This window comes from Ruminococcus sp. AF17-22AC (assembly GCF_003460065.1).
In the GTDB taxonomy this organism is placed as follows: domain Bacteria; phylum Bacillota; class Clostridia; order Lachnospirales; family Lachnospiraceae; genus Blautia_A.
Map to the genome: position 1 here is coordinate 1 of NZ_QRXT01000014.1, position 57,195 is coordinate 57,195.

Below are 57,195 nucleotides of genomic sequence, written 5' to 3' on the forward strand. Positions count from 1 at the left end.
AAAGAAAGCTGCGCCACAGCCTTGGCAGGCCATCGCGCAGCGATTTTGTTCAACTTGAATTTGTCTGGCTCTTTACATAAATGGAGTTTCATTTTCACATCAGCCATACAGATTATCTCTTCAATTTTTATACATTCTGATTTGAATTTTTAGAACCAGTTATAAAATATTGTTCTTCGGGGTTATTACAATCTATTTCAAACAGCCGATCTAATTCATAGTTGTCTAAATATGCCGTTTTACTTATATTGGACGAGCCAATAATTACAAAGGCTTTATTATCATTAGCAATGTAATAAAACTTACCATGATAAAAAGGTTTGAGCTGATAATTCTTTTAACACGTCACAAAGCAGTTCAAAACCGGTCTGTATATCCGCTACAGCGGTGGCTTCTGCCGGATTATGGCTGATACCTCCGATACTCGGCACGAAGATCATCGCGGTCGGGAAATGCTTTCCGAATACCATCGAGTCGTGTCCGGCGCCGCTGTTCATATGCTTATACGCGAGATGTTTCTCTTCACAGTGCCGCTCGATCACCCGACTCACGTTCGGATCCATCTGTACGGACTCCAGCCAGTCATTCTGTCGAAGCCGGGTCTGAAAGCCCTTGCGTTCGATGGATTCCAGTGCACGTTTCAGAAGAACCACATCTTGAAGCAGTTCCTCATTGCTACCATCGCGCAGATCGATGAGCAGATTCACTCGATCTGCAATGACATTCTGCATTCCAGGAAATACCTGTATCGCGCCATAGGTAAGGGTGGCAGAAGGGGCCTGCGCCATCATCTGACGGGTAGACTCTGTGATAAATTCCGCAGCAGCTACCACAGGATCGTGCCGTAAAGACATCGAGGTGGTACCTGCATGGTTCTGGCTTCCCTGAATGGTCAGCTCATAGTTGACGATACCGACGATACTGTCCACAATACCGATCTGCTTCTGCTCGCTTTCAAGCACCGGTCCCTGTTCGATATGCAGTTCTACGATTGCTCGAATATCGTCACGTTTCACGTTTTTCAGCGCTTCCGTCTGATACCCGGCAGATACCAGTGCTTCACGAAGTGTGACGCCATCACGGCTGAGCTCCTCGAGATCCTCTTCTTTCAGCGTGCCACAGATTGCGCGGCTCCCCTGACAGCCGGATGGAAAACGACTGCCCTCTTCTTCCATCAGACCCCCCACTTCCAGGCTGTGTTTCGGAACGAAGCCCGACTGTTTGAGGTATCCCAGCGCTGCCACACCAGTCACAACGCCCAGTGCGCCATCATATTTTCCACCGTTCTTTACGGTATCCAGGTGGGATCCCGTCAATATGGTTCCAGGTTCTGTCCCCGGAAGCCGTCCATACACGTTACCGATCGCGTCCTCTCTGTATTCAAGCCCCAGCTCCTCGATCCACTCACGCAGGATGTTCTTCGCGATTTTGTCTTCCAGAGTATACGCTGCACGCCAGATCTCTCCGTCGATGCGCGTCGCATCGGCCAGCTGACACAGCATTTCTTCGATTCTTACTCCCGCTTCGTTTTTCATCATAAATGTCACCTCATTTCATAGTTTGTTTTCTTTCAATATTTCTCCGTATTCTTCTCCTACGCGACCTCCCATTGCGTATAATCAGGTATGGCATGCATCGTTTTCATGACAATACATCCCCCTTATCCAATGTCTAATATTCTTTTGCAATTTCCTCTGTTATCTCATATATCTCTTTGAATCTTTCTAGGTCCTCTGGAGATCTGATCAGCATGATTTCTTCGATTTTTCCGTTCTGTATGTCTTTGAACCCTGCTACTTCTTCTCCAGTACAAATACTTGCACGAATAACAGGTTTCATATGTTCTCTGTCATATGTTTTTTTCACGATTTTCTTTTTGAATAATCCCATGCTACCTCCCCATCTCCGAATATCTTCGACAATAAGATCAACTTTTTAATTCCTGGAACATTTTTCTGCATCAATCGCAAGTACAAACATCAGCGCATCCAACGCATTTCCCGAATTCTGTACATCAATAACATAAGTATCTGTCATATGAAACAGTTCTTTACTAACCCGTGCAATTGAATAACCGCTTCGATCAAGAATGCTATAATCCCATTCCTACTTCGTTTCCATAGGCATCATAAATTACAAGTTTATGTCCCCAGGACAGCTGACCTTTTACTACATAAACAGTGTTGCCTGCTTCATCATAGATATCATAGCTGACAAACCATGAAAACAGCCTTTGTTTAAATAATAGCTTCATAACTTTTCACCACTCTCTCCAACAGATATAATTGGTTCTTTATAAGTACCATAATACCATGCCGGAACACCTTAAAAAATATGTAAATCGAAGAATTAACCCATCTTATTTCACGGATTATGATAAAACATAGATTTCCGGCTATAAATCTCTACTTGTTCACAAAAAGATATAAAAAAGACCATCTACTGCTTGTTTACGGTAAATGATCTTTTCATTGCAATATTTAATTAAATATCATACTGAGCCGATTGTTCACGTATCAATTTACATGTTTCTCATTGTATTGCTCGCCCTATTATAAATACAATTTATTTTCCTTCCTACCGGAACAAACCTTCTTCATTTTCAGTCCAGCGATAAAACTGACAAGCTTACTGTAATTTCGTGCTTTCTTCGGACAGACTGCTACACAGTGCATACAAGAAATGCACTTATCCTTATCGGTCATCTTTGGATTTTCCAACGGAATGGCACCTGCCGGGCATTCTTTTGCGCACAGACCGCAGGAAGTGCATTTTCCATTTGCAACAGGTTTGAGCGGAACACCACCATATTCTCGATATGGTCTGTTTCCCGGAAATGCAGGTGTACTTTGTGCTTCGCTGTTTTGCATAATCTTTGCGGCAAATTCCAGCAATTCCTTTTCATCCTGCCGATCCGGGCGTCCGGTTCCAAATTGGTGCATCAGGGAATGCTCTGCGACAGCCTCCATTCCTGCGATACATACAAATCCTGATGCCTCCAGAACATCCTGTAGTTCCAATAGAGTATCATCAATCATACGGTTTCCAAATACTGCCACAAGAATTGCTTTCGTACCATCTGCCTTTACTTTGCGGAACATATCCGTTACAACTGATGGAATGCGTCCACCGTAAGACGGTACAGCAACCAAACATAGGTCCTTTTTTTCAAATTTCACCTTCATGAGTTTATCTGGTTCTTTAATTAGATCGATTTCTTCAGCATCCAGCTTCGTCCCTTTCGCAACAATATCTGCTACTTTCTCTGTGCCCCCTGTCGGGCTGAAAAATATGTTATAAAATCTCATAATGATCCTCCTACTGATTCCGATTTGTTTATTGTCCTTTTATAACGGTTGCATCATTTCAAGAATAATTCCATCAGGATCTCGGAAGTAAAAAGCAATCGATCCAAATCAGAGACCGTTAGCCCTACATGATAAATTCTTCCAACCATATATATTCCTCCTACAATTTCTTCATTTCGTAAAACTTGAATTTATTGGCTTGGCTATGCAAAATATAACATCCGACTTTATTTGTTTTCTTTGATTACTCTGCAGGGATTTCCAACTGCAATTACATTGTCTGGAATGTCTTTCGTTACAATACTGCCTGCTCCTATTACGACATTATTTCCAATCGTAACACCGGGCAGAATAATAGCGCCACCGCCAATCCAGACATTGTCGCCGATAATAACAGGTGCTGTTCCTGTTTTACAAAACTCAAACGAGCCATCCTCTTTCGGCTCACCGAAACGCTCCCCTGCATTTGTCGGATGAAATGCTGTATAAATCTGCACGTTTGGTGCAATCAAGGCATTATCCCCAATACGAATTATATTGTCATCCAAAAAAGTGCAATTCATATTTACTTCGCAGTTATTCCCAAAATAAATATTGTTTCCATAATCCACATAGAACGGCGCAGTAATCCACAGATTCTTCCCTTTCCCACCAAGCAGTTCATTCAGAATTTTTTCTTTTTCTGCAGCATCTGAAGAATTAGTTTGATTATAATTTCTTGCCAAATCTTTGGCTTTATGCCACTGTGTCAACAGCTCGGCATCCCCACAGTCATAAAGCTGACCTGCTAGCATTTTTTCTCTTTCAGTCATAATTACCTCCTGCAAATACCGATTTTTCAATTCAAATAACTTTAGGTTGCCTCTCATAAAATATTTGAGAAGAACTCTTCTAGTAAACTATTGATCGTCTCCGGTTTATCTGTATTAGAATTATGACCGGCCCCTTCAATCCACTTTAAAGGAATTTTCGTTTTTCGATGCCATTCTCTGTTATACCTTATGCATGAACCGGCATGATCCTTTGTACCACATATCAACAGGGAAGGACATTTGATTTCATATGGCAGATCCTTTTCCATTGCCTCTGCCAGAATACGAAACCCATGCCCGGCAATTTGGGCATAACGATGCTGATCACCATCATAGACTAGCATCATTTCCTTCATCAGATTTCTGCCATAATCAGAAGTTGCAACTCCCTCGGTTCCGGATTTCAAAAGCAACTTCCATAGGTAATGTGCATATACTGGTTCCATTCTTTTCAGAAGCCAGATCTCCACTGCTGTCACATAGTTTCTCTGGAGCGGTGCTGAATCAATGGAAATAAAACCTGCCAGCCGGTCAGGATACAATTGTGCATAAGCCTGTCCCACATATCCTCCCATTGATTGACCGATTATAATTGGTTTTATGATTTCTTCTTTTTCAAGAATCCCATTCAGCCATTTTGCCTTATCAAACAGATCAAATTCAAACCGAAACGGCCAGGAAGAGGCATGAGCCGGTGCATCCCATACAATAATATTATATTTTTCCACGAAATGCTCAACCTGTTTATCAAACAGTCTATGGTCAGCAGTCAGCCCCGGAAGAAATACAAGCGTCGTTGTATCCAAACTCAGAATACTTGACCAATAGTGAATCGTTCCACAAGGAGTTTGATATGTACTTTCTTTCAACAAGTTCACCTCCACAATTTCCTTGCATTATTAATTCCCGTAGTTCTCCTCCCAGTAATCATAAGCATCATCATATCCGCCATCATAATTTCCTCCACCAAATTCCTCAGCCCAGTCATCAGCGAAATCATCCGGATCATCATAATTATAAACATCATAGGAATCGTTTCTCCGGGATGAATAAGAATTGCTGTATGTATTGTATGAACGCGATGGAGTACTCTTTTTTCCAGAAGAATAACTTCTTTGGGAATTTTCATATGCTCCTTCTCTTTTCATCGCCTCTTCATAAATACTGTTAATATGCTCCATGCAATAGTTTGTTCCCCAATCCTTTTTGTTCCAGCATCCCGGTTCATCACAGTAAAGATCCACTACCTTCAATGTAATTATGATTATCAGCTCAACAGTAAAGATTACTGTCGCTATAATTTTAAAAGTCTTTGAATAAAAAAATCCGGCAGCCACATATCTCTTCTCCTTTATCTCTTTTATCTAATTCTGATGTTATCAGTTTACATCAAATAGCAGTGCATAAATCCGCACAACCAACGGATTTGCCAGAACTAGTAGTTCTAAAGTATACTTTCACGATATCATTTCTAATACAGATTTTACCGTACTTTTTAATCTCAGTCCATCCTTTATGCCCAGGCGATAGAAAAACTCTTCTGTCTCTGCTCCGCTGGCAAATATTTCATCGCAATACTTCGTAAGCACTTCCTCTTGTTCCGGAGACAGTGTTTCCAAAAGCTTCTGGTATTCCTTCTCTATATTTTCATTATATGGCCGTGTATCTTGATTTGATTTCCATTCAGAATATGCTTTGCTCATACGATTGGAGATCATCTTATCAACAGACTCCTCTACGTCTTTTGACACCTTTGAGGGAGACTCTTGCTTTTGAACTTTTTCGTTCTTCGCTTTTTCAAGTGTTGACTCGTCAATATAGTGAATAATTTCTCTCAAATTCGACTTCATATGGATTATGCACAGTTCGTTCTTTTCATAAAACCTATTCTGTTTTTCGACTTCTGTGCTATAATGCTTTATTATAAAAATTCCCATGGACAAAACGAGGTGAACCAAGTGAAAAAACAAACACTTGTGCCTCTTATCACCTTTTTACTGGGCATATGCCTTGTTAGTTTGATTGTATACAAAACAGACACCCACGAAAAAGAGCAGAGACACATAACAGCACAATTACAGCTGCAGAAATTCACCAAACTTCCTAAATCATTCTCATACCATGGTAAGGAACATGCATTTTATATTTCTCTAGGATATGCAGAATATCCAACATTTGCATCCAATCGTTCACAACTCATGCGCTGCGCAGATGCCGCTCTTTATGAAATAAAACTTCATGGAAAAAATGGATGTATGGTCTATAGAGAAGGACTTCGGTCAGGTGCCCGCAAACAACTTGGATTCGCATTCAAGGATATCTCTGAACATCTTCCAGGTGCATTCATCATATACAGAGCTGACAAGGAAGATGATGAACTATTTTTTGCAAATGATGAATTTCTTCATATGTCTGGATATAAAGATATAGATGAACTGTTCAGACTTACTGAGAAAAGTTTTCGCAACTTGATTCGTGAAGATGAACAGCAACAGATAGAATCAAGTATCTGGGAACAGATTGACAATGGCAATGAAAATGACTATATTCACTTTCATCTTCGAAAAGCTGACGGAACTTATTTTTCTGTTCTTGATCATGGAAGAATTGTAGAGAGCCCGCAATACGGGAAAGTATTTTATGTATTGTTCATGGATTGGGAAGATATGCATATTCGTTACAATGATAAATTCGCAAGATAAAATATTGCAAAAAACAGAGCGTATGATCTATTTTCATATAATGTTTATATCGGCAAGCTCTATCAAAAGGAAATCGACTTTGTTGCTCAGAGAAGCAACGAGAAGTTTTATATTCAGATCAGCGACAACATTTCCGGGCAGGAAACATTTGAGAGAAAATGCTTTCCGCGGCTTCAGATTCGAGATGCTTATCCGAAAATGATTATTGCTAGAACCAAACATCCCCAATATAGCTATGAAGGAATCGTAATTCACGATATAGCCGATTGGTTACTACAAGAATAAGCAAGGCTAAATATCTCCAGCATTCTCTTTTGAAATGATGGAGATATTTTTATTATGACGGAGATTGCAGATGAATTCAGACGAAGCATCCTACGAAAAGAGTTTTATATAGATGTACTGAACTGTGATCCGATGTCTTTTTGACAAGGAATGCGAACTGACAAATGCTCATTTTCACAAAAATAAGAATTTATGAACTCAAGTTCGTTACCAGTGACGAATATCTTTTTGTCTTATTTTTAATATCTTCCTCAGTAACACCATAATAACTGTATAAATCTCTGGATATTTTCTTAAATTTTTTCATTACCGCCTTATTTCCTGAATAAGACATTCCAAATATATTCCAAGTATAATCTATCTCCATTTCAAGAAAATCATCATCGATTCTTATTTTATACAAATGAAAATCCATAGGAATTATACTATCGGGCATTTCAGCAATCATTTCATTTCGAGTCTTTATTTTACCCAAATACTCTTTGACGGATGCTTCATTAGAAAAATCCGGTACCGAAATATCCTTCATTTCACCCAAAAGTTCTGGTTCATATTGCAAAATCAAACTCTCTTTTAGACATTTTATTTGTTCAATATATTCTCTATCAGCGGGAGCAGTTTCGGTCAATTCGTATTTATCTTTTGCATACTGCACTGTTTCAGAAAGAGAATGCGGATTTGCAACTATTGTCTTCTCTACTTTTTTTCTCTTATATCTATATATGCTATTTTTGATTCTAATCTTTAATGGTTGCTTTTTTGAATGTCCTGCTATAAAAATGCTTGTAGGACCATCTGCACCACCTATGATTGAAATCGCATTTTTACTTTTTTGTTTCATTCGCCTTTTCATTTGCCTTTTCCTCACAAATCCCGATTTCTATTTTTGTTTCCATAGCATGGTGTACTCTTTTTCACCAGTAGCTTCATCCAAACCTTCACATTGAATAATGAACCCTTCTCTTTGGTAAAAAGAAATTGCTCTGGCATTCTTCTGATATACATTTAATCGTAAGCTGACTTTTTTATCCTTAATATAATCCAATAAAAGCTTACCTATGCCACATGACTGCATTTCATCAGAGACAAAAATACCTTCGATATATTCATCATTTAGTCCTACAAATCCTTGTATCATTTTATCTGCTTCAAACACATAGACTTCGGATTGTGACAGCATTTCTTTTACTAATTCATAATTACTTTTCCAGTATTGATTGGAAATAAAATAATGTGCTTTCAGATTTGTCTTTAACCATATGTCAGCAACTCTATCGATATCTCCGTTCAGCAACTTTCTAATCATAACAAATATTCTCCACAACTACATCCTTTATGCTTTTCTCTTTTTTCCATTCTATCACAAGCTCACCATTAATCATCAATTTTTTGATATTTTTTCTTTTCCCCCACTGTAAAACAGCCTCTGAACGTTTCGTTATATAGAGGGATACAAATAAGAGCAAGATCCACCCATGTTTAACAGTATTGCCGTTTGGCATCCTGTTCTCCTATGGGATTTATCTTGATGGGGATCTCCCCATACCCTCTCAATAACAGACGTTTCACTTGTGGATCCTTAACAAACTTACCGAAGAAGAAAATTAATAATATATTTGGTGGCTACACCCCCAAGCCCCTGTAGAATAAATAACGCCAGTACTGGATATCAAAAATCCCGCACCGGCGTTATTTATTAAAATATTTTGTTTTTTAATCTTCAACACTCTCTACTGAAACTTCTTTTTTCTTCCTACTTTTACCAGAAATCATCTTGTGTCCTGTATAAATAGCCATAATCATGCAAAGCAAAGAACTTGCTGCAAAGTACTTATGGCCTTCTTTTGATCCCTTATAACCTGTATAAAAAGTTCCAAGCATTGTAATCAGTGCACCGATAGACCAATATTTATGTGATTTCATTCAGATACCTCCTGCCGTTTTTCTTAATCATATACCTTTTAAAAGATATATACAAACTGGAATTTGACTTGCCTATTTTCTTAAAATCTCATGTGGAGCTTCTATTTCATTTGCCAAGGTATGCTCTGTTAATTCTGACATCAATTTCAATTTTTTATTAATCAATGGTCGCATACAATTAGGAACATGTTCCTGATGCGCTCTGTGGATTGCTACACATTCCTTACAGTTTCCGTGATAACGACAGGCTTTCAGGCAAGGACAGTGATCTTTGTCTTTATACTCCTTACGAAATTCCGCTGCAAATTCTTCTTGCAGTCTCAACCCCTCGACACGGTTTCCCTTATGAAATTCTACCATTGCATCCAGTTCTTTCTGGTTCCCTTCAATCTTCATGTTATTATAGCGCCTCCATTTCAACTATTCCTCATTTTCTGATAAATTCCGATTTGCACTTCAAATCGTTTTCTTTATTCTATCATAGCATCCATTATTCCGCCATCAGTCTTTCGAACCAGGTATCCATGACAATGATAAACTGGTCTGCTCCTGGCAATTCTTGCAGCATTTCGTCAAGAGTTTTCTGTTTCACATATTTCTGCACATACACCCAACAGGCAACGCTACTGGCTTCTGATACAATGTCAGCTATGGTTTTGCGCATAAGCTCTTCAAATTCAGTAATTTCTTCTTTTGGGACAACATCATACAGTGTTGGTGCCTGATGACTTAATTTTACGCCATTTTCATTTGCATCTTTAAGCAGATTCTTCACTTCCTGTCTTTTTAGTGTTAGTGTTTTTTTCTTATATCATATCTCAAATCCAGATAAAAATTTAGGATGTCGATGCAGACAAAATCTGCCTGATCAACACCCTGTTTTTTACTGTTCCAAGTTATCGAGCCAGTCATCGAAACTCTTCTTTGAGATACGATACTTTCCGCCATCCAACTGGATCCACCGGAATTCCTTTTTCTTCAAAAGGTTATAAATAGTAGGTCTGCTGACTCCTAAGATTTCCTGTAACTCTTGAACTGTATAACATCTTTTCTCTGACATTTCTTTATCCTCTTTTCTTTGAAATATGAAAGAAAAATTATCCCTTCATATAACGAAACGCTCAGAGCATGTTTTACAGTGGTCAAAAGCAAATTTTTTTACTTTTTTTCCTACGAGTCTTCTTGCGAGTTTTTTAATACCACTCGTAAGAAACTCGTAACATTAAATTTTTCAGTAAAGAAAAAGAGCATATGGAATTGAATCCATACACTCTATGATTACTGGAACTTTATTTCATTTTTAATTCAACAAACTTTTGTTTATCTCGTTCTTAAGTTCATCTTTATTCTCGTATGTTCTCACTATCGGAGTCGTACTCTGTCTGTTCTACATAATCTGCGAAACAGTCTCGTTTGTACGGATAAAAAAATAAACTGAGCCACGGCTGTTCCAACATGAAATCAGCCGTGGCCTTATTTATATCATTTCACTCTTTTTTGAAATAGAACAACACCACAGCAACAACTCAAATCGACTTAAAATTCCAGACTATTCGCATTCAGCAAGAAATACTTCATTCCCATGATGACAAAACCTTCATCATTTCTCCAAGGCTTTTTGCTGCCATTTACAATGACGATCTTCTTAAAAGAGTCCGGGATATTACGCAGAGAATTGAACTCCTGCGTCTGTTTTTCTTCCGAAGTCATGTCATATGCAACCTGGATATAGTATCTCTGGTTTCCTTGATTCACCACAAAGTCAACCTCCAACTGCTTGCGAACACGTTTGCCCTCTTTATCCTTATCGAAGATATCCACGACACCCACATCAACATTGTAGCCACGGATCAGCAGCTCGTTATAAACAATGTTCTCCATGATATGAGTAGGCTCCTGCTGTCTGAAATTCAGACGTGCATTTCTCAGTCCCAGATCAGTAAAGTAGTATTTCAGATTTGCACCGATATACTTTCTGCCCTTAATATCGTATCGGCTTGCCTTGGAAATCAAAAAGGCATCTGTCAAATGGTCGATGTGCTTGGAGATGGTTTTATTAGTATAAGTCATCTGGCGCTCACTGGCAAAGGTATTGGCAACCTTTGAAGGGTTGGTCGGTGCGCCGATTGCAGATGCAAGCACATCAACCAGAATCCCAATCTCATCCACGTTCTGAATCTTATTTCTTTCAATAACATCCTTCAGATAGACATTTGCAAAGATGTTCTTCAGATAGTCCGCTTTCTGTCGTTCGCTCTGGAAACTTACGATCTGCGGCAATCCTCCGTAGATCATGTAGTCATCCCAGGCATCATCATAATTGCCGTCATAGACAGAATAAAACTCTGCAAAGGAGAGAGGATAGATTCTAATCTCATCACCTCTGCCACGGAACTCGGTCACAATGTCGCTGGACAGGAACTTGGAATTACTTCTGGTGACATACACATCAATATTGCTCATGCGGAGCAGGCTGTTCAGCACTTCCTCAAATTGTGACATAAACTGCACTTCATCAAGAAGCAGATAGTATTTGCCATCGTCTTTCATGGCATCTTTGATGTACTTGAAACACACCTTAGGATCTCTTAGTTCCTCATTTTCAATACCGTCCAATGCAATCTCAATAATATGATCAACATCAACGCCGTTCTCCAGTAAGTATCTCTTAAAGATGGTAAACAGCAAAAAGGATTTGCCACATCTACGAATGCCGGTAATCACCTTTATCATTCCATTATCTTTTCGCTCGATCAGCTGCTGTAGGTAAGCGTCTCTTTTAATCTCCATCGTTATACTCCCCATTTCCGTGCATCTGCACACTTTTTAGTAAAGAGGTTCTATCACAGAATGACCTGAATTTCAATATGTATTCCCATTTTATGTGCATCTACACACTTTTATGTAATGTTGATAAATATATTTTCAGATTTTTTTGATTGCAGTGTCTATAATCGACTACTCCAATCGTTATTATAGGTAAACAACAAAAAGGAGATTCACTCCTGTTGCTAATCTGTTACTGGAAGAAATAAAAAAGATCATCGTTTTACCATAATCGTGAAACGATGACCTTTTTGTGATTTGAACACAGCAAGACAAACTGGAAGTTATAAACATCTTTGCAAATATACCATATCTATTAACTGTACACCACACTCATAAATTGGGTGGTCATAATTGTCCGTAAAGAAATTCGGAATATTGTGAGATCGGACAAATCCGCATTTTTCATAAAACGGTACGGTCAACGGGCTGTCACCTGTTCCAACCTGCAAAATAGAATATTCATCTGCATATTTACTTGCAAGGAAGTCAATCAATGCTTTCCCATAGCCCTGTCCTTGATTCTGAGGATCAACTGCAATATTTTTAATTTCAAGTATTCCATTATCTTCATCAGTAACGACACATTCAGCTTTTACATTACCATCTTCAAGTACATACATAGTACCTTTTTCAAGATAGTGATCAATCATATTTTCCTGCTCATCAGCTAATAACAATAATGCTATAAATTGCTTTTTATTCTCATTCACTTCTCGGATTTTCATATTTATTACTCCGTCAAACTTGAATTTCTGGATGCGTATAATATGCGGAAAATAAACTTAACTCCATCTTAAATATAGTGCTAAGTTTCACTGCCATTCTTTAACACCATTTTCACCACACCAAGCAATGCTGCAAACAAAACACCAGCAACCGGCCATACAATCCATGTAATATCCCAGCTCATCGTCCAGAAGCTCCATGCAAGGTAAATCGCTGTAGTCAAGCACCAATATACACCAGAAAACGTGTCAGTCTTTTTCTTAAACAGTTTTTCTTCTTTTGTATATTCGCCTTCCTGAAGAAGGGTATCGTAACTGCTTTTTACCATCCCAACACGAACCAACAGATTCACTCCTATTGCAAGTATGAATAGCAGTAATCCAACGGAAAGACCACAGTAATAGTCGGACGCTTCCATAGATTCGGCAATAATTGTCGGAATCACTGCCAGTATACAAAGCACTACCCCAACAGCTGTTCCTCTGATAAAAATTGGTTCATAGGAATCTTTTTTTTCTCGTACCATTCCAGATACACCATACTCTGTTTCAAAGCATTCTTTTTCAAAATGTTCCATATGTGATTCACTCATTCCATATGTAATAAACAAAAAGACGGCTGCCGCAACCATTCCAAGCAAAAAAACACATCCAAATACTGTTGCCAGAGATTCCGAAACATGAAATACGCTATCTTCTGCCATTGTCACAAGAACAATCAATAATATTGGACTTAAGATACACATACTTGTTGCATTTGCCACTACTTTGGATCCATTTCTTTTCATGTCAAGAAATTCATTTGCATTCTCCATAGTTATTTTTTTCAACGGTTCTGCATAGCTTTCAGTACTTTCGTGATAGGTGATATTTTCTGCTTTCATTTCATCTTTTAATAGGTAATCTGTACTAACACAAAATAGCTCCGACATCTGTAAAATTCTTTGCAAATCTGGAACAGCTCCTGCACTTTCCCACTTAGATACTGCCTGTCTGGATACGCCCAACTGATTGGCTAGTTCTTCCTGTGACCATCCATTCTTTTTTCTTTCCTCTGTAATCTTATCAGCTAAAATCATTTTTTTCTCCTTTTGCAGATTTTATGAGCTCAATATAACAGTTTTGCTGTTTGCATTCCACCATTTCAGGCTGTAAATCTGTCAACCAGCAGTTGCAAATCACAAAAGAACTCTATGAATTCCGATTTTCCAACAATACAAGCAGGAAATTATTTATCATCTGTATTGTTTTCCTTTTTCTTATGAGTCGAACCCAAGCAAAGAAATGAAGAACCAAGACATAACCATATTATAGCCATAGAACTTTCATTTCCACTCGTAAAGCCAATAGCTGACGCTATGAAAAACAGAACTGATGCAATGTAAAATAAGATTGATTTGTTTATTCCTTTTTTCATAAATAAGCATCTCCTGCAAACAATAATTTATTTTAATAAATATTTTTTAAACGCTTTATGGTTATCAAAGTGGACTTCTCTAAAAAACAGAACTAACCAAATAATATAGGTTGGTATAGCCATATATGGGGTTAAAAAGCAGGATAATGTCGCTCCTGCTAACATTATAACAGTCCATATGAAGCACTGATTTCTTATATCACGAGAGATCTGAGCTTTATCATACATTGCCTGTTCTTCTTTAGAAAATGAATTAAATCCTGAAACAAATTTAGTTGCTTTTTCCTTAAAAATCGCAAATAACACACCTATAATTACAAATGGTATAACCAAAATTATACATGACCAAAATCCTATATTCATAATACATACCTCCTCTTAAAATACCAATTTCTCAGTTTCAAAAACTTGAATTTATCGTCTTGTTCCATTCTTATCAAAATTCTTTTTTAATGCTATTTCTGTTGGGAGAATAGATCCAATTAAAGGAATAAGTTGAACACCACAGATAATTCCTCCTATACTCCCAACACAATCTTCATTTTTTCCAATTACTAAAAGCATGAATATTACTGTTATCGGCAACATAACCATTCCACAGACATACCAAACTTTACCACAATATTTATGAGCAAATTCCCATGTGTCTTTGTTCTTCATAGACATCGAAGTCCGATATCCAAATACTGAATTTATTTCCTTTGGAGCCTTTTTCATAAAATATCTTCCAAAACCAATCATCGTAAATGGAAGAAGCAAATCCATAATCAACATAAAAATCCAAAACCCCATTGTAAACCTCCTTTACTACAACTTTCGATTGAGCTTTCCCTTATTGTTTCCCTTGTGTTATATCGTCCCGCCAGTGTTTACGAACTCTGATAAGGGAAAATACAAGACCAAGAAAATTATGTAAAACAGTATAACACAAAATAAAAGTGACATGGTGAACTGATTGAAATGCTTCTGATTTTTGTAGCAAATAATTGATTGAACGATAAGGAGATAAAATACGATGAGAACAATATTTGCAGAATATAATCCCGGACGAAACAGCATTGATGTTTATATCAGTGCAGGCTATATGCTTCGCATTGACTGCTGGAAAGCAGAAAAGAATTTGAGAACCACACCCGGATCAGATTGTGCATTAAACACACTTGCCATTGATGAACCACTAGAATATGCGAGACTGTATCTTGATGGAAATTTACAGATGTGGGGTAGATGCAGAAGATTCCTTGACATTATAGTAATGTTCAAAAAACGCTGAGAATAATTTCTTCTCAGCGTTTCTGACGACTATTCGGACTTATTTTTTCCAGTAATTCTATTGTTTATGTTATTCCTGCTATATTGGAAGAAGATATCAAAGCACTGACTTATTGATTGTAATTATATTTTTTTCACTCTGCAAACCCGGAAGTTATATCATCACTTTGCTGCCAGATACTATAGACCTGATACAACGTTGATCGGATTCCCTTCCATAAACTGCTTTATATTATCCGCCAGAATAGAAACCAACCGCTGTCTTGTCTCAAGACCTTTCCATCCCATATGTGGCGTCAAAAGGACATGATCCATAGTATAAAGAGGGTTGGTTTCTTCAGGTGGTTCAGTTTCCTGAACATCAAGTCCGGCTCCTGCAATCGTACCATTTTCCAATGCTTCTATAAGAGCAGTCTCATCAATAAGTGCACCTCTTGAAGTATTAATGATAAACGCTGAGGGCTTCATAAGTGATAAAGACTCTTTGTTTATCATATGTTTTGTATTTTCCGTCAATGGGCAGTGCATGGAAACATAATCACTATTCTTGAGTAATTCCTCAAGCGACACATAGCGAATCCCCTTCTCATCCTCTCTCGGTGTCCTGGTATATACAAGTATGTTCATATCCAAAGCCTGTGCGATCTGGATAACTTTCCTGCCAATGTGTCCTGCACCTATAACACCAAGTGTTTTTCCATTTACCTCAACATGCGGAACCTGAAGATTTCTGGTAAAATTGTCATGATTTCCGCATGCCAGCATCTTCATCTGTACCTGCATTGCAGAACTCAGATTCAATATCATCATGATCGCAGTATGTGCCACACGTTCTGTGCTGTATGCCGGGATATTGCAGACTGTAATCCCCTTCTTTCGTGCTGCTTCAAGATCAATATTATTATATCCTGTACCTGCCTCGCAGATCAGTTTAACAGATTCCGGAAATTTCTGTATCATTTCTGCACTCACAGGCATCTCCTTTGTTACAATGATATCTGCACCCTGAATACGCTCTGACAGCTGCTGTTCTGTTGTATCATCATATACTGTAACATCAGAAGATAAAACGGAAAAATCCAGCTTCCCATCAAAATTCATTTTCTTTGCATTCAATACTACACATTTATCGTTCATACTATAAATTTCTCCTTTTAAATTACTTTAGGCTATCGGGATTGCACCTCTTTATCAGTCGGCCATGATCTCCGAAGAGCCACATAGGATATTAAAAAGTTTGCAAACCAACCTGCTGGTACAGCAAGCCAGACAAATACAATGCCAAAACGCGGTGCACAAATCAAAGCAACCGACAGGCGGATCGCCAGATTCACCATATTTGCAATAAGGAACGGGCGCATGATTCCAAGACCACGAAGAACCCCATCGGTTGCCATTTTGATTCCCATAAAGATGAAGAAGTAACCGAGCCATCTCATATAACCCTCGGATACCTGATAAGCCAGGGCAGTTCCATCTTTACCAAGGAATAGTGAGGAAATCTGAGTATGCAATGTTTCAATGACTATAAAAGCAAGAACTGCAAAACATACATCTAACACCAGTGCAGCATGATATCCTTTTTTGATCCGTTCAATTTTCTTTGCACCAAGATTCTGGGAAACATATGGGGAAACCGCATTGCCAATGGATACAAAAATCAATGAAAAAACATTCTCTACCCGCATCGTCGCCGCATACCCCGCAAGTGCCTGTGTACCGAAAGGATTTACAACAGCCTGTACGATCATCATACCGATGGACACTGTAGACTGCTGAAGAACCGAAGGTACAGCAATTTGAAGCATGGAATATAACTCCTGCCTGTCAAACCAGTCAAAGCGACTTTTATATCGACGCATCCGGCTAAGGAAAAGAAAAAGTGAAAACACCGCAGAAATCCCCTGTGCTATAAGAGTCGCAAGGGCTGCACCAAACACACCGAGACCAAGTCCGGCCACCATCCAAAGATCCATAAAAATATTTAAGATTGACGAGAATACCAAGAGTCCCAGTGGGATTTTTGATTCACCAATGGAAGTAAACATGTTGGAAAGAATATTATACATAAACAGAAACGGAAAACCCACAAAATAGACCCGCAGATATAACACTGCATCATTCAGTATATCGCCAGGGGTTTGTAATACCCTCATCATCGAGTTGGAAAAGCAAAAGCCAAAAACACCAAGGACTATGCTTAGAATTAAAAAGCTAAACAAGGACGTTGACACGATGGTCTTCATTTTTCCATACTCCCTGGCACCGAAATAGCGGCTCACGAGCACACCGGCACCGACACCTGCTCCCAGTGCCACACAAATGAAAACATTGGTCAGCGCTGCGCAGGCCCCGACAGCTGCAAGTGCAGAGGAGCCAACAAATTGGCCGACGATGATAGAGTCAGCCATATTGTATATTTGCTGAAAAAAACTGCCCAAAATCATTGGCATTGCAAAAACCGTCAACGCTTTAAGAGGCGTATCTGTGATCAGATATTCATCTTTTGACATTATCATATTCCTCCAAAGCCTTTATAATTTCACTTATTTTTTTCTTCACCAGAATCTATTCCATAGATTCAAAACGCAAGTTTTAAATTACGTTATGAAACAATTATATGTAGTTACAGCTGCTAAGTCAAGCCCACGTTTACTTTCAGCTAAATAAATGATATGATATTTAATATCCGGAAGATATTATTTTACAGGAGGGACACTTATGTACCTGAACGGTTTAGATGAACTGGATCAGAAAATCATCCAGTTGCTTATAGAAAATGCGCGTATTTCTTACTCTGATATCGGTAAAGAAACCGGTATTTCCAGAGTGGCAGTAAAAGCCCGGATTCAGGCTCTGGAGAAACAAGGCATAATTGAAGAATATACAACTATAATAAACCCTCAAAAGATCAGCGGTGCTGTTTCATGCTATTTTGAAATCGAGATAAAACCAGACCATCTGTCGCAGGTGACAGATATATTACATAATAATGATACTGTCACGCAGATTTACCGTGTCACAGGAAGAGACAAGCTGCATGTACATGCCGTTGCTTCATCAAGTGATGAAATGGAACACTTCCTGCACACAGTCATTGATACACTTCCCGGCGTTATCAGCTGCAGCTGCAATACGATCTTATCACGTATTAAAGATATTAAAGGATTACGGCTATAGAAGCCGACATAAAAGGCAATGATTTTTGCTAAGAAAATGCCGGTTTTGACTGGCAAATTTATAAGCTGCTTTCATATTTTTAAACACGGACATAACCAGTAGATGAACCTGCACCAACTTTTGCGATATACCCACTCTTAACCAGATTCGTCAAAGTCCTTTCCACGGTAATTTTGCTTATATCAGGACAAAGCTCCATGATTTCTTTCTTTGTAATTTTGCCAACCTTGTTATCAATAACCGCTTTAATTCTATCAGGCTTAGAAAGACTCCGATGCTTCAAGGAAGCGAGTGCAAAGTTCTTCCATCGCTTCAGCAGTCTGAAATGCGGGAACTGGAATAAAACGTGTCTTCTGATGACCCTCGGCATCTGTTTCTGCAATTACATTATCGGAATTCTTATAACTTCCACCAGCAGATCCCTGTGAATAGGAGTACAGATCTCGATGTAACTGCAAAATAATGTTCGGTCTTGGATCGATATATTCATAGCCTTCGTGAATTGTGGAAAGTACTTCACGATAACCAGCAATTTCCTGCTCAGATCGGTTGCGGGGTTCTGCTTTTTGACTTACCAATTCTTCCAAACGCTTATCGCTTGTAAATATACCTTCGATTCGGTTGGATGCTCCCGTACTCTGAATCAATGCAACTTCTAAGAGTGTTTTCAATTCATCTACATTGGCTTCGAGAAATAATTCCTGTTTGCCTTTATGTTCATGGATGCTGCTAACCATCTGAACAATTTCAGGTGTTAACAATTTTGCAGGACTTACAATAGAATCAAAGTCTCTCATAGGAATCTCCATATACACAATAAATATCCTCATTTTATCCATATATTATATCGTTTTATGAATTGTTTTTTCACTAAATTACACTATTTTTTCACTATTTTTCATTACTTCATCGTTTTCGCCAACGAATTGAGCAACGCCCGCCTCTCTGGATTCAGATTCTTTTTCTCATAAAATGCTTCTTTAAAAAGCTCTGCATTTTTCCTTTGGTCATCATCCGGAATATGAGAGTACGCATCCGTAATCATATTGACCTGTGCATGGCCGGAATCACCCTGTACTGCTTTGATATCAGATAATGGTACACACAAGCACGGAAAACACTTTATGCAAAATCTTCCACAGTAAAATCTATAAATGATCCGCAAAGGCAAAGGAAACCGACAGTTTACCATGTTTGGAATTATGGCAGTTCTTTTAGGAAGTGGAGATGCATTCCATCTGGTTCCCCGTGCAGTAGCGCTTTGTACAACTGGACTTGAGAACTTTACTGTACAGATGGGGTTAGGAAAGTGGATTACCTCTATCACTATGACTATCCTAAAATCATCCCCGCCTCAGAATTTGCAACAAGTTGTTGCAAATTTTCTATATCCTTTTATTTTACAGAAGTACTTATTTTTAACTTTTTTCCTTCAGATTTTTATATTGCAAAAATCATATCACCATCTGCAGTATATCCTCTATATGTTCTGCATAATAATCAGCCCCATTCAGTTCCCCTTTCTCACCATATCCATACAGGCATCCTATAAAAGGGCTTTTGCAGGACCTGGCACATTCCAGATCCTGTCTCCTGTCTCCGACTACCAGATAAGGGCCACTATATTCCCGGATGATTTCCTGCACAATTTCTGTCTTTGGACGGAATCTGTATGATTCACAGTCAAAAAAACGATCAAACCATCGTTCCATCCCAAATTCCTTCCAGTGTGCCTCACGATATGAAGCTTTACAGTTACTTAAGATCACAAGGTGATATCCCCGGTTCTTCAAAGCTGTTAGCATCTCCTCTGCTCCCGGATACCACACTGCCTTATGTTTCCTGATCTGTCTTACCATCAGATCTCCTACCATCCTGCTTGCCTGCTCTTTATAGCTCTGATCCAGTTCCGGCAAAAATGTATTCCACATCTCCTTACTGTTAAGTCCCAGCCAGCCGGCAATTTCCACCGAGCCTATCTCCCGTTCTTCGGTAACCTTCTGTTCTGTCAGCCACTGATAGGTTTCACGAAATGCCGGTTCATAGATTCCAAGGGTATGATGGATCGTTCCATCATAATCGAATATGATCGTTTTTGTCATCATTTATTTTCCTGTCTTTTAGAGCTGCTTCATCAGATTGACCATCTCAATCGCAGATAATGCACAATCATAGCCTTTATTTCCCGCTTTGCTTCCTGCACGCGCAATAGCCTGCTCGATATTTTCAGTCGTGATCACTCCGAATAAAACCGGGATTCCTGTTGCAAGTTCAACCTGTGCGATTCCCTTGGCAGATTCATTACACACCAGATCATAATGTGAAGTATCTCCACGGATGACAGCTCCAACGCAGATAATTGCATCATATTTTCCTGACTGTGCCATCTTCTGTGCTGTAATCGGAATCTCAAATGCTCCCGGTACCCATGCTGCAGTAATGTTCTCTTCTTCTACTCCATGTCTTACCAGTCCGTCGACTGCCCCTCCCAATAATTTATTCACAATAATTTCATTGAATCTCGCTGCCACGATACCAACCTTCATTCCCTCCGGTGCTACTACTTTTCCTTCTACTAAATTGATCTGTCTCATTTTTTCTTCCTCCTGATATTTGCTGTTTTTTATAAATTTATTTCTTTAAAAATATGACCCATCTTTTCCTGCTTCGTCTTCATATACTTCCGGTCATACTTTTGTGCCGGAATCTCCAGAGGTACTCTCTCATTGATCTTCAGTCCGAATTCGCCAAGTCCATAGACTTTATCCGGATTATTTGTCAGTAATCTTAATGATTTCACACCAAGGTCTGACAGTATCTGTGCCCCGACCCAGTACTCTCTGAGATCCGGTGCAAACCCTAACTTCACATTAGCCTCCACAGTATCGTATCCCTGCTCCTGAAGCGCATATGCTTTGATCTTATTGATCAGTCCGATTCCTCGGCCTTCTTGTCTCATATACAGAATGATTCCTCGGCCTTCTGCTTCTACCTGGCGCATCGCTGTCTGCAGCTGCAGGCCACAGTCACATCTGAGCGATCCGAATGCATCCCCTGTCAGACACTCCGAATGTACCCGGCAAAGCACATCCTCACCATCTCCCAGATCACCTTTTACCAGTGCCAGATGATGCTCTCCTGTAATATCATTGATATAACCATACATTTTAAAATCACCGTACTGCGTCGGGAGGTTTGCAACGGCTTCCTCCTTTACATGCTTTTCATGTATTCTTATATAATCCTGCAGATCACGGATCGTAATAAATGTAAGGTTATGCTCTTTTGCCATTTCCCATAGCTGTGATGTACGCATCATAGTTCCATCTTCTTTCATAACTTCACAGCACACGCCGCATTCTTTCAGTCCGGCAAGTCTCATAAGATCTGTTGTTGCCTCTGTATGGCCATTTCGTACCAAAACCCCGCCTTTTCTGGAAATAAGCGGAAACACATGTCCCGGTCTTCTGAAATCCTCCGGTTTTGACTGATCATCCACACACTTCATGATAGTATAGGAGCGCTCTTCCGCAGAGATACCTGTGGTTGTATCTGCGTGATCTACTGCCACGGTAAATGCTGTACTGTGATTGTCCGTGTTCTCCGCAACCATCGGCGGAAAGTTCAATCTCGCCGCAATTTCTGCACTCATCGGTGTACAGATAAGACCCTTTGCATAGGTCGCCATGAAATTAATATTTTCCCTGGTCGCAAACTCTGCCGCACATATCAGATCTCCCTCATTTTCTCTGTCCGGATCATCTGTGACCAGAACTATTTTTCCTTCCTTAAGATCCCTAAGTGCTTCTTCAATTGTGTTGTACTGATAATTTTGTGACATAGTGTATATCCTCCTGTTCTAAAACCCGAATTCTTCAAGAAACTCCATCGTAATTCCGGATTCTTTTTTCTCTTCTTCGTTTTTTCTGATGCCAAGCAGTTTTTCTACGTATTTTCCGATCACATCATTTTCCAGATTAACCAGATCCCCCGGCACCTTTTCCAAAAGAGTGGTTTCTTCTCCTGTATGTGGAATGACCGACACCTGAAAACCAGCTTCATCAACCCTTGCAACTGTCAGGCTGATCCCATCAATACAGACGGATCCTTTTTCCACGATCAGATGCAAAATCTGTGGCGATGTCTCAATTGATACCCAGATGGCATTTTCTTCCCGGAGCATGGAACGTATCACGCCAGTCCCATCAATATGGCCGCTTACTATGTGTCCCCCGAACCTGCCGTCTGCAGCCATTGCACGTTCCAGGTTTACCTGGCTTCCGGCCTTGCAGCTGCCAAGACTGCTTCTTCTGATCGTCTCTGCCATCACATCGGCAGTAAATCCGTCCGGCTGAATCGACGTAACTGTCAGACACACACCATTCACAGCGATACTGTCACCGATCCTTGTCCCTTCCAGGACTTTCCGGGCTTTCACTGCCAGAATCCCTGATTCCCCTGTCAGCTGTATATAACGGACTTTTCCTTTCTCTTCTACGATTCCTGTAAACATGATTCCTCCTGTTTTTTATCACACACCTGACATTTTATCCGGATATCCTCACCGATCTGACAGATATCTGTATATTTCAGTTCCACTGCTTCAGACGGCAGTTCAACTCCAATACCCTCTACCGGTGTCTTCCCAGCCACACCGCCAAACAGCTTTGGTGCCACAAAAGCCTGTACTTCCTTTACAATTCCAGCTCGCAGTGCACTGTCATTTAACGTACCTCCTCCCTCCAGGAGGATGCTGTCAATGCCTCTGTTTCCAAGATCTGCCATCAGCTTCTTAAGGTCTATCTGATTCTTTTCGTCGGGACAGTAAATGGTTTCAACTCCCATGGTATGTAATATTTTTATTTTCTCTTTTGCATTTTTCTGTTCTGCATAAGCCACGATCGTCCGGTACTTTTCCGCACTTTTTACAATCTGACTGCCCGGCGGGATCCTGAGCTTACTGTCACACACAATCCTGACAGGACTTTTCCAGCCTTCTACCCGGACGTTTAACATCGGATCATCTGTAAGCACAGTTCCAATACCAGCCATGATTCCCATGTACTGATGCCGCATATGCTGTACTTCTTTTCGTGCAGATTCTCCGGTGATCCATTTTGATGCTCCTGTTTTCGTTGCGATCTTCCCATCCAGTGTCATGGCATACTTCATTACCACATAAGGGGTCTTCGTAGTAATATAATGGAAAAACACCGGGTTCAGCTGATCACATTCTTCTCTCATAAAATCTTCAACTACTGTTACACCGGCTTCCCTTAACATCTGTACACCTTTTCCTGCCACTTTCGGATTCGGATCTCTGGAACCGATCACCACTTTTCTGATCTTCTGTTCAATGATCGCTTCCGTACATGGAGGTGTTTTACCATGATGACAGCAAGGCTCCAACGTGACATAAATCACCGCACCTTCTGCTGATTCTGTAAGAGAAGCAATTGCATTACGTTCCGCGTGAAGTTCTCCATACTTTTTATGATAGCCTTCCCCGATGATCTTTCCGTCTTTTACGATCACTGCCCCTACCATAGGATTTGGATTCGTCCAGCCTTCTCCTTTTTTGGCCAGTTGAATAGCCCGAAGCATATATTCCTGATCCGTCATTTCTATTCCTTCTTTCTTATTCCTGTTCTTTGCCTGGGCTACGCCGAGGCTTTTAAACATGTGCAATCGGATTCACAGACAAGTGAATGGTATAGTTATTTCGAAAACGATGTACCAGATACAAAAAAAGCCTGCAGAAATATCTGCAGGGTGGAATTGATCTGTTACATATGATTGATAAATGAATGTCTGATTTTCCTATATAAAAAGCTCTGAAATGGATCACCATCTCAGAGCTCTGATACTACATTCATTCATACAAAAAATCAACTGTACTATCATCTTCTTCCATCCAGACTGTACTGTCGGCCCCGGAATCTCACCGGATCATGCCTCTCGGCTCGCGGGCTTTACCGCCGGTAGGGAATCTCACCCTGCCCTGAAGATATCTTTTTGTTTATTTTAATACTTTATTTGTTGTTTGTAAAGCAGAATTTTTATTTTACTTAGTTTACTGATGGAGATAGAATATCCATATACACAATAAATATCCTCATTTTATCCATATATTATATCGTTTTATGGATTGTTTTTTCATTAAAATTACACTATTTTTTCACTATTTTTCATTACTTCATCGTTTTCGCCAATGAATTGAGCAATGCCCACATCTCTGGATTAGCCAATACTTTTGCCAAAAGTTCCCATAGTGCATTATCTTTTAATTTTGCACGCTGGTGATAGAAGGCGGCTTTTGATGGTGTTTCATCAGTGCGTCCGAAAAAATGATAAAGTTCTCTCTCTCTGATATTGTATATCCACTATAGTTTTAGATGTATCATCTTTACCATCTTGAATTGATCAGAAACTGTCATACTGACCTTTGTGGATAGCTTTAAGTCATTTTTAGGGATGTAACGATAGTATGGTTCCTCCGCAATCACCTTCACATTACCCCCGATCTTTGCTGCCAGTTCTTCCGCTGAATCCACATAAAAGAACATTTGTGCATCGGCATGGCCGACCTGTTTCATATATTTTTTCTTCATCATGGTCATTCCTCTTTTGTTCACCGTATCAAAAACAACTTCCATATTTCCAAATTGCCCAATCATACGCAGAAGGGCAATGACCTTATGTTCCTCAAAATAATGAAATAACCCGCCTGCAGTAACGAGAATAGGAGCATCAAGTACATCATTGCGAACTTTTTTGATCCAATCCTTTGCAAAGGCATCCCCGGAAATATATAATTCCCTCTCTGGTTCGGGAAGAAGTCCCCGCCGGTATTCGATCACATGAGGCAGATCCATGGCATACCAGTGTGTCTTTCCGTTATCACATCGGTGATAGGTTGTTTCCAGACCACAGCCCAACTGGACAATCACACCGTCCGGTCTGCATTCCAGAAAAGTCCGAATAATCCGATCCATATTAGCAGACCGGGAAGCAGAGGCCAAAAGGGTATACTGGCTCTGCATATTCTGTTTAATCAAGTCTGAAGGCAGCTTCTTTTTCAATTCCAATGCTTTTTTATCATATAAAATTTGCGGGTAATGCTCACTAGCATAAATTCTTCCCAGCATAGGGACGAACAGTGTATCCTCCACGACTCCTAACTTGGACATAGCCAAACCTCCTGTTTTGATACATTACTTTCTGCCGACAAGCAACCGGGAAGACCCTAGCATCATCATGGCAGCCCGACGGTGGGAGCCAAAAGCTTCCTGTGCGATATCAACGAGTCGTACTTCCTCATACCCCATATCCCGCAGTTTCTGCGCAAAACCTTCCATGTCACCGTACATCTTTTGTTTCATATCATCGTTAAGTGCAAAGACGCCGCCTTTTTTCAATACCCGCAGGCTTTCCAGCAGCAGTTTCTGCATATCAGCACCCATAACATTGTGATAGACATAGTTGCTGATGACTACATCAAAACTCTCATCAGGAAAATCCAGCTGCTTCGCATCACCGTGCTGAAATACACAGCGGGAAGCCACGCCCTCACTGGCAGCATTCTTCTCGCAGAGTGCTTTGCTGTAATTGTACACAGCGCCCCAGTGATCAACACCGATCACTTTTGCTTTCGGCCATGTCAGAGCTGAACGGATTGTCAATGCTCCGGAGCCGCAGCCTACTTCCAGAATCTTCCCCTCGCCGTCATAGTCCAGATGAGAAAGAACGACTCGATGAACCTGTTCCATGATTCCGCCAATGATGTAAAAGACAGGGTTGGACATCCGGCTTCCATAGTCTTCTCCGTGGGTACCAAGTCGGATATTTTCCTGCTTACAATGGTTCTTGTTCATTACATTTCCTCCTTCTTTACCCAAGTTTCCAATTCTGGCTTTCTGTCTGCAGTTTTACCATATGGGCATATACACCATTCTTTTCTTCCAGATCCTTTGGTGATCCTTCTTCTGCCACGGTGCCATCAGAAAGGACAACGATCTTATCCGCTCCGGCTACGGTACGCATTCTGTGGGCGATAACCAGAACGGTTTTATCTGCGATCAGACGGGAAAGGGCTGTCTGTATCAGAGTTTCATTTTCCACATCCAGGGAAGCAGTCGCTTCATCCATAAAATTGGGTAGCCCTCTCCCATCCCTCTAAAACGCTGGCTTTAACGGCAGAGACACGAGTGTACCGTGTTGCTTTTCTGGCAGGTGATGTTTTCCTGTCTGTACTTTTCGTGACACCGTTTCTCCCAGTGTTCGTTTTATCTCAACTGCAACAGCCAGGAATCTTCTCCCGGCTGCTGTAGATTGCTTTCGCTCTTATTTATAAATTTTTCAGCACATTCAAATCTTTTTTATTCAATGCTTTTCTCAGTCTTTCATTTTCCTGTTCGACTTGCTCTTTCTCACGTTTCAGTTCCCGGATTTGTTGCTCCAGTAAGTTGATCCGATTTTTCATCACAATATCTCCGATGTATCTTTTCGGATTGATCATTCCCATTTGCCGTTCCAGTGCCCGGTCCATTTCTTTTCTGACCGTCTCATTCTTATAGAAGAATCCTCTGGACAAGCCTGTCCTTTTTACCAGTTTTGGAACTGTGACTTTTTCTTCCTCTGCCAGCATTTGCCGGATTTCTGTAACTGCCCGGTTTATTTTTTCTTCGCTTGTCTTTTTATTGCAGGCTATCATCGTATCGTATTTGTTCATACTCTTCACCCCATCCATCCAGATTATCTAATATGATCTGTGATAATTTATTTCTGACTGCCCTGGTCTCATCTGCCAGGATCTGGTTGCTCATCTTTCGATAATACCTTACATTTCTCAGGCTGCTGTGTCCCAACAATCTGGCAATCGTCCAGTCATCCAGATGCATTTCTGTAAGTTTTACTCCGTAGTAGTGTCTGTACATATGGGAGTTAAAACCAAATAGCTGTCCGTTGTCATCCCGTATATCTTCTTTGTAAATAAGACGCAGGATTCTGTCACAGATCCGTCCGTATGTCCAGGGAACTTTCGGATTGTTTTCGTTCGCAAAAATGTATTCCGTATCTCCGATTTTTTCTTTTGTGTATTTAATAGCTGCCTTTATCAGAGATGCCAGTTCTATACTGATTGGTTTTTCGTAATAATGGGACTTTGGCTGGTTGATTCGAATGATGACTTCATTTCCTTTTTCTATCAGGCAGTCTGTCCGTAAGGTCAGGGTATCCGATATTCTTGTTCCAAGCATTTGATGAATAATCATCAACCTTGCTGTCTGTTCATCCACTTTCACCAGAAAAGAATTTATTCGTTTCAGCTCTGCATCGGAATAGGTTTTAAATTCAGCTCTTTTGGATGGTGGAATGTCCCTGTTCAAAATAATGTTGTCCAGTTGTTCGTAGTGATACAGCTTTCCAACCATCTCCAGAACACTACGCAGTCTGTTTAATTCTGAGCGAAATTCCTTCGTCTGCAGACTCTCTGTATTCAGGTAAGTCAGGTAATCCTCTACAATTGCCCTGCTGATATCCTGGCAGCTTTCTATCTCCGGATGTTTTTCTTTCAAGTATCTGGACAGTCTACGCATTGCTGTCATTTCTCTCGCCACACTACTTACATTTTCCTGTTTTAACTGAACATAAATTGCTTTTTTCAGTTCCTCTTTGATATCTGCCTGATAAATTTCCGTAAACCGAATTGTCCGATAGTTCTTTGTTGGAGTTGTCTTTAATTCTATGTTCAGTTTATCCAGTTCCCATATATCCTTTAATACCTCATCTCGAACATCTTCTGGCTGAACATCCTCCAGTAAAAGTTCAAAATACCGAACCAGTTTTGACTTTCCATATCGTTCTGGTTTTCCCGCTAAATGGACTGTTTGGGTTAACGGAATATTATGTTTTAGCATCCACGCTTTTAAAACCAATAACCATTTTGATTTTTCTAAATCCGTGAAGCTCTTTTCTTTTCCCCGGCGTTCCTGCAGCATATCACAGATTTGATGATACTCCGTACGTTCACCGTATACCGTCATAATGCTTTTTTCTTCCAGCCTTTTTACGATAAACTTTCTTGCTTCTTCCTGCATCTTTTCTGCAGGCAGCTTAGAGAGATCATACGCCGGGTTGCTTCCCATGAGCTTTTTATGCTTTTCTGATGCCTTCCAGTAGGCAGCATATTGATTCAAATATATTTTATTTTCCACGTTTACACCTCTTAATTCCAGCCGCAAGACTATTTTCCTCTTTTGACAGATATTCTTTGTTTGCTTTGGAAATCTTCTTCGGCATGTAATCAATGTATTGCTGTGTCATTTCCTCAAAATCATGTCCCAGATAATCTCGCACGCTTTGTATGGAAGTGCCATTATCATAGAACATCGTTGCCAGTGTATGCCTGTAATCATGCGATTTAAACTGGTATGTTCCATCTCCGATTCCATACTTTTCACAGTATTTCATCATCTGTTTTCGGAAAGTTCCATATAAATACGCACCACCTGTGCTGTTCTGAAATACATATTCTTCCGGTAAAATCCCATTTTTTCTGATGTAGACCTTCATCAATTTGTAAAGAGCAAGCGGAATCGGTACTTTCTTATAATTTTTCATCTTATATTGATATACCTGAATCCATGCATCCCTTCCCTGCATATAATAAGCGTTTCCCTTCAGGGTGCATACCTCGTTGCATCGCAAGCCCAGTGCCCACAGGTGCAGGAAAACCAGGCGCGGCTTTTCTGGAAACAGTGGTAATTTATGAATCATTTCCATATAGACATCTTCATTTACACTGCGGTTATGATGCGTATAAATCTCTTTTTTCAGATAATATTCTACATGATAAGGCACCTTTTGAATAATGTCCTGCACCTTCAGATAATCGAAAAAATGGGTGATTGCCTGCAGCATATTATTAAAGGTTCCCTCTTTTATATTCTTCGAATCCAATAACCGGAAATACTTTTCCATAATGTTACTGTCTGCATTTTTTACAGAAATCGCTTTCTCCTGCTGTAACCATATCAAGAAATTTTTTAGTATCGTGTATTCTGCTGCAATGTTTTTAACTGCCAGATGTGTAATTCCAAGACAGTATATCATATACCTCTGACACAAATGCCGGTTTTCTTTATGTAAAATTTCTATAAAAGAAATGGTCTTGATGGAGCGGGCAGGATTTTTTCTGCTGTCTGCAAATTGAAACCGCTCTAAATACCAGATATTCGCATCCCACAGTATTTCCGAAGCCTGTATAAATGTTACCTGTCTGCAAAGATTGATGGTACGATATACAAACCCAAAATTCGGTTTGCCTTTCTCCTGTTCCGAAAACTGGTCAATCTGTTCCTGCTCCAGCTTATTGATATCCGGTATCTGTTCCTGAATGGCAAAGTCATAAAATTTATTCAGTTTCTCCAGATAATTTGTCAGGCTCCGTGTGTTCACATATTCTTTTAAAATATACTGAAACGTAGCAAATATCTGCTGTTTTAATGTTTCCGGTGCTTTTCTCTTAAAATCCCAAACCAGGGCATTCTTTTTTGATGCTTTCCATACGGCATTTATCACCGCCGGATCTGGATAATAACAAAGATATAAAATTTTTTTATCCAGATCTGTTTTTTCAGCCTTTTCTCCTGCCAGGGTCTGCAGCCTTTCCAGAACTGAGTGGCGCTTTATCCAGTCAAATTCATTCATATAGGTTGGATAACAATTGGGTGCTATCGTACCATGAAGGCTTTTTTCATATTCCTGCCTTACTGCATAATCAATATCCCAAATATGCCATATCCCTCTTTCCGGCAGAAATATTTTCAAACGGTTTCTGGTTGTTATTTTTACTTCCGTGCATTCGTCCAGTTCCCGGTACAACCCTTCCAACAGTTGTTTCCGTTCTTCATCTTCCCGTTCTTCCGGCAGCCAGGCATATATATTTGCCGGCATTCATCTTCACCTCCTGCTTTCCAAAAACTGTTCTACTCCGTAAAGTTTGGAATATCGGCGGTAAAATTCCTGACTTGCTGTTTTCAGCTTGTCGTCTAAAACATTCAGATATCGTATGGTTGTATCGAGATGCTTGTGTCCCAGTGCCTGGCTGATCATTTCCAGAGGCCAGTCTGCTTCCCATCTCGTATTTGCATAATATCTTCGAAGCATGTGCGGTGTGATCTTGATCCCAGTCTTTTTCTCCATGCGTTCAAACATATCGTAGACGCTGTCTACTCTTAACGGCTTCCCTATGGTATCTCCTTTGATGTTAATAAACAGGTATTCCTGTTTTTGCAGGATGTCCCAGTATTCCCCGATATAATAAAGCAGGAATTCAAAGGTGTCATCGCTTACCCGTCCTCTTCGTTCTTCCGCATTTTTTGTTCTTGCATCGTTCTCATTGTCATCCCGGAAGTCTACCCGGATCTCATGGTTTTCGTAATCGATGTCTTTGGTATAATCAATTCCCAAAATTTCACCGATGCGGAATCCCAGTTCCGATGTCAGTAAGATCAACACCTGATCCCTGCAGTTTGTACAGGCTTCTAAAATCGTTACGATTTCGTTCCGTTCGGCTGCCCGGACGTTTCGTTCCTCTTCTTTTAAGTATCCTTTAAATGACCGGGAGCGGATGGTTCTTCTGACCCCGATGGCATTTGCCTTTGTGATCGGCTGATTATAGGATAATACCGACAGGCTGGAACCGTTATTTCTGACTACTTCTAAAAAAGAATAAAACCTGAACACTTCTTTTAAGTAAGCGTTGCAGGTTTTATTCTGTGGTTCTTTATCCAAATTGTCGGTATGTTTCCCAGCTTTCAGCCATTTCAGATATTCTGCGAAAAAATCATATTGCGTTTCGTAATCCATTCCATAGACATCTTCTGCTTCATGTTCTTCTTCCAGCAGATATTCCCAGTAGTAGGCAAGGGCAAATGCATTTCTCCGTATAGTATTCGGGGAACGGTTTGCCCGCACCTGATGCATTAGATACTTGCTTGGCAGCAACACAATTTCCAGTGTTTCCATATCCCGTATAAAGAAATATTTTACGGAACCTTCTCGCTGCATTTCCACTTTATATCGCTTCATGTTGTCTGCCTCCTTTCCTCTAACGCTATACACAGTATACCCAACTCATGCCGATAAAGCTATCACAAATACCACTAATTCGGTCAAAAACGCCCCCTGAAATACCACTAAACTTTTTGTCCTATCTGCTGTCCAGATCTGGGCAAAACCAACAACACCACGGATGCTCTCAGCTGTAGTAACGCTCCACTTTCCGGCTTCGGATAAAATCTTCTACTTCTTCGATCCGCTCTGCCATCTGGCACTTTGGCAGTGCTTCCAGAACATTGTTCCGGTACCTGCCTTTCTTCGATGCACGATGATCTAAGATAGACACAACGCAGGTGTCCTGCTCTGTGCGGATTGCCCGGCCGAATCCCTGGCGCAGTTTCTTCTGCATATCCGGCACCACGATAGTCTGGATGTAGGATTCCAACGATCGATACTGCTCCCTCTGGGCTTCATGGATGGGGTCCGGAACAGAAAACGGCAGTTTTACGATGATCAGGGACGATACCATGTCTCCCGGAAAATCCACGCCCTCCCAGCAGGAGCCGGCTGCGAACAGCACCGCATTCTCCATCTTCTTAAACCGTGCAATCTCTTCCTGGGAATTTCTCCATACCTGCACCATCGGAAACGGGATCTGGTCACGCAGGAGCTGCTGCACACTTCCCATCAGGGTATAAGATGTGAACAGTACCAGCGTATGCCCGTAAGTGGAACACACCAGATCGCGGATCTGTCCGGCAATCTGCTCAGCCTCCTCCCTGCTTCCCTTTTTCATGGGCTTTAGGTTCTCCGGGATATAGAGCAGACAGTTCTCTTTGTAGCAGAATGGGGATTCTGCCACGCACTCCCGGACACCAGTTTCTTTTTCTAGCCCAGTCATTTGTCTGGTCCTTGCAAAACCGTTCCCGGCTTTTAAGGTGCCGCTGGTTAAAATCGCCGGAAATCCCCGGCTCCATAAAGTCGCATCCAGATACTTCGGAATCTCCCGGTTGACTGCCATAAAGGTTAAATGTCCCCGGCTGTCCTGCTGTAAAAACAAAATATATCGCTTGTCGTTCTTTAAAAACCATCCGAACAGCTCTTCCATCTCTTCCATCCGCCGAAAGATCCAGTAAGGAATATTCCCGGCAAGCCTTTTGATCATAAGCTGAAGCCTTTCCTGCATCTGGGCTAAGGCTGTGCCAGCTCCCGGCGGAAAATAAAAACTTTCTTTTCCAGCCATGTCCTCTGTGCCATCTTTCCGATGCTTTCGGATCTCCGCCTGAAGTGCAGAAAACCCTTCCATCAGCCGTTTTCCATCTGTGCCTTTATGCTCTCTGCCTAAAAAGTAAGCAATCTCCTGCACATCTTCCCTTCCAATGCTTCTTCCATACATCTGGCTGGCGGCTTCCGGGAGTTTATGGGCCTCATCCACAACCAGAGCCCTGTAATCTGCCAGAAGCGGCCGGTACCCATTTGCCCGGTGCATAGCATCTGCCAGAAGATAATTGTGATTGCAAATCTGTAAAAAAATGTCCTCTTTCCTGGAACTATCCAGATGCTTCTGATAACGGCATTCTACTTTTCCCGGACACTCCCTAGGGCAGAATTTTGGTACGCACACCAGCCTGCGGTCAAAACCGCTCAGGTTATGTACGGAATCTAAATCAAAGTTATGCCGGAGGGACTTCAATGCCTCCATCTGTGCCTGATTTTTATTCTTGTCCCGGACTGCCTCTAATCTCTGGGCCAGCCTGTAATCGCATACAAAATGTTCCTTTCCCTTGCGGACGACTGCTTTTAATTCTCCCTGAAGCAGATCTGCTTTTAACAGTACATCCGATAAGAAAGGAACATATTCCTCTATGATGGCTTTCTGTAAGGCGATACTGGAAGTGGATACCACTACAGACCGCCTGTCACATCCCGAATAACCGGAATGCAGTACACTATATTTCCGCATCAGGATGCAGGCTGTCAGATAGGCATAGGTCTTTCCGATGCCGACGCCTGCATCACAGAGCGTGATTTCATTTTTCATAAGGGCATCCAGCATTTCATGGCAGAGACGGATCTGTTCTTCCCTTACATGAAGCCCGGCTTCCGGGAGAAGCTCCCGAAAGATCTGTTCCACTTCGCCATGTGCCCTTTTCTGATATTCATTTTTATAACACATTACTTCTCCTTGCCAGAAAGCTTATCTTACCGTACCCTTACGGACGGGTCTGGTCGCTTCCGGTGTATTCTGTCCCTGTTCCTGCATTTTCTTTATGGCAGCATTCCCTCTTGCCATCATCCTTCGGATATCCGTCCGGGAAACATTCCATGTCCTTACTTTCTGAGGAGCTTTCCTTACCTGCTCGGACAAATGGCATTCACAGAGTTTCGGATATACCACCATTGCTTCCGGTAATTCCAGCGGATACTCGATCATGGGATGGTACACAATATCCCGGATCACCTGCTCATAACATTCCATCTGCATTCTTGCCATACTGTCCTGATAGATATTTTTCCCTTTCATGGCACTGTAGACCTGCGATGAGATGTATCCCAACGCTTCAAAACTACAGTACCCATACGGAGTCACGCCGGAAAGGGAATCCGGATCTTTTAAGGCATTCAGATAAACTTCTTTTCCCTGGGCGATCAGCCACATCCGAAAATCAGAAAAACTGTCATCACTGCACCCTGCTTCCATCATAATACCTGCCGCTGTCCATAAGCCGTACTTATAAGCCGCATCCCGGTAACTGTAAACAAGATTGTGGAATTGGAGGACATCCTCCGGTGTCATATAGAAGAGCTGCTGCTTGATCCACACTGCCGAAGCATCCAGATCGGTGCCGCACACTTCCTTTGCTTTTTCAATCAGATTCCAGAATTGATCCTTGCTCATTCCACTTCTTTTTGTTTCTTCCATCTGTTCTCTCCCCTTGATGTGACGTTAATACCACAAGAATACGGCTGTAGTCTCCTACAGCCGCATGGTATCTGATATCAACGACACACTTCTTCATTGATTTCTTTTTTATCTTGCTGTTCCGCATTTGACCTCGCACCCCCGGAACTATTCCTGTATTTCTTCTGGGAAAGGGGACACTACAGGTGGGCGGCTGGCCTGCCGCCGCTCACAGATGTCCTAGGGGTCTTTCTGATTACAACCCGGAGTCCATCTTCCGCTCTCTGGCTGGTAACGTGTATCATTATCCCCCATCCGTGATCCTGGCGAAAGGCTGCCACCGCCTTATTCACAGCTATGCTTTCTCGCTCCAAGTCTAAGAATCTTTACCCTATACTTAATCATGGCGCTCATACTGTCACGCTTCTACGGTTGGGAACGTACCTGTAGTGCCGATATTCACTTGCCAAAGAACAGCCGAGGGATGTCCCTCTGCTTACTAGCCGATGGCAGTGTATTTTTTTATTCACTTCACAAAAAAATATTTTATCTTGCATCCCCGGATCTGTTTTTCTTCTTTGCCGGATTCTTTTGTTTTGCATCGTTCTTCCGGCTTTCTTTCTGTTCTTTTTCTTCTTCCGGCGGCATCTTCATCACATGGAGTTCTCCGTTAAACAGAGTAAAAATTTCCGGTGACTGATATTTTTCTTTAAACTTTTCAATCTGCTCCGGTGTCAGCGAAGTAAAATCATCTTCTGTCAGTCCTACCACAAGGAATGTTCCGGCAATGGCATCATAGACCTGTCCTCGGTCATCGTACAATGCCCGATTTAACGGCAACCCCTCAAATTTTCCATTGCCGTTTAAAAGAATTCCAACCTCATCCTCAAACGGATAAGTCATCTCAATATCACCGCCTACTGCCTGCTGCAGATCTTCCAGCTCATTGGGGATGCTTTTGACATAGGGTGCTTTCATCGGCTCGACTACCAGTACCGTCATCATTTCTTCCTGCATTTCGGACACTTCTTTCTCATCCATCGTATCAATCCTCCTGTCTATTCGTTCTGATAATCAGCCGATGAGAGCCTTTTGTTTTATTCAAATTTCATGGACTTTTTGATTTTCTCCCGTAACCTCCGCAGTCTTGTATAAACAGTCTGCTCCGGCAGTTCCATGTGATGGCTGATCTCCTTTGGTGCATATCCCATCATCTTCAGAACAACCATCTGAAGAGTTTTCTTGTCAGTCGATAACAGGATCTGAAGCAATTCCTCATTCTCCACGGTATCGAGCAGGGCTTCCACACTCTCTGGCTGAGACTCTCCTAATTCTTTTTCTTCCAGAAGCAGTTCCATACAGTCCAGAAGTGAGGTCTGATGTTCCCGGAATCTCCGCTCTGCGTTAAAATCGTTCCAGTCATACTCCCGGAGCTTCTGGATCGTCTCTTCATCCACACCCTGCTCACGCAGGATCTTCTCTTCCTCTGTTTTCCACTGGTTCCATCTATATTCTTCTTTTGCTTTGTTATAAGCCACTTATCTTTTCCTCCGATCTGAATTTTTGTGAAATCAAATCGGAGTGTGGCGGTGATCTGGCTCGTTCTTCCTGTCCACAGGAATGTCCGGCATCTCTGCTGTTTCCCTGCAAACACGGATCTCCTTTGTAATCATATCTTTACAAAGGCACAGTGTATCGGATGCACCTGTCAGTTAACGGTCAGAAACCTGTCAATTGACGGTCAATTTTTATCACCTTCTTTCCAGCACAAATAAAATAAGACGAACAATCTTTTTACGGATTATTCGCCTTACTGCTGTTCGTTTTCATTATTCAATTCAAATTTGTAACCTATATCCCTGACACTGACAATGCAATTCCCGGCACCGTCTTCAACGACATTCAACTTTTTTCTCAATCGCTTTACCAGACACCAGATGATATTTTTAATATCACCAACAGAATAATCTTTCCATACAAGCTGGTAAATCTGTTCAAATGTGTATACTCTCATCGGTGTCACCGCTAATAAGTATAAAAAATTATATTCTTGTCGTGTTAAATGTAACGCTACATTATTCCAAAATACTTTATGTTTCTTATGATCCATTACAAGTTTTCCCTTATCAATCATCGTTTCGGATTGCTTTTGAGTTATTTTTTGTTTATTATTTCGTCGTGCCAATGAAAAAATCTGCAGATCTACTTCTTCTATAGTGCTATTTATATCCATTACACAATCTGCACCAGCGTATATTAATTCTTTTTTCCATGACATACACAATAAAGAGGAAGCATCCGTCAAAATAATAATTGGTATCTGCGTTATTTTTCTAATAGCAGATATAATATTACTTATGTTCTCTTTATAAAGGATCACTCCTATTATAAGCACATCATAAGAAAATAAACTCAAATTATGCAGTAAAATTTGTAGATTTTCTGCATAATCTGAGTTTACCTCATTGAATAGTTTTCGATATGATTGATTGTCAAAATATGCTAATATCTTGTATTTTGTGTCTTTCATATTTAATCTATTTTAGCAAAGCAACATTTTCTATTTCTTCACAGGAAAATTATCAAATGTATTGTCAATTTTTTGTGCAGCAATCCCTCTCATCGCATGCTCTTTCAGTTTTTGAAAACTTTCATCACTGACTGCATGTTCCATGCGACAAGCATCCACTTCTGCAGTTTGTGGATTAACTCCAACGGCTATAAGTTGATAAGTAAAAAAGCAATGGCGTTCGTAAATTTTTTCGGCCACATCCCGGCCAAGGTCGGTCAGGTGTATATAATGGTTTTCGTCTGTTGTCAAAAAACCGCCCTCTCGTAAAGTTCCTACTGCGTAACATACGCTGGGTTTTGAAACTTCCATGTACCGGGCAACATCCACGGAACGCACCATACCGAGTTTCTTTTGAAGTATAAGCACGGATTCTAGCTGCTGTACGACGGCTTTTTTTCTTTTGCCGTCGTGCGGCAGCTATTTCTGTTATACTAAGCTACTGTTTTCCACATTTCAGATTCACTTTAATGATTCATCTGAAACTCTTCAATCGATCCATAGTCAATTAGTTTGCTCTCGTCAAATGACTCTTGAAGTTTCTCTCCTTCTGCAAACAGGACATTTCCGCTTGAAGTCAGCGGCAACATACAGCTACTCGCTTTAAGACTTTGTGCCGGTTTATCCACAAGGATAATCAATGGATTTTTTGCTTCTATCGGCTCTGCTGCGCCCAACGCCACATGCACCGGAAATGCCAATAATGTCTCTCCATCATATTGATATAGTCCCACTCCATCAGGCAATACATTTCCATCAGCAGTCAATATAGGCATTTGAACATCTAAAAATTCCTGCATGCTATTTGCCAAACTGCCATATTCCACAGGTTTTAACTTGCTGGGATCACCAAAGCGATCTATCCATTGAGGGTTTGTCAGGATCAAATGGTCCCACCCCCCATCCTTTAGCTCTTTTGTAATTTCAATATTGCTGTCAACTACATATGAAAGCAGAAGATAATCTTCCTCAGAATGTAAAATGCTGGAGCCATCTGCGGTTAATTCATTGCTCCCACAAACTGTATCAATGTCTGTATATGCTATATACCAAATTTCACTCGTATTGTATTGATTAAGAGTGAGTGTATCTCCACACCCAGATAGACCCAATACAAGGATGCACACGAGTGTCATCACTATTTTTCTGCTCATTTACAAATCCCCTCAGTTTTCCTTACGTTCGAGAACATGATTTTCTTTTTTGAATACCCATCATGCCTAAAATCAGAATTGCACATACGACAATACTGCCGACAATGTACTGCCATCCAAAAAATGATAGATTAAGAATATAGCGTGCTGCCGGATTAGAAAAAATGTGTGTGAACGGCTCATTCGCTGCAATTCTGCTCATTACTCCGCTGACATCTGCCAGAGGTATTCCGTAAAGGGACGCACCAAAAAAATAAAGAACGAGTTTTTCTACAATGGACGGCAGTAAAATTCCTAACACACAACCTCCCACCCGATGTGCCGCTGGTGTATTAAAAAGATAAAACGCTCCCGCAATGTAAGGTAGAACAGCTAAACATCCACCTAAAACAACTGGTGCCAAATGAAATCCGAAGATAACAAAGACAAGGCGCAAAAGTAAATATACGCCCAAGATAATCAGCCAACTTATAATCAGAGAAGCCGCAGGCTTATTTTTCTTTGGTGTTTGCGTACGAATCTGCTGTTGCATCATCAAACCTCCTGACTGGATATTGCACCTTGGGGAACATCAGAATAATGGTTGTTCCGCATGACAACTGTGATGTGATTTGTAAATCTATCGCTAAATCTTTTGCCATTTTCTGCACTAAATATAATCCCATACCTGTGGAGCGGCTTAAAAAGCTTCCTGCGTCCCCAGTGAAGCCCTTATCAAAAACAAACGGCAGATCAGACGCGGGTATACCTGTTCCGTTATCGTTGACGGATAGAGTAATCTGCCCGCTTTCCGGATTATCCGTTACTGAAAATTGAATAGTGGGGGCGGTGTCCTTCACAGCATACTTTACACTGTTGCTAATAATCTGTCCCAAAATGAACATAAAGCCTTTTTTGTTAGAAATTACGTTACAGTCGTTCCCGGAATATGTGACAGAAAATTGGGCTTCTTCAAGCAAGGATAAATTGTCCTCAACCGCTTCCCGACAAGTCTCTAAGATCAGAATTGGTTCAAAATAGCAATCTTTGTGAGCCGCCCCAAGACGTGAAAAGTACAAAATCTGTTCTACGTTCTGCCGCACATGGTCGCGTACATATAGCATACGAGTATGCACCAACGGTGACATCTCAACCTTTCGATTATCTAAAAGAAGCGTCATAAGGGACAGAGGTTTCTTGATTTCATGCACCCAATTTTCAATATAACTTTCGTAGTTGGCAACCTTTAACTGCTGTTCGTTCACATACCCCTCTTGCATTCTCAGATGATGGGCTAATTCATGGATATATGGGCGCATTGACGCGGGGGCACTTTCACACAACAGGTATTCGTTTGTGTCGTCCGGCTCTAACAGAAAGCGCCGAAAAGCGGCATCAATTTTACTGCGTTTATGAATTGAGATGACAAAGGGGATGACAAACGCGGCAAGTGATACAAATATCATTAGCCCCACAAGGCTCAAAAAATCCCCCGGATAAGCCACCCATGCCAGAAACGCAAAGAACAAATCCAAGCAGCCAAGAGTAATCAACCAAATACGATTGGACGATACATAGGTCAAGAGAGTATTAAATTTCTTCATACTTCCACCTGCTCTTTCAAACGGTAGCCTTGCCCGCGCACCGTTTCAATGCGATCATCAAGTCCAACTTCACGCAGCGTTTTCCGCAGTCGTGTAAAATTGACTTGCAGCGCATTTTCGTCTATAAACTCCGCTGTTCCCCAAAGCACATGAAACAGGTCGCTCTTTGATACAAGGTTCGGGCTGCTTTTCAAAAGGGTGAGAAGTATTTTCCCCTCATTCTGCGGAAGAACATAAGATTTCTTTCCTGCATAGAGCGTAAAAGTGTTTGGATCAAGCAGGAAGCCGCCCCCGTTAAGCAATCCCTGCTGCATCTGTTCTTCTTTGCGGCGCAAGAGGTTTTTAATGCGGGCAAGAAGCCGTTCCGTGTTGCATGGCTTTGTTAGGTAATCGTCCGCCCCTAATCCCAAAGCGTGAAGCTCGTCCTGTAATTTATCTCTTGCAGTTAATATCAGCACAGTCCCAAGCTGTTTGGCCTTTACCTCTTTGCAGATTTCAAAGCCGGAGTGAAAAGGAAGATTGATGTCGAGCAAAATCAAGTCCGGGGAAAGAGACATTATCTGTGATACGGCATTTTCAAAGTCAAGCAAAGGAACAGCGTCATATCCCGCTTTTTCCAACACATCAATCAATTCTTCCCGCATATATACATCATCTTCAACCACAATAATTTGCGCCAATATGAACACCTCCTTCCCGAATAAGCCCATTAAGCATTTGGCTTCCAATTTAATTTGCTGATTTCACGGTTTGCTGTCCGCGCAATAGCCACACCGTACAATGCAAGCATACAAACAACGACAAGCGCCATAACGAGCAGCATAGGATAAGACTGTTGCAGTTTTGCCATATTAGAGTATAGGTAATGCTGCATTGCGCAAATTCCGACTGTACCGCTGATACACGCAGGAAACAGCGGGAGCAGAAAATACCATAGCACCTGTTGGTTTATGGAACGCTTCATTTGTTCGCGTCGTGCGCCCAGAATAGAAAGTGTCGCATACCTTGCCTTTGTTTCTCGCATTTGGGTTAGGAATTGCAGGGCAAGTAGGGCGCAAGCGATAATTAGAAGCATAAAACCCATGTATAAGGTCGTGTAGCTGCCGGAAATGACATAAAATAGTTGCCGTCCGAAATTGTCCAAATAGCTTTCGCAGTACAGGCCAGAGGGCTTTAACAGGTCACGGGCTTCCATAATCGACACCATCAGGCCATCAGCTTCCACAGTTTCGCTCGGAATACAGAAATTGTGATAAACGGTAACGGTGCCTGGATTTACATATTCAGAATATACTTCATCGGAAACAATCAATGCGGTTATGATTTTTACGTTTTCATCCGCAGTCAAGCCTTTCATCGGCACAAACGGGATAAGCGTAATTGGCAGTCCGTCAATAGAAATCAAGACTTTACCATTAGCCCGTGCGTCCTCCGCAATCTGGTTCAACATGGTGGTGGTTTCTTCTTTTGTACTCCCCTGAAAATCCGGGTTAAGATAGAATACAGCTTCGTCGATTCCAAGAACGATAGTTTTTTCTCCAGCTGCTTCCAGCAATTCGTTATATGAAGATACGGGAATTAAAAATGGCGAAGCTCCCGTAGTATCAATACACCCTAAAAGGTTAAGCGCGGCTGGTTGATTGGGACTGAACTCATAGCTTGTAGCTCCTTGTGTGACGGGATCCTCTACTTCTGGCGGCAGATTCAAAACAACCTGTTCACGCAGCCCGGACCAATCTATAAAAGAGTTCGCTTTCACGGAAGCTGGGCGTTTCATTGTTCCTGTTTCCATGCGGCTCAAATCAGCCACATAGGGCTGCATTTGCTTACCCGAAAGGTATTTTTCAACAGTCGCTTCATTGCCCGTGACGGTAAAATCGTAAACAGAAGATCCCCGCGTCATTTGGTTCCCATACGACATAATGCGGGTTGATCCGTCCGCAATGAGCATGATAGTGAGCATAATCAAAATAGATGCAACACCGATTGAAATATACTTGTGGACTATATTTTCGTGTAACTGCCGCAGAGTGAAAATATATAGACCGTGTGTTGTGTTGCGTTTCACAGAAGCCGCCGCTGCGCTCAGCAAGCCTGCAAGCCCACGGATAAAAAGCATTGTTCCCACAATACCTAATATCACGGCAACAATTATCATCATACCGCCAGCAACCATGAAATACTTTAGGATTACCCAATATGCAAGCGTCAAAACTACCGCTCCGAGAATGAGGGAAAATAAGTTCCCACTCATTTTTCCAACTTGCTGTTTCTTCGCCATTTCTCCATAAAGGAGTTGGTGGATTTCTTTGTTGAATAGTTTTCCACAAAGGATGAACAACGCGACAACTTGAATCATTAGAAATCCAAGCGTTGTCAAGAGAACAGCGCTCACAGAAAAACTTGACTGATGTGCAATTATGCCGCGACCTACAAGCCGTGCCGTAGCAAGGCTGATTACCTCTGATAAAAAGCCGCCGCAGATCAGTCCGCCCAAAAGAGCCAGCAGTGATGTGATTAGCCCCTCTGCCATGATTTGAATAAACAAGTGTCGCTTTGTCATTCCAAACATCAGGTAAAGCCCTAATTCCCGGCTCCTACATTCAAGCTGATATTTGTTCGCAAAAATGACAAGGAAAAATACAAACAGCAGCGAAAAAAGATAAACCGTCGGCATTAGCATTGTCAGAAGTCGATTAACAGCGTCACTTTCGATTTCCTCCAAGAAGCGCATCACGTCCTGGCTTCCAAGGGAGAGGACGATATAAAATGTGGCTATAGCTGTAACCATAGTAAGAAAATAAATCAGGTTCTCACTACGGTTTCGTTTGGAGTTTCGCCACGCAAGGTTAAAGAACATTTGCACTCCCTCCTCCCATCTGTGCCATTACCTGTAAGATACGCGCATAAAATTCCTCCCGTGTTTCAGTCGGAATTTTCCGGCGCAGCTCATGGAAAATCACACCGTCCTGTATGAATAGGATTCTGGAACAAAAACTTGCAGCGTTCGGGTCGTGTGTTACCATCAAAATTGTGCGTCCGCGACCGTGATTGATCTCGCACAGTTTTTCCATAAGCAACCGCGCTGCCTTTGTATCCAATGCCCCAGTTGGCTCATCTGCCAAAATAATATCGGGGTCGGAAATCAAACTGCGGGCGGCAGCGACGCGCTGTTTTTGACCACCTGACATCTGCACCGGAAATTTGGAGAGCACATCCGTGATTCCAAAAAGTCCTGCAATGTCATTCAACTTCTTCTCCGCAGCAGATATATCTACATTATGGATAGAAAGCGGCAGCAGGATATTTTCTCTGCCAGTCAAGTTGTCAAGCAAAGCAAAATCCTGAAACAGATAGCCTATTTTATTGCCCCGATACTCAGCCAGTTTTTCGCTATCAAAGGAACTCACATTTGCGCCGGAAAGCAGGACTTGCCCGGAGGTCGGTTTAATAACCGTAGCAATGCAATTTAGTAGGGTCGTTTTTCCTGATCCGCTTGCGCCCATGATCCCCAAAAATTCGCCATCAAGAACATCAAAGGTAATGCCATTAAGAGCTTTTGTAGGAACACCCTCTTTCGTATATACCTTGTGTATATCTCGGACTTCCAAAAGTTTTTCTTTGCAATTCATATTATCACCTTTTGCCTTTTCGCTTTTTGATTAGTTGTTGATTATATTTTACTGCATGGCAGGAAGATAAACCACTTACAGTTGATGTAAGGTTTCTATGCTAAATGCTAAAGGGCGGCGATGTGACGTTTGTGCCAGATCGCCGCTGCTTTTCTTTATATTTATTCTATCCGATGTGCTTGCCCGCTTCAAGGTAATAGTTATGAATTATTTTGGCTATCAAGTGGAACTATATAAACATATCCGAAAGAAACAAATTTTCTTGATAAAGATCATGTTTCTTCACTCAAAGATAGCTTTACAAAATACACCTCTAAGGCTACTACAATAGGTAGGGCGCAAGGTCTTATGCAGAAGCACTTTGAGACCTTGCGCCCTCTGTTATTCTACCCTAAAAATACTTTGCCAGCTGCTTCAGACCACGCCGGATGCTGTCACGGATACAGGTAAGTTTGCATCCTTCATTACTCTTTAATGGAATTTGTATTCTCAGTTTTATAATCGGTATAATCAAGCCCATTAACCGGCATAATAAGGTCATTCCATCACATAAACCGGAACGATACGATATTATTGAGGTGAACGATTATGCCGATTGATGATTTAACTGCTTTAGGGCAAAAAATGCGGGAAGCCCGAAAGAATAAAGAACTGACACAACAGGAACTTTCTGATCTGAGCCATGTTTCTGTAAAGCAAATCGCCAATATCGAAAAAGGGAAAATGAATCCTTCCTATTTGATTTTGAGAGCATTGGCAAAGGTCCTGCACATCTCTTTAGATACACTTATAAATCCAGATGTTTCTCTGGAGGATGAGGGTGTCAATCAGATGAAAATGCTTTATTCCAGCTGTCCGCCAGAAATGCGTGACACCCTGCTGCATCACACCCAGGAAACGGTGAAAGAACTGACAGAGTTGTCCGAAAAATTTGAAACGAATTGAGCCAGTGAGTGAAATTTAACGATTCTCTCACTGGTTCTTTTCATTTCATATAAATTTAATCAAATAAGAAAGTTAACTTATACATATCAAATTTAGGTTACAAAAGGGACAAAGCTGATTTTTTACATCTACTGTCCCTTTTACATTTCCGTTATTATCTATTCATACTATATATCGTAAATAATTCCAGGTGGTAACAAAAAATTTAAAATTCTTTTAAAGTCAGAAAAGAAGTTCCCTACTCATTTAGACAATGAACTCTTTACGTTGATGAGTTGTCAACTGTATACTATTTTTTTACTTTTTTCCAAAATACAAAATATTTTACAGCAAACTGTAGAAAAGTAATAACATATACAACTAACATTACCCTAAAAAATACTGGTATCCAGCCTGGTTCACTGGGATCTGTTACAATAGTATCAATCAGGATACAAAGAATCATCAATATTAACGGAATTACTCTTCCACGAAAAATCCGATTCATCATATCCAGACGGGAGATGTCGTCACAGAATATTTCCTCTTTCTGTTGCATCTTGTCTGCTGGTTTCCTGAAATAATTGTATCCATCAAATTCTGTCAGGTATTCCCATCCGCAATCTTCAAACATTCGTATATATTCACTCTGATGTTTGATTCCTTCTTTATTGTAATCTAGCTGGTAAATTACCTTCTCAGGCTCACATCTCTCAAATGTATATAGTCCAGGAAATGTTACGCTCTTGAATTTCCAACCTTCCAAGTGCCTTTTGCTCAGGTAATTTTCTTCTTTTTCGTACTCCATAATACTAAACCAGCGAATTTCTTTTTTGAGTTTCTTCATTGCGTTACCTCCTGTGCATTACGATACAATCTGCGGATTCTTTTTAGCTCAAGCTCCAGAACTTCCGTACCGAGTTCTGTGATCTCATAAATTTTCCTTTTATCTTCTTCCCTGATAAAATGGATTAGGCCATCTTTTTCCATTTTTGAAAGACTTCCATACATGGTTCCAGGACCAAGTACCACTTCATTTTCTGTCAGTTCTCTTACTTTTTGTACAATCCCGTATCCATGATTTGGAGTACGAAGACATAACAATATGTAAAAACTTGTCTCCGTCATGGGAACGTAAACCTTTTTTATATGTGCATCCATAAACCTTTCCTTTCAGTGCGATATATCGTACTTCGATACTTGCATTATATCGCACTGTGATATATTTATCAATACAGTAATACAGTTATCATAAAAAAACCAGAAAATCAGTGTGTCCATTACTGATCTCTGATTTTTTATTTACAGATAATATATCACATGCTCTCTAATAGTGTCCTACAGAAGCATAAACTGATACAGCGTATTTTTATGGTTCTTTAAATAATCTTTGCATAAGAATCCATACTTGCATCGACTTTCATTATCAACTTACACATATCAAATTTCTTTTCATAGGTTATAACTTATATTCTATTTTAATTTTCAAAGTATACCATATCCCATGATCGTTCCGTTATTGATATCATAGCTTCTCTGGTTCACGGCATTACTGGAGTTTCCTTCCACGGTGTATACGGTACTGCCTTCGGTTTTCTCCACGATTCCCACATGGTCTGAGGTTCCGTCCCCGTTCCAGTCAAAAAAGATCAGGGTTCCGGGTGCTGGGGAATATCCCCGGCTTTTCCACTTTCCCTTGCTCTGGAACCATGCGATTCCATCATCGCACAGGGAGAATTTTGGCATCTTGCCGCTCTTGATGAGTCCTGCCTGATCCCCACACCAGCTGGCAAAGCAGGCACACCATGCCACATGGCTGTCAAAGCCATACCACGACCAGAACTTCTGGCCTCCCTCATTTCCAAGCTGGGTAAGTGCCACCGATACGATCTGGCCGTTGCCTCCAAACAGGCCGGCAAACAATCCGCCGCTGGAATAATACCGCAGGACATGTGGGACGTACTCTGGGTCGCCATAGGCACTCCATCCATGCGAAGCCGCCTGCTCGTTGGAAAACTGCAGGGCATTTTCGGCACTGTAACCGCCATACTTCCGTATCGCCCACGTTATGTATCCGTTGCCGTAGTTATATCCTTGCAGGGACAGTTTCAGCTTATCCATATCCTGTGGACTGGTGCATCCGGCTTCCTTCAGGCAGTCTGCATAATACTGGATTCCTACCTGTATGGAGTAATCTGCGTCCTGGATGGCATTGGGACTGTTGGAGTACCTGGTGTTGTATGGGCACTCACTGCTCTGCATGGGATCGGTTCCCCGGCCGCCGGATTCCTGCATCATGATCGCCTGTATCACGGAAACGTATTCGGGGATTCCGTACTGGTTGGCATATTTCTGGATAGCTGTTGTATAGGAAAGGACTTCCTGACTCAATGCTTCGTTGCTCTCTGAGCTTCCTGAAAATGCCGCACCGCCAATGATTCCGACCATGATAACCAATAAAAGAACGATAACTGCTCCGGCGGCTCCCAGTGCAGCCATCATGGACTGCACGGTTTTCGCTGCCGCTTCCACGGCGGCTTTGGCTGCCTTGAAGGTATTCTGCCCTGCCCTTGCCGTTTTCTGCATCCGGCGGACGTTGTTGGACGTCTGCATGGCAGCTTTCTTCGCCGCCTGCTTCGCTGCCCTTCGTTCCATCTGCTTCTGCATCCGGGCTGTCAGGGCGTTGGAGCTGGCCGCACGGAGCTTCTGCTCTGGCTGGACGCTGATCTTCGCAGACTGGGGAGCCGTCTTGATGATACGCTTCTGTATGGTTTTCGGCTCCGGCTGTTTCCTTGGTTTTTCTTTAATCCGAATGGTTTCCGGCTGTTTCTGTCGGATGGCGGTCTGCCTTACTGTATCTTTTGCTTCCTTCTTCCGGCTCTGTTCTCGGATGGAGAGCTGCTTCATTTCTGCTATTTCCTGTCTGTTCTGGATTCTTGGTGTCTCCCTGGCAGCCCGGATCTTCTGCTCTTTCGTTTTGACGGCATCTGAAACCACCTTTTGCCGCTGGGCTTCCTGGATCTGTACCTCCTGAGCTTCCCGGCTGGCAGGATTGGCGGTCTGTGTGTCCCCTGTTCCTCTGGCGGTTTCTTTCTCCGCTTCTTTTTTGCCAGCGGCTCTCTGTTTGATCTTCTCGTAGGAAGTCTGTGCGGCTGTCTTTCCGGCTCTGGTTACAGTTCTGCCTGTCTTTCTTGCAGCCCATTCCTCTGCGGATGTGACTTTCCCACTGGCATATTCGGATGGGGACTGTTCTCCCATGTCATTGTCCCTGGCATTTGCGATGGTCTGGGATTTTTCCTTGCTCTCCAGTATGGCCGTCCGCATCAGCTCCTTGGGGATTCTGGAGGCAGGATTTTTGGTCTTTGGTTTTGTTGTAACTTCTTTGGTTTTGATATCCTTCATCTCTCACCTCCAGTCTCGGCTTGTCCCGCTCTTACGCTTCGCCCGGCTTGGTCGTCATCAGGCGGTACAGTTTTGTATTTCTTGGAAACGAATTTTCAAATGGCACCAGATTTCCGGAACAGCGGATCAGACCATGGCCGGCACCCACATTGGTGATGTAGGATAACTGGTTGTCTGAAATATTCAGAAGTGCCGCCAGCTCGTCCCGGTCGGTGGTGGCCTGATTCAAAAGGATCAGGAACTCACTGTTCGCCAGCATCAGGCGGGCGGTATCGGATTTCAGAAGTTCCTCTACGTTCTGGGTAAGCCCGGTGACAAATCCGGAATACTTACGGATACGCTTGTACAGGCGGTAGAAAAAGTCCGCACTGTATTCGTAGCGGAACAGCAGATAAAACTCATCCGCAAAGATCCATGTCGTTTTTCCCTTCTTCCAGTTCTGGATCACACGGTTGAAAATAGAATCCAGTGTGACCAGCATGCCAAGGGGCATCAGCTGTTCGCCCAGCTCCCGAATATCATAGTCGATGATACGGCTCTTCGTGTTGACATTGGTTTCCTGGGCAAAGGTGTTCAGACTTCCGTTGATAAACAATTCCGAAGACAAGGCCAGTCCTCTGGCTTCTTCCTCCGGCTGGAGCATGAGCTGTCGGTACAGGTCTTTCAAAGTCGGCACCTGCCCTTTGTAACCGCCCCTCATATAATCCCGGTACACATCTGCGGTGCAGCGGTCGAGGATGGATTTCTCCTTTGCCGAAAGGTTTCCGGCTCCGACAAGTTGCTCAAACAAGGACAGGATAAATTCTGACTTCTCAATGAGCGGGTTGCGGTCATTGCCATAGGCGGAATCCATGTCCAGTGCATTCAGATGAGTATCCGAGGTTGCCGAGATCCGGATAACCTCTCCGTTTAAGGCTTCCACCAGAGAAGCAAACTCCGACTCTGGATCAAGGATGAGGATGTCATCTTCCGTGGAAAGGGCAAGGTCTACGATCTCCTCTTTTGCTGAGAAGCTCTTTCCCGAACCGCTGACACCCAGTCGGAAAGAGTTGCCATTTAACAGTTTCCTTCGGTCTGCCACCAGCATATTTTTGCTGACTGCATTCTGCCCATAATAGATGCCGCCCGGCTGCATGATCTCCTGCGTATGGAATGGAATCAATACGGCAGTGGACTCTGTGGTAAGGGTTCGCACGGCATCGATTTTCCGCAGGCCATACGGCAGGACGGTATTCAGCCCATCGACCTGTTGCCATTTCAGGGTTGCCATCTGGCAGAGATGTTTTCTGGCAATGGAATACAGGGTTTCCGTATCAGAATCTAACTGCTTCTTGCTGTCTGCCATATGTACCATCGTCAAGATACCGAACATCATTCTCTGATCCCTGGTGGTCAGGTCATCCAGCATCTCCTTGGTTTCTTTTCGCTGCAGCTCCATATCGTAAGGAACCACGGCAGAAAAGTTATTGTTTGCATTCTGGCGCCTCTGCCAGTTGGTGACATTTGTCTCTACGCCCAGCAGTCGGTTCTGGATCTCCCTCACTGCTTCGTCTGTCGGTACCGGGATGATGTCAATGGATAGCATCAGGTTTCTGCCAAGTCCGCACAGCTCCGATACCATCTCGTCTTTTACATAGCTGGCGTAATCTTCCATAAAAAGGACTCTGCCATATTGCTCACCCAGTTTAAACTGATCATTGTGGAATTCCATCGTGTCCGGGCAGATCCAGTCTTTGAAGCTGTGTCCTTTTTTCGCAAAGGCTTTCATGTCAAACGGGAAACTCTGCGGAACGTCTGCCTTGAAAAAGTCTCGGAAGATCTGGAGCCTCTGTTCTGCATCCAGTTCTTCCCCGATGGAGGACAGCTTGGCCAGATGGGTGATGATATCTGTTCCCACACGGGCGAAATAGGTTCTGGCTTCATCGATATTTTTCTTGTGAACGCTGACGGTCAGATAGCGTTCCTGATAGATGCTGTTGTTGGTACCGGAGATTTTGGACAGGAGCATGTCGTTGTACTCCTTCCGGTATGCATCAAGCCCGTCCCCTTTCATCGGAATCAGCAGGGACTGCTCAAACTCTTCCTTGTTGATCTTGCGGTTGTTCAGGGTAATCTTCGCCGTACAGCCGGAATCCAGTGCATTTAAAAGCTCGGAATAATCCAGAAACATTTCTGTCTTGTCCGCTTTGCTGGCAATGGAATAGTTGATATCCGTAAACCGGAATGTCCGGGAATACTTGCTCTCCACCTGAAAAATACCGTCCGGCCAGATCTTGCGGATGGGGATTGCCTGCTGGACAGACCTCGGTACTTTAAATTTTTCTTTGTCCTGTTTCAGTGTCTGACTCAGGGTTTTAATCAAAGGCATCACCCCTTCCTTTTCGCTTCTTTGGTTTCTTCTGTTTCGTCCGCTTCTTCTCCAGAAGCTCCGCTCCGTTTCCCATCATTTTTTCACCCAGCCGCAGGCTCTCTTCCAGACAGGAAAAGTACAGGTTTTCCGACTTAAATACCAGCCGTTTCGGATACAGCAGTTCGGATTTGATGACTGTCCATGCAAACTGTTCTGCCGTCATGCCGTGGTAACGGAAAAAGCCGCAGGCCGCAAAGGGAGCCGCCCCAAGGATGCACAGCCATCCAGTTACCTGTTCCCCGGCATATTTCCGGGTGAGGAAATAAATCCCAAGGGCTGCCAGGATTGCCAGTACCGAAAATAAGCACTGCCGGAAACTTAACCCCCAGAACATTGACTCCTGATAGTCTCGGATTTCTTTATTCATTTTCACTTCCATGTTGTTTTCTACCTTTCTCTTTGTGATCTCTGTTTTTTCTTTGGTTTCTGTTTGGATGCATCCCCTTGCTGGGTGCCATTTCTTTCCATAAATCTTTTTGTTCCTTCCGGATCAAGCTCTGCCAGTTTTTTCAGGTCGAATGCAACCCTCTGGAAAATGCAGTAACCGGATGATGCGGTATCCGGCTGGATCGTTCCCAGCTTATACTGCTTTATAAAACGAAGCTTTTCTTTACTGAAATTGTGGTCGATATAGGCTTCATTGATACCGCCCAGCGGAGCAAAGGGCAGGTTTACCGTAAGGTCTGCAAAGCTTTCCGGGCATCCATCTTCCATGTGGTAAAGCCCGATATAGAGATTGTCATCGTTCATGTAACTGTCTACCCGGAGAAATAATTTCTCCCGGCCATACTGCCAGTCGTAGCTCAGTGTCTTTGGTTCTTCCATTTTTTTGCCTCCTATAATCCCATGATCTCTTTTACAATCCGGTCAGATGCTTTCACTGCCCCGACCAGTACCAGTAAGTTAAATACCAGCTCCCCGATGTAATTCCAGACAATCGTCACAGCAGACAGGCTGGTATCCTCGACGGCCGGCGGACTCGCCGCAAACACCGAAAAGATGATGCAGGCCAGTGCGATGATGGCTCCTTCCAGACATACCCCGGCATAGGAACGGATAAAATTCTTTCCTACGGACTGAGTTGGCTCCCCGGCAAAGGTTGCCAGCGGGATCGGTGCGATGGCTGTGTACATATACAGCTTGAACATTCTTCCGTATACAGTCAGAATCATGACAAATGACAATACCGTAATCAGCAGGCTGCCCAATAGGGTTACGATCCACAAAGGGATGGATTCCAGCATCCCGACTGCTTCGATCTTGTCCACGATCTCTGAGGGCAGTTCCGTTACCGTTCCACCTGCCATCCCGGAATGAGACATAATGCTGGAGATGATCCCCTGCACAATGGAAAAAATTGCCGTCAGAAGTTCCATGCCGGACATGACGGCTCCCTGTGCCAGTGCGAAACGGATAAAGGCTTTCACTACATGTTCCGGCTTTTTCATATCCGTGAAGCTCCCACAGGTTTTCACCAGCCCTGCCGCAAAAAATAAGACCAGCAGGCCGTACCCGATGGCTCGGAGCCCTCCGTTGATGTTCGTCATTACGCTCCAGATCGCACCGCCCTTGAAATTTTCCGGGCTTTGCGTCAGCAGTGTCCAGATCTCGGCCAGCTTGTCACTCCAGGTCTGCAAGGCAGAATTTAGATTCTGTACGATCCAGTTATCACTCAAACAGTTTCACCTCCCATCCTCAAAAGTGAGCAGGGAGCCGGCATTTCGCATGGCTCCCCTTCTGGACTCTTCTCCTATCCCATGATCAGGTCCAGGATCTCTTTTGCAAAGGTAATGATGATACCGCCTGCCAGTGTCAGAAATCCGTTTGCCCTCTGGCTTGGATCGTGGCTCTTTAAGGACAGACCGACCTGCACGATACCAAATCCCAGCAGGATCAGGCCAATGGCGCGGATCAGGGAAAAGATAAACGTGGACAGGTTATTGACTACGGTCAGCGGATCGCCTGCGGCATAAACGCAGGTCGCCCCAATGCAGATTGACAGTACCATGACTGCATACAGAGCAAACAGTTTCTTCTGCCCTCTCTTCATCTTCAGCGGTGCGGTCTCTTTCCTGATTTCTGTGTGTTTCTTATTTTTCAGTAAATTCATTGGCATTCCTCCCATCAAAAAAGCTCCCCGATGATGTCCTCATCCAGAAGCAGTTCGTAATCGTCATATCTTGTTTCGTCAAATGTAAAATCGTCATGCGCCAGCGGTGCTTTCGCATAATTGAACGGGCCGGCACCTCCGTCCTCGGTATACCGGATGTTGGGATGCTTCATCAGGTCATACTTGGCATCCAGTATGGGCCGCTCCCCGCGGATAAACAGAAGTGCATTCTGGTTATCCAGCATACGGACTTCATCCGGCTGTAACAGCTCCCTTCCGCTCTGCTGGAAGTTGGTGGAGTAGCTGCCGGATTTTCCTTTGGTCTGCCCGTAGGTGTTGGTGTCTATGGTTTCTTTCCCCAGTAATTCTGATACATATTTGTGTGTCTCTTTTTCATTGCCGCCCAGGTACAAAAACTCATCGCAGTTGCCCACCAGACTTTCCCAGGAGTCCTTGAACAGAGCCTTTAGCTGGCTCATGTTCTGGATGATGATGCTGCAGTAAATGGAACGGGAACGGCAGGTTGCCAGGATCTTCTCAAACTCATTTGGCAGGGATACGTTTGGAAACTCATCCATGATGCAGTTGACCGGAACCGGGAGGGCACCGCCATGCACACGGTCTGCCATGTAATAAAGCGTCTGGAAAAGCTGGCTGTAGATCATGCCTACCAGATAATTCAAAGAGGTGTCTGCATCCGGGATACAGCAGAAAAGGGCAACTTTTCTTTCTCCCATGCTGGAAAGATCCAGTTCATCAGTATTGGTCAGCTTGGCGATCTGCGGCAGATTGAAGGCTGCCAGCCGGACACCTACACTGATCAGGATGGACTTGGCGGTCTTTCCTGCCGCCTGCTTGTAAATGTGATACTGCTTGACGGCAATGCTGTCCGGGTCCCGCATCTCCAGACGGTCAAACAAAATGTCCAGAGGGGACTCGTAGTCCTCGTCCTCTTCTTTTACCTGTGCCGAGCCTAACATCTCCATGATCATGGCGAAGTTCTGTTCTTCCGGCGGAGCTTCGTGGAGCAGATACAGCATCAGTGCCTGAAGCAGTGCGGTTTCGCTCTTCTCCCAGAAGGGATCAGAAGACTGGGAACCTTTGGGTGTGGTGTTTTGTATCAGATTGGAAATAAGACGGAGCACGTCTTTGTCATCGTGGACATACTCGAATGGATTGTAGCAAAAAGATGTGTCGGGATTGATGAGGTCAAAGACACGCACCTCATATCCTTTCTTTTCCAGCAGGCCGCCTGTCTTTCGGAGCAGCTCGGCTTTCGGATCGGTGATGACCATCGAACAGCAGCACTGCATGATGTTTGGCAGGGCAAAGCCTCTGGATTTTCCTGCACCGGAGCCTCCCACTACGAGAATGTTGAGACATCTGCGGTGCTTGTGGGTGTCAAGGCTAATGCGGAAGTTCTGTGTCAGCAGGATGTTCTGGGAGTACGGCTTCTGGCTATATTTCTTACAGATCTGCCGGGCACCGCCCCATCTGGCAGAGCCATGTTCTTCCCCTCTGCGGTAGTTCTTCTGACTGGAATAAAAAATGCCGATCCCGGCTGCGTAAAGTAACGTGCAGACCAGCATCGACTTGATGGTATATTCCGTATAATGAAACTGGAAGGGATGGTTCAGCTTTTCTGTGAGAACCTTCATCAGCTCGAAAAGATTCCTGCCCGGCTGGATGGCATCCGCAAGCAGGATCGCTGCCCACCAGATGACAGGCAGTCCGGCAAGCCAGATCACCCAGTCTGACTTCCGGCTGTTTGTTACCGGGATGGCTGCTGTTTTGGCCTCTCTGCTCTCGGCAGATCCGTGATGTGGAAGCTGTCCACTCCCGGAACGAGGGCAAGGCTGCTTCCATTCTCCCAGTTTACGTGGATCTGCCCTGCATCGTCTACCATATCCACCTTACCTTTTAAGCCGGGTGGCATGTGGCTCTCCCCCTCCATGCTGTTAAGCGTGACCTCGGTTCCCGGCGGATATCTTCTCCGCATGGCTTCTATTCTTTCTTGTGTCATATTTCTGTATATTTGTACCACATCCTTTCTTCATCTTCCCCTTCCACGGTATGGGCGGTATCTGGATTTCATGATCTTTAAGAGGACGCTATCGATCCCATCGGAATAGCGTCCGTTTTTCAGGTATGTGTCCCGGAGCTGGTTTAAGGCTTCCACGGATTTGCTGTGTTCGGCTTCTGTCAGGTAGAGCTTTCCCTCTTCCTGCTCTGCCAGCTTCAGAACCAGATCCCGTGTGGTATCCACCGGAAGCCCCTGTTCTTTTTCCTGCCGGAACACTTCCCGGAGTGCATGGATCAGCATGTGGTTCATGATCCGGTCCATCTTTACATATCGCATTCTTGTCATAGGCGAGCCTCCTTTTTTCCTCTTTTTTCTCAACCACAACATACCACACTTCCTCCCGGAAAGCTACTGCAAAAGAGCCGGAAAAGCCCCTTTTTATCAGCGTTCCGGGGACTTTTTACTCTTGGCAGGTTTCTCCGTTTTTTCCTCCGGGATGGCAAATTCATCGGTCATAAATTCCTGCTCGCTTTTGCCAAGGTTGCGGTCTACCTGCTTGCCAATGGAATAGGCTGCACTCTTTACATCCTGGATAAAGGAGCGGAGTTCTTTCGGATCTTTCTGTCCGAATGCCTGCATCTGGCATACCTTGTCAAAGGAAAAACCGGAGACATCCATGCCGTATTTCTGTGCTGTCACATACGCCGCACAATAGGCCTGTGCCGATACCCCTGCCCTGCTGTAGCTTCCATCGTGATGGTCAAGGGATGCACAGGCCAGCTCCCGGCTGATGGAATGGAACGTTGCATTTTCGCTCATGCCATTTCGAACATAGATCGTCCGCTTATTCGGGATGTACTGTGCCTGTACCTTATCCGGCAGATTGTCTGCGATCTGAATCCGTACCTCGCTGTCAGTCAGCAGTGCTTCCATCAGCTGGTCCATCGGCTTTGGCTCTGCCTCTTCCGGCTGCTTGGTACGGATCTGGCTGATGTCATAGGCTTTCTGGATGGAGTACCCCTGCTGGATGACACCGTCCTTTTCATATTCCTGTCCGACAATGAAGTTGTATCCCTTGCTTCCGGTCTTGACTACCTTGCCTTCTTCCTTCCATTTTTCAAAGGTCTTGACCTGCCGTATCTCCGGATTCTGTGCATAAAGCAGGAACAGGTTGTCTGTCCTCTGCGGCTTGCACTGTCCCATAAAATCAAGGAATCCTTTTAAGGAGTCCCCATTCTGGAAGACCTCCTGTGCCTTTCCATCGATCATACCCCAGATTTCTTCCCTCTCCTGCTTTTTCTGTGCGGCATATTCTTCTTTCGATAACCGCTGGGCGGACTGCTCCTGCGAGTCCTGCCCTAAAAATTTTGTCAGGTCCATCTTCTACCTCGCTTTCACCTTTCGTTTATTTCTTGCTTTCTTCTGCGTTTTCCTTGGTCCACGGTTCTTTTCCCGGCTCCGCTTCTGGGATTCCTCTGCTTTCTCCCGTTTGATGTTCTCCAGCTCCCGGCGGACACTGGGACGCTCCTGTTCCCTCAGCCCTGCATCAGTCCCTTTTTCCTGCCCGGTAGAAATATTTCTGCTGTGCAAGGAAGAGCCGGACAGATTCTCTTCCCCCTCTTCCTGCACCGGGATAAAATTTTCCGGTTCGGAAAACTCCTTTTCGGGATGATTCTGGTTCTTTTCCTCTTCAGAAAAGTCCATGTCACCGACCTGGAATGCTTCGTCCAGATCGCTGATTTCAAACTGCACCTCGCCCTCCGGCATCTGCACAGTTTCCTGTACTGCTTCGGTTTCCGGTGCTTCCATTCCGGCGGTTACCTCATGGACAGCTTCCCCGACTTCGCTCCTTACAAAATCAAGGTTCATCTTATCCATGACACGGTTGACTTTGGCTGCATCATCGGCAAAGACCATGACCTCGCTCATTTCCGGGTTCTTTTTATCCCGGATGATCACATAGAGCAGTCCTCGTTTCCTGCCCTCACTGCAGAATTCACGCAGGCGGTCAGATGGCACAGTGAAGAACTTCAATGGCTTGTTCTCCTTTAACATCCGCACCATTCTGGTCTTGCCCCTCGTTTTCTTCTGGTCTTTTAATACGGCGGCAACAAATACCGCCAGATGCTTTGCCAGCGTACCCGAAAGCCTGAGCCCGTGGTCCACGCCGTCCAAGGAATACCGGACGATCTGGTCCGCCGCATCGCCTCCATAATTCATGTTGTTCACCTGCTTTCTGTTCTCGGTTTTCTGTTTTTCTCCGTCTGTTCTTCTTCCTGTCTCTGGATCTGCTCTGCCAGACGCATCTTTTCTTCCATCTCCTGGGACTGCTGTTCGATCCGGATACAAATGCGGATATCCTTTCGAAGCGGCTTCAGTTCTTCGGTGATCTGACCGATCCTGACACTGTCCGGTTCGCTCCGGTAGAGCCGCTTCCGCTCTTTCGTGAGTGCCTGTACCCTCTCTTCCAACGATGTGCGGTAGGTGAGTAGCTCTTCACGGGTAGTGATCTGATGCTTCTGTAGAAATTCCATCTGCTCGATCCTGGCATCCAGTTTTCGGATGTCTGCCCGGAGCACCGGGGAGATCCTTTTCGGCTTCTGCTTTAGGGCACCCATCTGGTACAGATAGGAATAGTACAGGGCCTGTATCCCTTTTAACTTCTTTTTCGGGGATCTGGAATCTCCTTCTTTTCCAGCAGGTATCCTGCTCTTGGGCTGCAAGATCCACTGCCGGATGCTCTCTTCCGAGTAATGCTTCCCAAGGCTCCGCAGACGGATATACCGTTCCATCCCCGGTGCTTTTAATGCAATGTACTTCCGGTTCAGCTTCCACTGGTATCCCCTCTGCTTCATCTGTTCCAGAAACTGTTTCCATGTGAAGCTCTCTGCCACAGCATCCCGGATGTCCAGACGGATCGAGGTTCTCCAGGTCGGCTTTCCGTCCTGTTCTGCCATCCACTGTGCATAGG

64 protein-coding genes, 5 pseudogenes and 1 riboswitch (1 of these 70 only partly in view) are annotated in these 57,195 nt (G+C 42.9%); of the genes and pseudogenes, 6 read left to right on the forward strand and 63 right to left on the reverse strand.

All coding sequences use genetic code 11. The annotated features are described in order from the left end of the window. Positions 1-302: 302 nt before the first annotated feature. The 8 genes and pseudogenes from DWW86_RS14920 to DWW86_RS17450 form a co-directional block, all read right to left on the reverse strand. Positions 303-1,538, reverse strand: a complete 1,236-nt coding sequence (locus DWW86_RS14920; RefSeq protein WP_117943866.1) for a M20 family metallo-hydrolase — start codon at positions 1,536-1,538, stop codon at positions 303-305. A gap of 133 nt (positions 1,539-1,671) precedes the next feature. Further along, a complete protein-coding gene (locus tag DWW86_RS14925; protein ID WP_015541505.1) occupies positions 1,672-1,890 on the reverse strand; it encodes a hypothetical protein in 219 nt (72 codons plus the stop codon). A gap of 45 nt (positions 1,891-1,935) precedes the next feature. Continuing rightward, positions 1,936-2,254 (reverse strand): annotated as a pseudogene (locus DWW86_RS14930) (LURP-one-related family protein). A 298-nt stretch (positions 2,255-2,552) separates the two neighbouring features. Next, on the reverse strand, positions 2,553-3,308 hold the full coding sequence (locus tag DWW86_RS14935; protein ID WP_072522426.1) for a 4Fe-4S binding protein: 756 nt from the start codon (positions 3,306-3,308) through the stop codon (positions 2,553-2,555). Positions 3,309-3,535: 227 nt separating this feature from the next. Then, complete coding sequence (locus DWW86_RS14945) at positions 3,536-4,120, reverse strand: sugar O-acetyltransferase (RefSeq protein WP_117943867.1); 585 nt, start codon at positions 4,118-4,120, stop codon at positions 3,536-3,538. Between the two features lie 53 nt (positions 4,121-4,173). Then, entirely contained in the window at positions 4,174-4,989 is an 816-nt protein-coding gene (locus DWW86_RS14950) for an alpha/beta fold hydrolase (RefSeq protein ID WP_117943868.1), read from the reverse strand. Between the two features lie 30 nt (positions 4,990-5,019). Beyond that, positions 5,020-5,457, reverse strand: a complete 438-nt coding sequence (locus tag DWW86_RS14955) for a hypothetical protein (protein WP_117943869.1) — start codon at positions 5,455-5,457, stop codon at positions 5,020-5,022. Between the two features lie 120 nt (positions 5,458-5,577). Further along, the gene (locus tag DWW86_RS17450) at positions 5,578-5,958 is read right to left on the reverse strand and encodes a hypothetical protein (RefSeq protein ID WP_286187740.1); all 381 of its coding nucleotides are present in this window, start codon (positions 5,956-5,958) and stop codon (positions 5,578-5,580) included. A gap of 120 nt (positions 5,959-6,078) precedes the next feature. On the opposite strand from DWW86_RS17450, the gene DWW86_RS14965 reads away from it, so the two are divergent. Both DWW86_RS14965 and DWW86_RS14970 read left to right on the forward strand, forming a co-directional pair. Further along, complete coding sequence (locus DWW86_RS14965; RefSeq protein ID WP_286187741.1) at positions 6,079-6,822, forward strand: PAS domain-containing protein; 744 nt, start codon at positions 6,079-6,081, stop codon at positions 6,820-6,822. A 36-nt stretch (positions 6,823-6,858) separates the two neighbouring features. Then, positions 6,859-7,107, forward strand: a pseudogene (locus tag DWW86_RS14970) (ATPase); the annotation flags it as partial. Between the two features lie 190 nt (positions 7,108-7,297). On the opposite strand, the gene DWW86_RS14975 reads toward DWW86_RS14970, so the two are convergent. The 13 genes from DWW86_RS14975 to DWW86_RS15035 all read right to left on the reverse strand — a co-directional run bounded on the left by DWW86_RS14975 (position 7,298) and on the right by DWW86_RS15035 (position 14,793). Next, on the reverse strand, positions 7,298-7,960 hold the full coding sequence (locus DWW86_RS14975; protein WP_117943870.1) for a hypothetical protein: 663 nt from the start codon (positions 7,958-7,960) through the stop codon (positions 7,298-7,300). Between the two features lie 27 nt (positions 7,961-7,987). Beyond that, positions 7,988-8,413 carry a GNAT family N-acetyltransferase gene (locus tag DWW86_RS14980; protein ID WP_015541495.1) on the reverse strand — a complete coding sequence of 142 codons (426 nt, stop codon included), beginning with the start codon at positions 8,411-8,413 and terminating at the stop codon, positions 7,988-7,990. Next, positions 8,406-8,609 carry a hypothetical protein gene (locus DWW86_RS14985; protein ID WP_117943871.1) on the reverse strand — a complete coding sequence of 68 codons (204 nt, stop codon included), beginning with the start codon at positions 8,607-8,609 and terminating at the stop codon, positions 8,406-8,408. Before DWW86_RS14985 ends, DWW86_RS14980 begins: the two co-directional genes overlap by 8 nt. A 211-nt stretch (positions 8,610-8,820) precedes the next feature. After that, a complete protein-coding gene (locus DWW86_RS14990) occupies positions 8,821-9,030 on the reverse strand; it encodes a DUF6219 family protein (RefSeq protein ID WP_008392833.1) in 210 nt (69 codons plus the stop codon). Between the two features lie 72 nt (positions 9,031-9,102). Next, a complete protein-coding gene (locus DWW86_RS14995) occupies positions 9,103-9,426 on the reverse strand; it encodes a hypothetical protein (protein ID WP_004613237.1) in 324 nt (107 codons plus the stop codon). Between the two features lie 94 nt (positions 9,427-9,520). After that, positions 9,521-9,805 carry a hypothetical protein gene (locus DWW86_RS15000; RefSeq protein WP_117943872.1) on the reverse strand — a complete coding sequence of 95 codons (285 nt, stop codon included), beginning with the start codon at positions 9,803-9,805 and terminating at the stop codon, positions 9,521-9,523. Between the two features lie 108 nt (positions 9,806-9,913). After that, entirely contained in the window at positions 9,914-10,090 is a 177-nt protein-coding gene (locus DWW86_RS15005; RefSeq protein ID WP_003864535.1) for a helix-turn-helix domain-containing protein, read from the reverse strand. Between the two features lie 476 nt (positions 10,091-10,566). Then, complete coding sequence (locus DWW86_RS15010) at positions 10,567-11,820, reverse strand: ATP-binding protein (RefSeq protein WP_117943873.1); 1,254 nt, start codon at positions 11,818-11,820, stop codon at positions 10,567-10,569. 320 nt (positions 11,821-12,140) lie between these two features. Beyond that, positions 12,141-12,584: a GNAT family N-acetyltransferase gene (locus DWW86_RS15015; protein WP_015514811.1), complete on the reverse strand. Its 444-nt coding sequence runs from the start codon at positions 12,582-12,584 to the stop codon at positions 12,141-12,143. A gap of 80 nt (positions 12,585-12,664) precedes the next feature. Continuing rightward, on the reverse strand, positions 12,665-13,663 hold the full coding sequence (locus DWW86_RS15020) for a helix-turn-helix domain-containing protein (RefSeq protein ID WP_117943874.1): 999 nt from the start codon (positions 13,661-13,663) through the stop codon (positions 12,665-12,667). 149 nt (positions 13,664-13,812) lie between these two features. Next, positions 13,813-14,001 (reverse strand): hypothetical protein, encoded by a 189-nt coding sequence (locus tag DWW86_RS15025; protein ID WP_117943875.1) that lies wholly within the window; start codon positions 13,999-14,001, stop codon positions 13,813-13,815. A gap of 27 nt (positions 14,002-14,028) precedes the next feature. Continuing rightward, positions 14,029-14,364 carry a DUF3784 domain-containing protein gene (locus tag DWW86_RS15030; protein ID WP_009319994.1) on the reverse strand — a complete coding sequence of 112 codons (336 nt, stop codon included), beginning with the start codon at positions 14,362-14,364 and terminating at the stop codon, positions 14,029-14,031. Between the two features lie 51 nt (positions 14,365-14,415). Continuing rightward, a complete protein-coding gene (locus DWW86_RS15035; RefSeq protein ID WP_003864540.1) occupies positions 14,416-14,793 on the reverse strand; it encodes an SdpI family protein in 378 nt (125 codons plus the stop codon). Positions 14,794-15,016: 223 nt separating this feature from the next. Between DWW86_RS15035 and DWW86_RS15040 the strand changes: the two are divergent. Continuing rightward, positions 15,017-15,254, forward strand: a pseudogene (locus DWW86_RS15040) (DUF6061 family protein). 199 nt (positions 15,255-15,453) lie between these two features. Here the strand turns inward: DWW86_RS15040 and DWW86_RS15045 are convergent. Both DWW86_RS15045 and DWW86_RS15050 read right to left on the reverse strand, forming a co-directional pair. Beyond that, positions 15,454-16,410: a 2-hydroxyacid dehydrogenase gene (locus DWW86_RS15045; protein ID WP_015541479.1), complete on the reverse strand. Its 957-nt coding sequence runs from the start codon at positions 16,408-16,410 to the stop codon at positions 15,454-15,456. 32 nt (positions 16,411-16,442) lie between these two features. Then, positions 16,443-17,786: an MATE family efflux transporter gene (locus tag DWW86_RS15050; protein ID WP_015541478.1), complete on the reverse strand. Its 1,344-nt coding sequence runs from the start codon at positions 17,784-17,786 to the stop codon at positions 16,443-16,445. A gap of 208 nt (positions 17,787-17,994) precedes the next feature. Here DWW86_RS15050 and DWW86_RS15055 point away from each other — a divergent pair, with 208 nt between their 5' ends. Next, positions 17,995-18,453: an Lrp/AsnC family transcriptional regulator gene (locus DWW86_RS15055; RefSeq protein ID WP_015541477.1), complete on the forward strand. Its 459-nt coding sequence runs from the start codon at positions 17,995-17,997 to the stop codon at positions 18,451-18,453. Positions 18,454-18,713: 260 nt separating this feature from the next. On the opposite strand, the gene DWW86_RS15060 is transcribed toward DWW86_RS15055, so the two are convergent. After that, positions 18,714-19,250 (reverse strand): Fic family protein, encoded by a 537-nt coding sequence (locus DWW86_RS15060; protein WP_330392846.1) that lies wholly within the window; start codon positions 19,248-19,250, stop codon positions 18,714-18,716. A gap of 104 nt (positions 19,251-19,354) precedes the next feature. After that, positions 19,355-19,561: a hypothetical protein gene (locus tag DWW86_RS17455; RefSeq protein ID WP_044929370.1), complete on the reverse strand. Its 207-nt coding sequence runs from the start codon at positions 19,559-19,561 to the stop codon at positions 19,355-19,357. 46 nt (positions 19,562-19,607) lie between these two features. Between DWW86_RS17455 and DWW86_RS17625 the strand changes: the two are divergent. Then, positions 19,608-19,790, forward strand: a pseudogene (locus DWW86_RS17625) (hypothetical protein); the annotation flags it as partial. 117 nt (positions 19,791-19,907) lie between these two features. Here DWW86_RS17625 and DWW86_RS15075 read toward each other — a convergent pair. From DWW86_RS15075 to DWW86_RS15200, 24 genes and pseudogenes are all read right to left on the reverse strand, one after another. Next, positions 19,908-20,558: an HAD family hydrolase gene (locus tag DWW86_RS15075; RefSeq protein ID WP_117943876.1), complete on the reverse strand. Its 651-nt coding sequence runs from the start codon at positions 20,556-20,558 to the stop codon at positions 19,908-19,910. A 15-nt stretch (positions 20,559-20,573) separates the two neighbouring features. Continuing rightward, complete coding sequence (ribH, locus tag DWW86_RS15080; RefSeq protein WP_442973262.1) at positions 20,574-21,038, reverse strand: 6,7-dimethyl-8-ribityllumazine synthase; 465 nt, start codon at positions 21,036-21,038, stop codon at positions 20,574-20,576. A 38-nt stretch (positions 21,039-21,076) separates the two neighbouring features. Further along, a complete protein-coding gene (locus DWW86_RS15085; protein ID WP_055230843.1) occupies positions 21,077-22,294 on the reverse strand; it encodes a bifunctional 3,4-dihydroxy-2-butanone-4-phosphate synthase/GTP cyclohydrolase II in 1,218 nt (405 codons plus the stop codon). Positions 22,295-22,312: 18 nt separating this feature from the next. Then, the gene (gene ribE, locus DWW86_RS15090) at positions 22,313-22,966 is read right to left on the reverse strand and encodes a riboflavin synthase (RefSeq protein ID WP_004844978.1); all 654 of its coding nucleotides are present in this window, start codon (positions 22,964-22,966) and stop codon (positions 22,313-22,315) included. After that, positions 22,948-24,075, reverse strand: a complete 1,128-nt coding sequence (gene ribD / locus DWW86_RS15095) for a bifunctional diaminohydroxyphosphoribosylaminopyrimidine deaminase/5-amino-6-(5-phosphoribosylamino)uracil reductase RibD (RefSeq protein ID WP_117943877.1) — start codon at positions 24,073-24,075, stop codon at positions 22,948-22,950. Before ribD ends, ribE begins: the two co-directional genes overlap by 19 nt. A 276-nt stretch (positions 24,076-24,351) precedes the next feature. After that, positions 24,352-24,466: riboswitch (FMN riboswitch) on the reverse strand. A 370-nt stretch (positions 24,467-24,836) separates the two neighbouring features. After that, the gene (locus DWW86_RS15110; RefSeq protein WP_117943878.1) at positions 24,837-25,643 is read right to left on the reverse strand and encodes a class I SAM-dependent methyltransferase; all 807 of its coding nucleotides are present in this window, start codon (positions 25,641-25,643) and stop codon (positions 24,837-24,839) included. 24 nt (positions 25,644-25,667) lie between these two features. Further along, positions 25,668-26,327 (reverse strand): class I SAM-dependent methyltransferase, encoded by a 660-nt coding sequence (locus DWW86_RS15115; RefSeq protein ID WP_117943879.1) that lies wholly within the window; start codon positions 26,325-26,327, stop codon positions 25,668-25,670. 16 nt (positions 26,328-26,343) lie between these two features. After that, positions 26,344-26,601: pseudogene (locus DWW86_RS15120) on the reverse strand (ABC transporter ATP-binding protein); the annotation flags it as partial. A 199-nt stretch (positions 26,602-26,800) separates the two neighbouring features. Continuing rightward, on the reverse strand, positions 26,801-27,184 hold the full coding sequence (locus tag DWW86_RS15125) for a DUF6262 family protein (protein ID WP_117943880.1): 384 nt from the start codon (positions 27,182-27,184) through the stop codon (positions 26,801-26,803). After that, on the reverse strand, positions 27,150-28,667 hold the full coding sequence (locus DWW86_RS15130) for a tyrosine-type recombinase/integrase (RefSeq protein ID WP_117943881.1): 1,518 nt from the start codon (positions 28,665-28,667) through the stop codon (positions 27,150-27,152). The genes DWW86_RS15125 and DWW86_RS15130 overlap by 35 nt, the downstream gene beginning before the upstream one ends. Further along, positions 28,657-30,408 carry a tyrosine-type recombinase/integrase gene (locus DWW86_RS15135; protein ID WP_117943882.1) on the reverse strand — a complete coding sequence of 584 codons (1,752 nt, stop codon included), beginning with the start codon at positions 30,406-30,408 and terminating at the stop codon, positions 28,657-28,659. The genes DWW86_RS15130 and DWW86_RS15135 overlap by 11 nt, the downstream gene beginning before the upstream one ends. 6 nt (positions 30,409-30,414) lie before the next feature. Next, on the reverse strand, positions 30,415-31,545 hold the full coding sequence (locus DWW86_RS15140; protein ID WP_117943883.1) for a tyrosine-type recombinase/integrase: 1,131 nt from the start codon (positions 31,543-31,545) through the stop codon (positions 30,415-30,417). Between the two features lie 169 nt (positions 31,546-31,714). Then, positions 31,715-33,691, reverse strand: coding sequence for an ATP-dependent DNA helicase (locus DWW86_RS15145; protein WP_117943884.1), 1,977 nt, complete (start codon positions 33,689-33,691; stop codon positions 31,715-31,717). Between the two features lie 21 nt (positions 33,692-33,712). Continuing rightward, positions 33,713-34,438, reverse strand: a complete 726-nt coding sequence (locus tag DWW86_RS15150) for a DUF4240 domain-containing protein (protein ID WP_117943885.1) — start codon at positions 34,436-34,438, stop codon at positions 33,713-33,715. Positions 34,439-34,963: 525 nt separating this feature from the next. Beyond that, on the reverse strand, positions 34,964-35,458 hold the full coding sequence (locus tag DWW86_RS15155; RefSeq protein ID WP_117943886.1) for a DUF3846 domain-containing protein: 495 nt from the start codon (positions 35,456-35,458) through the stop codon (positions 34,964-34,966). Positions 35,459-35,514: 56 nt separating this feature from the next. Continuing rightward, on the reverse strand, positions 35,515-35,955 hold the full coding sequence (locus DWW86_RS15160) for an ECF-type sigma factor (protein ID WP_117808240.1): 441 nt from the start codon (positions 35,953-35,955) through the stop codon (positions 35,515-35,517). 272 nt (positions 35,956-36,227) lie between these two features. After that, the gene (locus DWW86_RS15165) at positions 36,228-36,947 is read right to left on the reverse strand and encodes a winged helix-turn-helix transcriptional regulator (RefSeq protein ID WP_008400022.1); all 720 of its coding nucleotides are present in this window, start codon (positions 36,945-36,947) and stop codon (positions 36,228-36,230) included. A gap of 30 nt (positions 36,948-36,977) precedes the next feature. Then, on the reverse strand, positions 36,978-37,406 hold the full coding sequence (locus DWW86_RS15170) for a metal-dependent transcriptional regulator (protein ID WP_044944563.1): 429 nt from the start codon (positions 37,404-37,406) through the stop codon (positions 36,978-36,980). Between the two features lie 47 nt (positions 37,407-37,453). Continuing rightward, a complete protein-coding gene (locus DWW86_RS15175) occupies positions 37,454-38,140 on the reverse strand; it encodes a DUF6619 domain-containing protein (RefSeq protein ID WP_117943887.1) in 687 nt (228 codons plus the stop codon). A 22-nt stretch (positions 38,141-38,162) separates the two neighbouring features. Then, positions 38,163-38,672: a hypothetical protein gene (locus tag DWW86_RS15180; RefSeq protein WP_055057042.1), complete on the reverse strand. Its 510-nt coding sequence runs from the start codon at positions 38,670-38,672 to the stop codon at positions 38,163-38,165. Then, complete coding sequence (locus DWW86_RS15185) at positions 38,632-39,723, reverse strand: sensor histidine kinase (protein ID WP_117943888.1); 1,092 nt, start codon at positions 39,721-39,723, stop codon at positions 38,632-38,634. Before DWW86_RS15185 ends, DWW86_RS15180 begins: the two co-directional genes overlap by 41 nt. Then, positions 39,720-40,403 carry a response regulator transcription factor gene (locus DWW86_RS15190; protein ID WP_025577041.1) on the reverse strand — a complete coding sequence of 228 codons (684 nt, stop codon included), beginning with the start codon at positions 40,401-40,403 and terminating at the stop codon, positions 39,720-39,722. The genes DWW86_RS15185 and DWW86_RS15190 overlap by 4 nt, the downstream gene beginning before the upstream one ends. Before the next feature lie 29 nt (positions 40,404-40,432). Beyond that, positions 40,433-42,583 carry an ABC transporter permease gene (locus tag DWW86_RS15195; protein ID WP_055057040.1) on the reverse strand — a complete coding sequence of 717 codons (2,151 nt, stop codon included), beginning with the start codon at positions 42,581-42,583 and terminating at the stop codon, positions 40,433-40,435. After that, a complete protein-coding gene (locus DWW86_RS15200; RefSeq protein WP_055057039.1) occupies positions 42,573-43,355 on the reverse strand; it encodes an ABC transporter ATP-binding protein in 783 nt (260 codons plus the stop codon). The genes DWW86_RS15195 and DWW86_RS15200 overlap by 11 nt, the downstream gene beginning before the upstream one ends. A gap of 588 nt (positions 43,356-43,943) precedes the next feature. On the opposite strand from DWW86_RS15200, the gene DWW86_RS15210 reads away from it, so the two are divergent. Then, positions 43,944-44,300 carry a helix-turn-helix domain-containing protein gene (locus tag DWW86_RS15210; protein WP_005337966.1) on the forward strand — a complete coding sequence of 119 codons (357 nt, stop codon included), beginning with the start codon at positions 43,944-43,946 and terminating at the stop codon, positions 44,298-44,300. A gap of 289 nt (positions 44,301-44,589) precedes the next feature. Here DWW86_RS15210 and DWW86_RS15215 read toward each other — a convergent pair whose 3' ends face one another. The 14 genes from DWW86_RS15215 to DWW86_RS15285 form a co-directional block, all read right to left on the reverse strand. Continuing rightward, complete coding sequence (locus DWW86_RS15215; protein ID WP_117628468.1) at positions 44,590-45,126, reverse strand: DUF2812 domain-containing protein; 537 nt, start codon at positions 45,124-45,126, stop codon at positions 44,590-44,592. Beyond that, the gene (locus DWW86_RS15220) at positions 45,123-45,440 is read right to left on the reverse strand and encodes a PadR family transcriptional regulator (RefSeq protein WP_117628469.1); all 318 of its coding nucleotides are present in this window, start codon (positions 45,438-45,440) and stop codon (positions 45,123-45,125) included. The genes DWW86_RS15215 and DWW86_RS15220 overlap by 4 nt, the downstream gene beginning before the upstream one ends. A gap of 324 nt (positions 45,441-45,764) precedes the next feature. Continuing rightward, complete coding sequence (locus tag DWW86_RS15230; protein WP_117943889.1) at positions 45,765-47,681, reverse strand: lysozyme family protein; 1,917 nt, start codon at positions 47,679-47,681, stop codon at positions 45,765-45,767. A 31-nt stretch (positions 47,682-47,712) separates the two neighbouring features. After that, entirely contained in the window at positions 47,713-50,049 is a 2,337-nt protein-coding gene (locus tag DWW86_RS15235) for a VirB4-like conjugal transfer ATPase, CD1110 family (protein WP_117943890.1), read from the reverse strand. Continuing rightward, complete coding sequence (locus tag DWW86_RS15240; protein ID WP_330410336.1) at positions 50,036-50,458, reverse strand: PrgI family mobile element protein; 423 nt, start codon at positions 50,456-50,458, stop codon at positions 50,036-50,038. Before DWW86_RS15240 ends, DWW86_RS15235 begins: the two co-directional genes overlap by 14 nt. 20 nt (positions 50,459-50,478) lie before the next feature. Next, positions 50,479-50,916 carry a DUF4313 domain-containing protein gene (locus tag DWW86_RS15245; RefSeq protein WP_117628473.1) on the reverse strand — a complete coding sequence of 146 codons (438 nt, stop codon included), beginning with the start codon at positions 50,914-50,916 and terminating at the stop codon, positions 50,479-50,481. Between the two features lie 11 nt (positions 50,917-50,927). Further along, positions 50,928-51,767 carry a VirB6/TrbL-like conjugal transfer protein, CD1112 family gene (locus DWW86_RS15250; protein ID WP_117808235.1) on the reverse strand — a complete coding sequence of 280 codons (840 nt, stop codon included), beginning with the start codon at positions 51,765-51,767 and terminating at the stop codon, positions 50,928-50,930. Positions 51,768-51,841: 74 nt separating this feature from the next. Continuing rightward, a complete protein-coding gene (locus tag DWW86_RS15255) occupies positions 51,842-52,207 on the reverse strand; it encodes a glutamyl-tRNA amidotransferase (protein WP_446714943.1) in 366 nt (121 codons plus the stop codon). Between the two features lie 8 nt (positions 52,208-52,215). Continuing rightward, the gene (locus DWW86_RS15260) at positions 52,216-53,982 is read right to left on the reverse strand and encodes a VirD4-like conjugal transfer protein, CD1115 family (protein WP_353652728.1); all 1,767 of its coding nucleotides are present in this window, start codon (positions 53,980-53,982) and stop codon (positions 52,216-52,218) included. Beyond that, positions 53,973-54,224, reverse strand: a complete 252-nt coding sequence (locus DWW86_RS15265) for a DUF4314 domain-containing protein (RefSeq protein ID WP_015513377.1) — start codon at positions 54,222-54,224, stop codon at positions 53,973-53,975. Before DWW86_RS15265 ends, DWW86_RS15260 begins: the two co-directional genes overlap by 10 nt. A 30-nt stretch (positions 54,225-54,254) precedes the next feature. Then, a complete protein-coding gene (locus DWW86_RS15270; RefSeq protein ID WP_015513376.1) occupies positions 54,255-54,569 on the reverse strand; it encodes a hypothetical protein in 315 nt (104 codons plus the stop codon). 96 nt (positions 54,570-54,665) lie between these two features. Continuing rightward, a complete protein-coding gene (locus DWW86_RS15275; RefSeq protein ID WP_117943891.1) occupies positions 54,666-55,604 on the reverse strand; it encodes an ArdC-like ssDNA-binding domain-containing protein in 939 nt (312 codons plus the stop codon). Positions 55,605-55,607: 3 nt separating this feature from the next. Then, on the reverse strand, positions 55,608-56,444 hold the full coding sequence (locus DWW86_RS15280; RefSeq protein ID WP_117889133.1) for a PcfB family protein: 837 nt from the start codon (positions 56,442-56,444) through the stop codon (positions 55,608-55,610). 5 nt (positions 56,445-56,449) lie between these two features. Beyond that, positions 56,450-57,195 carry the 3' portion of a relaxase/mobilization nuclease domain-containing protein gene (locus DWW86_RS15285; protein ID WP_117808230.1) on the reverse strand. Its footprint extends 544 nt past the window's final position, so the window shows 746 of its 1,290 coding nt (coding positions 545-1,290); the start codon falls outside the window, past its right edge; the stop codon is at positions 56,450-56,452.

Bases quoted from the DNA above. Each gene is read 5' to 3' on its own strand.
- DWW86_RS14920 (WP_117943866.1), bottom strand. From the start codon at position 1,538: ATGATGAAAAACGAAGCGGGAGTAAGAATCGAAGAAATGCTGTGTCAG.
- DWW86_RS14925 (WP_015541505.1), bottom strand. From the start codon at position 1,890: ATGGGATTATTCAAAAAGAAAATCGTGAAAAAAACATATGACAGAGAA.
- DWW86_RS14935 (WP_072522426.1), bottom strand. From the start codon at position 3,308: ATGAGATTTTATAACATATTTTTCAGCCCGACAGGGGGCACAGAGAAA.
- DWW86_RS14945 (WP_117943867.1), bottom strand. From the start codon at position 4,120: ATGACTGAAAGAGAAAAAATGCTAGCAGGTCAGCTTTATGACTGTGGG.
- DWW86_RS14975 (WP_117943870.1), bottom strand. From the start codon at position 7,960: ATGAAAAGGCGAATGAAACAAAAAAGTAAAAATGCGATTTCAATCATA.
- DWW86_RS14980 (WP_015541495.1), bottom strand. From the start codon at position 8,413: ATGATTAGAAAGTTGCTGAACGGAGATATCGATAGAGTTGCTGACATA.
- DWW86_RS14985 (WP_117943871.1), bottom strand. From the start codon at position 8,609: ATGCCAAACGGCAATACTGTTAAACATGGGTGGATCTTGCTCTTATTT.
- DWW86_RS14990 (WP_008392833.1), bottom strand. From the start codon at position 9,030: ATGAAATCACATAAATATTGGTCTATCGGTGCACTGATTACAATGCTT.
- DWW86_RS14995 (WP_004613237.1), bottom strand. From the start codon at position 9,426: ATGAAGATTGAAGGGAACCAGAAAGAACTGGATGCAATGGTAGAATTT.
- DWW86_RS15005 (WP_003864535.1), bottom strand. From the start codon at position 10,090: ATGTCAGAGAAAAGATGTTATACAGTTCAAGAGTTACAGGAAATCTTA.
- DWW86_RS15010 (WP_117943873.1), bottom strand. From the start codon at position 11,820: ATGGAGATTAAAAGAGACGCTTACCTACAGCAGCTGATCGAGCGAAAA.
- DWW86_RS15015 (WP_015514811.1), bottom strand. From the start codon at position 12,584: ATGAAAATCCGAGAAGTGAATGAGAATAAAAAGCAATTTATAGCATTA.
- DWW86_RS15020 (WP_117943874.1), bottom strand. From the start codon at position 13,663: ATGATTTTAGCTGATAAGATTACAGAGGAAAGAAAAAAGAATGGATGG.
- DWW86_RS15025 (WP_117943875.1), bottom strand. From the start codon at position 14,001: ATGAAAAAAGGAATAAACAAATCAATCTTATTTTACATTGCATCAGTT.
- DWW86_RS15030 (WP_009319994.1), bottom strand. From the start codon at position 14,364: ATGAATATAGGATTTTGGTCATGTATAATTTTGGTTATACCATTTGTA.
- DWW86_RS15035 (WP_003864540.1), bottom strand. From the start codon at position 14,793: ATGGGGTTTTGGATTTTTATGTTGATTATGGATTTGCTTCTTCCATTT.
- DWW86_RS15045 (WP_015541479.1), bottom strand. From the start codon at position 16,410: ATGAACGATAAATGTGTAGTATTGAATGCAAAGAAAATGAATTTTGAT.
- DWW86_RS15050 (WP_015541478.1), bottom strand. From the start codon at position 17,786: ATGTCAAAAGATGAATATCTGATCACAGATACGCCTCTTAAAGCGTTG.
- DWW86_RS15055 (WP_015541477.1), top strand. From the start codon at position 17,995: ATGTACCTGAACGGTTTAGATGAACTGGATCAGAAAATCATCCAGTTG.
- DWW86_RS15060 (WP_330392846.1), bottom strand. From the start codon at position 19,250: ATGAGAGACTTTGATTCTATTGTAAGTCCTGCAAAATTGTTAACACCT.
- DWW86_RS15075 (WP_117943876.1), bottom strand. From the start codon at position 20,558: ATGATGACAAAAACGATCATATTCGATTATGATGGAACGATCCATCAT.
- DWW86_RS15085 (WP_055230843.1), bottom strand. From the start codon at position 22,294: ATGTCACAAAATTATCAGTACAACACAATTGAAGAAGCACTTAGGGAT.
- ribE (WP_004844978.1), bottom strand. From the start codon at position 22,966: ATGTTTACAGGAATCGTAGAAGAGAAAGGAAAAGTCCGTTATATACAG.
- ribD (WP_117943877.1), bottom strand. From the start codon at position 24,075: ATGACGGATCAGGAATATATGCTTCGGGCTATTCAACTGGCCAAAAAA.
- DWW86_RS15110 (WP_117943878.1), bottom strand. From the start codon at position 25,643: ATGTCCAAGTTAGGAGTCGTGGAGGATACACTGTTCGTCCCTATGCTG.
- DWW86_RS15115 (WP_117943879.1), bottom strand. From the start codon at position 26,327: ATGAACAAGAACCATTGTAAGCAGGAAAATATCCGACTTGGTACCCAC.
- DWW86_RS15125 (WP_117943880.1), bottom strand. From the start codon at position 27,184: ATGAACAAATACGATACGATGATAGCCTGCAATAAAAAGACAAGCGAA.
- DWW86_RS15135 (WP_117943882.1), bottom strand. From the start codon at position 30,408: ATGCCGGCAAATATATATGCCTGGCTGCCGGAAGAACGGGAAGATGAA.
- DWW86_RS15140 (WP_117943883.1), bottom strand. From the start codon at position 31,545: ATGAAGCGATATAAAGTGGAAATGCAGCGAGAAGGTTCCGTAAAATAT.
- DWW86_RS15145 (WP_117943884.1), bottom strand. From the start codon at position 33,691: ATGTGTTATAAAAATGAATATCAGAAAAGGGCACATGGCGAAGTGGAA.
- DWW86_RS15150 (WP_117943885.1), bottom strand. From the start codon at position 34,438: ATGGAAGAAACAAAAAGAAGTGGAATGAGCAAGGATCAATTCTGGAAT.
- DWW86_RS15155 (WP_117943886.1), bottom strand. From the start codon at position 35,458: ATGGATGAGAAAGAAGTGTCCGAAATGCAGGAAGAAATGATGACGGTA.
- DWW86_RS15165 (WP_008400022.1), bottom strand. From the start codon at position 36,947: ATGAAAGACACAAAATACAAGATATTAGCATATTTTGACAATCAATCA.
- DWW86_RS15175 (WP_117943887.1), bottom strand. From the start codon at position 38,140: ATGAGCAGAAAAATAGTGATGACACTCGTGTGCATCCTTGTATTGGGT.
- DWW86_RS15180 (WP_055057042.1), bottom strand. From the start codon at position 38,672: ATGCAACAGCAGATTCGTACGCAAACACCAAAGAAAAATAAGCCTGCG.
- DWW86_RS15185 (WP_117943888.1), bottom strand. From the start codon at position 39,723: ATGAAGAAATTTAATACTCTCTTGACCTATGTATCGTCCAATCGTATT.
- DWW86_RS15195 (WP_055057040.1), bottom strand. From the start codon at position 42,583: ATGTTCTTTAACCTTGCGTGGCGAAACTCCAAACGAAACCGTAGTGAG.
- DWW86_RS15200 (WP_055057039.1), bottom strand. From the start codon at position 43,355: ATGAATTGCAAAGAAAAACTTTTGGAAGTCCGAGATATACACAAGGTA.
- DWW86_RS15210 (WP_005337966.1), top strand. From the start codon at position 43,944: ATGCCGATTGATGATTTAACTGCTTTAGGGCAAAAAATGCGGGAAGCC.
- DWW86_RS15215 (WP_117628468.1), bottom strand. From the start codon at position 45,126: ATGAAGAAACTCAAAAAAGAAATTCGCTGGTTTAGTATTATGGAGTAC.
- DWW86_RS15220 (WP_117628469.1), bottom strand. From the start codon at position 45,440: ATGGATGCACATATAAAAAAGGTTTACGTTCCCATGACGGAGACAAGT.
- DWW86_RS15230 (WP_117943889.1), bottom strand. From the start codon at position 47,681: ATGAAGGATATCAAAACCAAAGAAGTTACAACAAAACCAAAGACCAAA.
- DWW86_RS15235 (WP_117943890.1), bottom strand. From the start codon at position 50,049: ATGCCTTTGATTAAAACCCTGAGTCAGACACTGAAACAGGACAAAGAA.
- DWW86_RS15240 (WP_330410336.1), bottom strand. From the start codon at position 50,458: ATGAATAAAGAAATCCGAGACTATCAGGAGTCAATGTTCTGGGGGTTA.
- DWW86_RS15245 (WP_117628473.1), bottom strand. From the start codon at position 50,916: ATGGAAGAACCAAAGACACTGAGCTACGACTGGCAGTATGGCCGGGAG.
- DWW86_RS15255 (WP_446714943.1), bottom strand. From the start codon at position 52,207: ATGCCAATGAATTTACTGAAAAATAAGAAACACACAGAAATCAGGAAA.
- DWW86_RS15265 (WP_015513377.1), bottom strand. From the start codon at position 54,224: ATGACACAAGAAAGAATAGAAGCCATGCGGAGAAGATATCCGCCGGGA.
- DWW86_RS15270 (WP_015513376.1), bottom strand. From the start codon at position 54,569: ATGACAAGAATGCGATATGTAAAGATGGACCGGATCATGAACCACATG.
- DWW86_RS15275 (WP_117943891.1), bottom strand. From the start codon at position 55,604: ATGGACCTGACAAAATTTTTAGGGCAGGACTCGCAGGAGCAGTCCGCC.
- DWW86_RS15280 (WP_117889133.1), bottom strand. From the start codon at position 56,444: ATGAATTATGGAGGCGATGCGGCGGACCAGATCGTCCGGTATTCCTTG.